This window comes from Pseudomonas sp. PS01300 (assembly GCF_029960155.1).
Lineage (GTDB): Bacteria > Pseudomonadota > Gammaproteobacteria > Pseudomonadales > Pseudomonadaceae > Aquipseudomonas > Aquipseudomonas palmensis.
The window spans coordinates 1-42,182 of record NZ_JASCPN010000049.1 but is presented as its reverse complement, the minus strand read 5'-3'; the positions used below and the strand labels follow the sequence as shown (position 1 = coordinate 42,182).

Annotated in this window: 34 protein-coding genes and 1 pseudogene; 19 read left to right on the top strand and 16 right to left on the bottom strand. The window is 61.0% G+C overall.

The window, feature by feature from the left end:
* Positions 1–2,338: NAD-glutamate dehydrogenase domain-containing protein (locus tag QMX96_RS20270; RefSeq protein ID WP_282362292.1), on the top strand; the 2,338-nt coding region annotated here is incomplete at its 5' end.
* A 90-nt stretch (positions 2,339–2,428) separates the two neighbouring features.
* On the opposite strand, the gene QMX96_RS20265 is transcribed toward QMX96_RS20270, so the two are convergent.
* On the bottom strand, positions 2,429–3,247 hold the full coding sequence (locus tag QMX96_RS20265) for a pyruvate, water dikinase regulatory protein (protein ID WP_043864615.1): 819 nt from the start codon (positions 3,245–3,247) through the stop codon (positions 2,429–2,431).
* A gap of 177 nt (positions 3,248–3,424) precedes the next feature.
* Between QMX96_RS20265 and ppsA the strand changes: the two genes are divergently transcribed.
* The 9 genes from ppsA (at position 3,425) to QMX96_RS20220 (ending at position 12,690) form a co-directional block, all read left to right on the top strand.
* Entirely contained in the window at positions 3,425–5,800 is a 2,376-nt protein-coding gene (gene ppsA, locus QMX96_RS20260) for a phosphoenolpyruvate synthase (RefSeq protein ID WP_043864614.1), read from the top strand.
* 108 nt (positions 5,801–5,908) lie between these two features.
* Positions 5,909–6,901 carry an alpha/beta fold hydrolase gene (locus QMX96_RS20255; RefSeq protein ID WP_043864613.1) on the top strand — a complete coding sequence of 331 codons (993 nt, stop codon included), beginning with the start codon at positions 5,909–5,911 and terminating at the stop codon, positions 6,899–6,901.
* A 91-nt stretch (positions 6,902–6,992) separates the two neighbouring features.
* Positions 6,993–7,481, top strand: coding sequence for a ribonuclease E activity regulator RraA (gene rraA / locus QMX96_RS20250; RefSeq protein ID WP_282362291.1), 489 nt, complete (start codon positions 6,993–6,995; stop codon positions 7,479–7,481).
* A gap of 27 nt (positions 7,482–7,508) precedes the next feature.
* Entirely contained in the window at positions 7,509–8,504 is a 996-nt protein-coding gene (locus QMX96_RS20245; RefSeq protein WP_043864611.1) for a zinc transporter ZntB, read from the top strand.
* A gap of 92 nt (positions 8,505–8,596) precedes the next feature.
* Entirely contained in the window at positions 8,597–8,851 is a 255-nt protein-coding gene (locus QMX96_RS20240) for a CrfX protein (protein ID WP_173925061.1), read from the top strand.
* A gap of 2 nt (positions 8,852–8,853) precedes the next feature.
* The gene (locus QMX96_RS20235) at positions 8,854–9,678 is read left to right on the top strand and encodes a mechanosensitive ion channel domain-containing protein (RefSeq protein ID WP_043864609.1); all 825 of its coding nucleotides are present in this window, start codon (positions 8,854–8,856) and stop codon (positions 9,676–9,678) included.
* Positions 9,679–9,766: 88 nt separating this feature from the next.
* Positions 9,767–10,357 (top strand): RNA polymerase sigma factor SigX, encoded by a 591-nt coding sequence (sigX, locus tag QMX96_RS20230; protein ID WP_026001337.1) that lies wholly within the window; start codon positions 9,767–9,769, stop codon positions 10,355–10,357.
* 109 nt (positions 10,358–10,466) lie between these two features.
* The gene (locus QMX96_RS20225; RefSeq protein ID WP_043864608.1) at positions 10,467–11,510 is read left to right on the top strand and encodes an OmpA family protein; all 1,044 of its coding nucleotides are present in this window, start codon (positions 10,467–10,469) and stop codon (positions 11,508–11,510) included.
* Positions 11,511–11,664: 154 nt separating this feature from the next.
* Positions 11,665–12,690: a quinone-dependent dihydroorotate dehydrogenase gene (locus tag QMX96_RS20220; RefSeq protein WP_043864607.1), complete on the top strand. Its 1,026-nt coding sequence runs from the start codon at positions 11,665–11,667 to the stop codon at positions 12,688–12,690.
* A gap of 94 nt (positions 12,691–12,784) precedes the next feature.
* On the opposite strand, the gene QMX96_RS20215 is transcribed toward QMX96_RS20220, so the two are convergent.
* Positions 12,785–13,000, bottom strand: a complete 216-nt coding sequence (locus tag QMX96_RS20215) for a ribosome modulation factor (RefSeq protein WP_078479587.1) — start codon at positions 12,998–13,000, stop codon at positions 12,785–12,787.
* A gap of 540 nt (positions 13,001–13,540) precedes the next feature.
* Here QMX96_RS20215 and rlmKL point away from each other — a divergent pair.
* Positions 13,541–15,739, top strand: coding sequence for a bifunctional 23S rRNA (guanine(2069)-N(7))-methyltransferase RlmK/23S rRNA (guanine(2445)-N(2))-methyltransferase RlmL (gene rlmKL, locus QMX96_RS20210; protein WP_078479588.1), 2,199 nt, complete (start codon positions 13,541–13,543; stop codon positions 15,737–15,739).
* A gap of 85 nt (positions 15,740–15,824) precedes the next feature.
* On the opposite strand, the gene dacB is transcribed toward rlmKL, so the two are convergent.
* A complete protein-coding gene (gene dacB, locus QMX96_RS20205; RefSeq protein WP_043864605.1) occupies positions 15,825–17,288 on the bottom strand; it encodes a D-alanyl-D-alanine carboxypeptidase/D-alanyl-D-alanine-endopeptidase in 1,464 nt (487 codons plus the stop codon).
* Between the two features lie 215 nt (positions 17,289–17,503).
* Between dacB and QMX96_RS20200 the strand changes: the two are divergent.
* Positions 17,504–17,566, top strand: a pseudogene (locus QMX96_RS20200) (hypothetical protein); the annotation flags it as partial.
* Between the two features lie 245 nt (positions 17,567–17,811).
* Here QMX96_RS20200 and QMX96_RS20195 read toward each other — a convergent pair.
* On the bottom strand, positions 17,812–21,129 hold the full coding sequence (locus tag QMX96_RS20195) for an ATP-dependent helicase (RefSeq protein ID WP_282362290.1): 3,318 nt from the start codon (positions 21,127–21,129) through the stop codon (positions 17,812–17,814).
* Positions 21,130–21,133: 4 nt separating this feature from the next.
* Positions 21,134–21,967: a hypothetical protein gene (locus tag QMX96_RS20190; protein ID WP_281892241.1), complete on the bottom strand. Its 834-nt coding sequence runs from the start codon at positions 21,965–21,967 to the stop codon at positions 21,134–21,136.
* Positions 21,968–22,430: 463 nt separating this feature from the next.
* Here QMX96_RS20190 and QMX96_RS20185 point away from each other — a divergent pair, with 463 nt between their 5' ends.
* On the top strand, positions 22,431–23,402 hold the full coding sequence (locus tag QMX96_RS20185) for a TauD/TfdA family dioxygenase (RefSeq protein WP_282362289.1): 972 nt from the start codon (positions 22,431–22,433) through the stop codon (positions 23,400–23,402).
* A 142-nt stretch (positions 23,403–23,544) separates the two neighbouring features.
* Here QMX96_RS20185 and QMX96_RS20180 read toward each other — a convergent pair whose 3' ends face one another.
* The 3 genes from QMX96_RS20180 to QMX96_RS20170 all read right to left on the bottom strand — a co-directional run bounded on the left by QMX96_RS20180 (position 23,545) and on the right by QMX96_RS20170 (position 27,009).
* Positions 23,545–23,889: a YggL family protein gene (locus tag QMX96_RS20180; RefSeq protein WP_282362288.1), complete on the bottom strand. Its 345-nt coding sequence runs from the start codon at positions 23,887–23,889 to the stop codon at positions 23,545–23,547.
* Between the two features lie 817 nt (positions 23,890–24,706).
* A complete protein-coding gene (locus QMX96_RS20175; protein WP_282362287.1) occupies positions 24,707–25,861 on the bottom strand; it encodes a hypothetical protein in 1,155 nt (384 codons plus the stop codon).
* A 116-nt stretch (positions 25,862–25,977) separates the two neighbouring features.
* Positions 25,978–27,009, bottom strand: coding sequence for a hypothetical protein (locus QMX96_RS20170; RefSeq protein ID WP_282362286.1), 1,032 nt, complete (start codon positions 27,007–27,009; stop codon positions 25,978–25,980).
* Between the two features lie 150 nt (positions 27,010–27,159).
* On the opposite strand from QMX96_RS20170, the gene QMX96_RS20165 reads away from it, so the two are divergent.
* On the top strand, positions 27,160–27,654 hold the full coding sequence (locus tag QMX96_RS20165; RefSeq protein ID WP_282362285.1) for a hypothetical protein: 495 nt from the start codon (positions 27,160–27,162) through the stop codon (positions 27,652–27,654).
* Between the two features lie 286 nt (positions 27,655–27,940).
* Positions 27,941–29,103, top strand: a protein-coding gene (locus QMX96_RS20160) for an IS3 family transposase (protein ID WP_153002432.1) whose coding sequence is annotated in 2 segments (ribosomal slippage) — positions 27,941–28,193 and positions 28,193–29,103 — 1,164 coding nt in all. Because the reading frame shifts where the segments join, the coding sequence is not laid out codon by codon here.
* A 324-nt stretch (positions 29,104–29,427) separates the two neighbouring features.
* Here QMX96_RS20160 and QMX96_RS20155 read toward each other — a convergent pair.
* The 8 genes from QMX96_RS20155 to QMX96_RS20120 form a co-directional block, all read right to left on the bottom strand.
* Entirely contained in the window at positions 29,428–33,075 is a 3,648-nt protein-coding gene (locus QMX96_RS20155; RefSeq protein ID WP_282362284.1) for a transporter substrate-binding domain-containing protein, read from the bottom strand.
* Positions 33,076–33,083: 8 nt separating this feature from the next.
* Positions 33,084–33,710, bottom strand: a complete 627-nt coding sequence (locus QMX96_RS20150; RefSeq protein WP_043864602.1) for a response regulator transcription factor — start codon at positions 33,708–33,710, stop codon at positions 33,084–33,086.
* A gap of 237 nt (positions 33,711–33,947) precedes the next feature.
* Positions 33,948–35,279 (bottom strand): deoxyguanosinetriphosphate triphosphohydrolase, encoded by a 1,332-nt coding sequence (locus QMX96_RS20145; protein WP_054916205.1) that lies wholly within the window; start codon positions 35,277–35,279, stop codon positions 33,948–33,950.
* Between the two features lie 62 nt (positions 35,280–35,341).
* Complete coding sequence (locus tag QMX96_RS20140) at positions 35,342–36,505, bottom strand: EAL domain-containing protein (RefSeq protein ID WP_282362283.1); 1,164 nt, start codon at positions 36,503–36,505, stop codon at positions 35,342–35,344.
* A gap of 97 nt (positions 36,506–36,602) precedes the next feature.
* Positions 36,603–36,938, bottom strand: a complete 336-nt coding sequence (locus tag QMX96_RS20135; protein WP_043864599.1) for a hypothetical protein — start codon at positions 36,936–36,938, stop codon at positions 36,603–36,605.
* Complete coding sequence (locus QMX96_RS20130) at positions 36,935–37,303, bottom strand: phage holin family protein (protein ID WP_043864598.1); 369 nt, start codon at positions 37,301–37,303, stop codon at positions 36,935–36,937. Before QMX96_RS20130 ends, QMX96_RS20135 begins: the two co-directional genes overlap by 4 nt.
* Positions 37,304–37,313: 10 nt before the next feature.
* Entirely contained in the window at positions 37,314–37,619 is a 306-nt protein-coding gene (locus tag QMX96_RS20125) for a YqjD family protein (protein WP_043864597.1), read from the bottom strand.
* A gap of 262 nt (positions 37,620–37,881) precedes the next feature.
* Entirely contained in the window at positions 37,882–39,840 is a 1,959-nt protein-coding gene (locus QMX96_RS20120) for a monovalent cation:proton antiporter family protein (protein ID WP_043864596.1), read from the bottom strand.
* A 160-nt stretch (positions 39,841–40,000) separates the two neighbouring features.
* Here QMX96_RS20120 and QMX96_RS20115 point away from each other — a divergent pair, with 160 nt between their 5' ends.
* The 4 genes from QMX96_RS20115 (at position 40,001) to QMX96_RS20100 (ending at position 42,112) form a co-directional block, all read left to right on the top strand.
* Complete coding sequence (locus QMX96_RS20115; RefSeq protein ID WP_043864595.1) at positions 40,001–40,237, top strand: glutaredoxin family protein; 237 nt, start codon at positions 40,001–40,003, stop codon at positions 40,235–40,237.
* Positions 40,238–40,363: 126 nt separating this feature from the next.
* The gene (locus tag QMX96_RS20110; protein ID WP_196932513.1) at positions 40,364–40,795 is read left to right on the top strand and encodes a D-Ala-D-Ala carboxypeptidase family metallohydrolase; all 432 of its coding nucleotides are present in this window, start codon (positions 40,364–40,366) and stop codon (positions 40,793–40,795) included.
* A gap of 70 nt (positions 40,796–40,865) precedes the next feature.
* Positions 40,866–41,177 carry a hypothetical protein gene (locus QMX96_RS20105; RefSeq protein WP_043864594.1) on the top strand — a complete coding sequence of 104 codons (312 nt, stop codon included), beginning with the start codon at positions 40,866–40,868 and terminating at the stop codon, positions 41,175–41,177.
* 50 nt (positions 41,178–41,227) lie between these two features.
* Positions 41,228–42,112, top strand: coding sequence for a pseudouridine synthase (locus QMX96_RS20100; protein ID WP_043864664.1), 885 nt, complete (start codon positions 41,228–41,230; stop codon positions 42,110–42,112).
* Positions 42,113–42,182 lie beyond the last annotated feature (70 nt).

The window sequence follows — 42,182 nt, the reverse complement described above, 5'->3', positions numbered from 1 at the left end:
CTCGGTGATCGTGCCGGTAGGTGCCAAGGGTGGCTTCCTGCCGCGCCGGCTGCCGCTGGGCGGCAGCCGCGACGATATCCAGGCCGAAGGCATCGCCTGCTACCGCATCTTCATTTCCGGCCTGCTGGACATTACCGACAACCTCAAGGATGGCGTGCTGGTGCCGCCGGTCAACGTGGTGCGTCACGACGATGACGACCCGTACCTGGTGGTGGCGGCCGACAAGGGCACCGCGACCTTCTCGGACATCGCCAACGGCATCGCCATCGACTACGGCTTCTGGCTGGGCGACGCCTTTGCCTCGGGCGGTTCGGCCGGCTACGACCACAAGAAGATGGGGATTACCGCCCGTGGTGCGTGGGTTGGCGTGCAGCGCCATTTCCGCGAGCGTGGCATCAACGTGCAGCAGGACCCGATCACCGTGGTCGGTGTGGGCGACATGGCCGGCGACGTGTTCGGCAACGGCCTGCTGATGTCAGACAAGCTGCAACTGGTGGCCGCCTTCAACCACCTGCATATCTTCATCGACCCGAACCCGGAGCCTGCCAGTAGCTTTGCCGAGCGCAAGCGCCTGTTCGACCTGCCGCGGTCGGCCTGGAGCGACTACGACACCAGCATCATGTCCGAAGGTGGCGGGATCTTCTCGCGCAGTGCCAAGAGCATCGCCATCAGCCCGCAGATGAAGGAACGCTTTGCCATCGAGGCCGACAAGCTGACCCCGACCGAGCTGCTCAATGCGCTGCTCAAGGCGCCGGTCGACCTGCTGTGGAACGGCGGCATCGGCACCTACGTCAAGTCCAGCGAAGAGAGCCACGCCGATGTGGGCGACAAGGCCAACGACGCGTTGCGCGTGGACGGCAACGAGCTGCGCTGCAAGGTGGTGGGCGAGGGCGGCAACCTGGGCATGACCCAGCTGGGTCGGGTCGAGTTCGGCCTCAACGGCGGCGCGACCAACACCGACTTCATCGACAACGCCGGTGGCGTGGACTGCTCCGACCACGAGGTCAACATCAAGATCCTGCTCAACGAGGTGGTGCAGGCCGGTGACATGACCGAGAAGCAGCGCAACCAGTTGCTGGGCAGCATGACCGACGAAGTGTCTGCGCTGGTGCTGGGCAACAACTACAAGCAGACCCAGGCACTGTCGCTGGCGGCGCGCCGGGCGCGTGAGCGGATTTCCGAGTACAAGCGCCTGATGGCCGACCTGGAAAGTCGCGGCAAGCTGGACCGGGCCATCGAGTTCCTGCCTACAGAAGAGCAACTGGCCGAGCGCATTGCGGCCAACCAGGGCTTGACCCGGGCCGAGCTGTCGGTGCTGATCTCGTACAGCAAGATCGACCTCAAGGAAGCCCTGCTGCAGTCGCTGGTGCCGGATGACGACTATCTGACCCGCGACATGGAGACGGCCTTCCCGCCGTCGCTGGTGAACAAGTTCGCCGAGGCCATGCGTCGCCATCGCCTCAAGCGCGAGATCGTCAGCACCCAGATCGCCAACGACCTGGTCAACAACATGGGCATCACCTTCGTGCAGCGGCTCAAGGAGTCCACGGGCATGAGCCCGGCGAACGTGGCCGGTGCCTACGTGATCGTGCGCGACATCTTCCACCTGCCGCACTGGTTCCGCCAGATCGAGGCGCTGGACTACCTGGTGCCCGCCGAAGTGCAGCTGACGCTGATGGACGAGCTGATGCGCCTGGGCCGCCGGGCCACCCGCTGGTTCCTGCGCAGCCGTCGCAACGAGCAGGATGCCGGGCGTGACGTGGCCCACTTCGGGCCCAAGATCGCGGCGCTGGGGCTCAAGCTGGACGAACTGCTGGAGGGGCCGACCCGCGAGCGCTGGATGACCCGCTACCAGGGCTTCGTCGAAGCCGGCGTGCCGGAGCTGCTGGCGCGCATGGTGGCTGGCACTACGCACCTGTACACCCTGTTGCCGATCATCGAGGCCTCCGATGTGACCGGCCAGGACCCGGCCGAGGTGGCCAAGGCGTTCTTCGCCGTGGGCAGCGCGCTGGACCTGACCTGGTACCTGCAGGAAATCAGCAACCTGCCGGTGGAGAACAACTGGCAGGCACTGGCACGTGAAGCGTTTCGCGATGACATCGACCTGCAGCAGCGCGCCATCACCATCTCCGTGTTGCAGATGGTCGATGCGCCTGCCGACATGGATGCGCGGGTTGCCTTGTGGCTGGCGCAGCATGCGGTGATGGTGGAGCGCTGGCGCGCGATGCTCGATGAGCTGCGTGCGGCCACCGGCACCGATTACGCCATGTACGCGGTGGCCAACCGCGAGCTGGTTGACCTGGCGCTGAGCGGGCAGTCGGCGGCGGTGCCGTCGTGAGTGTGTAGCAGGTAAAAAGAAGCCCCGGCCTGTGCCGGGGCTTTCTTTTGGCGGGGTGGGCCGTTGCGCCGGCAAGGCCGGCCGGGCGGCTTACTTGAAGCGCCGCTCCACGCCTTTCTCCACCAGGATCTTGGCGGATATCTCTTCCACCGAAAAATGCGTGGAGTTGATGTTGGGAATGTTCTCGCGCCGGAACAGGTTCTCCACTTCGCGCACCTCGAACTCGCACTGGGCAAAGCTGGCGTAGCGGCTGTTGGGCTTGCGCTCGTGGCGAATGGCAGTGAGGCGGTCGGGGTCGATGGTCAGGCCGAACAGCTTGTGCTGGTGGTTCTTCAAGGCCGGTGGCAACTGCAGGCGCTCCATGTCGTCTTCGGTCAGCGGGTAGTTGGCTGCGCGAATGCCGAACTGCATGGCCATGTACAGGCAGGTGGGGGTCTTGCCGCAGCGCGATACGCCCACCAGGATCAGGTCGGCCTTGTCGTAGTAGTGGGTGCGCGCACCGTCGTCGTTGTCCAGGGCGAAGTTCACCGCCTCGATGCGCTCCATGTAGTTGGAGTTGCCGCCGATCGAGTGCGATTTGCCCACCGAATACGACGAATGGGCGGTCAGCTCCTGTTCCAGCGGCGCCAGGAAGGTCGAGAAGATGTCGATCATGAAGCCGTTGGAGGTGGCCAGGATCTCGCGGATATCCTGGTTGACGATGGTATCGAAGATGATCGGGCGCACGCCGTCGCGTTCTGCGGCGGTATTGATTTGCTGTACCATGGTGCGCGCTTTGTCCACGGTGTCGATGTACGGTCGCGTGAACTTGTTGAACCCGATGCTCTCGAATTGTGCCAACAAGCTTTGTCCCAGCGTTTCGGCAGTGATGCCGGTGCCGTCGGAAATAAAGAAAGCAGATCGTTTCATTTGCGCCTTGGGCCTTAAGCTGGTGACGATTCTTGGATATGATACGTTCGGTTTGCCGAACATCCCTGGTCGGCATTCTCACTTATTTTCCAGGTCCAGGCCACAAACGCCCGGTACGGTCACAGCGAACTGACCGGCGTCATGAGCTTTTCCAACACAGTTAGTGGAGAGATCACCTTGGTAGAGTACGTAGTTTCCCTCGATAAGCTCGGCGTCCATGATGTAGAGCATGTGGGGGGCAAGAACGCATCCCTCGGAGAGATGATCAGTAATCTCGCGGGCGCCGGTGTATCGGTCCCCGGCGGCTTTGCCACTACGGCTCAGGCGTATCGTGACTTTCTCGAGCAGAGCGGCCTGAACGCCCAGATCCATGCCGCCCTCGACGCGCTGGATGTGGATGACGTCAATGCCCTGGCCCGCACCGGCGCACAGATCCGCCAGTGGATCATGGAAGCCGAATTCCCCGAGCGGCTGAACACCGAAATCCGTACCGCCTTCGCCGAAATGTCCCAGGGCAACCCGAACATGGCTGTCGCCGTGCGTTCCTCGGCCACTGCCGAAGACCTGCCGGACGCCTCGTTTGCCGGGCAGCAGGAAACCTTCCTGAACATCCGCGGCGTGGACAACGTGATCCGCGCGGCCAAGGAAGTGTTCGCCTCGCTGTTCAACGACCGCGCCATTTCCTACCGCGTGCACCAGGGCTTCGACCACAAGCTGGTGGCCCTGTCGGCCGGCGTGCAGCGCATGGTGCGTTCCGAAACCGGCACCGCCGGCGTGATGTTCACCCTGGACACCGAGTCGGGTTTCCGTGACGTGGTGTTCATCACCGGCGCCTACGGCCTGGGCGAAACCGTCGTGCAGGGCGCAGTCAACCCCGACGAATTCTACGTGCACAAGGGCACCCTGCAAGCCGGGCGCCCGGCCATCCTGCGCCGCAACCTGGGCAGCAAGGCCATCAAGATGATCTACGGCGACGAGGCCAAGGCCGGTCGTTCGGTCAAGACCGTCGATGTCGACAAGGCCGACCGCACCCGTTTCTGCCTGAGCGACGAAGAGGTCAGCGAGCTGGCCAAGCAGGCCATGATCATCGAGCAGCACTACAAGTGCCCGATGGACATCGAGTGGGCCAAGGACGGTGACGACGGCAAGCTGTACATCGTGCAGGCGCGCCCTGAAACCGTGAAGAGCCGCGCCCAGGCCAACGTCATGGAGCGCTACCTGCTCAAGGAAACCGGCACCGTGCTGGTGGAAGGCCGTGCCATCGGCCAGCGCATCGGCGCCGGCAAGGTGCGGATCATCAAGGACGTTTCGGAGATGGACAAGGTCCAGCCCGGCGACGTGCTGGTGTCCGACATGACCGACCCGGACTGGGAACCGGTGATGAAGCGCGCCAGCGCCATTGTCACCAACCGTGGCGGGCGTACCTGCCACGCCGCGATCATTGCCCGTGAACTGGGCATTCCAGCGGTGGTCGGGTGCGGCAACGCCACCCAGCTGCTCAAGGATGGCCAGGGCGTGACCGTGTCGTGCGCCGAAGGCGATACCGGCTTCATCTTCGAAGGCGAGCTGGGCTTCGACATTCGCCAGAACTCGGTAGATGCCATGCCCGACCTGCCGTTCAAGATCATGATGAACGTCGGCAACCCGGATCGCGCATTCGATTTTGCCCAGCTGCCCAACGCCGGTGTCGGCCTGGCGCGCCTGGAATTCATCATCAACCGCATGATCGGCGTGCACCCCAAGGCACTGCTCAACTATGCCGGCCTGCCGGCCGAGCTCAAGGAAAGCGTCGACAAGCGCATTGCCGGCTACGGCGATCCGGTCGGTTTCTACGTCGAGAAGCTGGTCGAGGGCATCAGCACCCTGGCCGCAGCGTTCTGGCCGAAGAAGGTCATCGTGCGCCTGTCGGACTTCAAGTCCAACGAGTACGCCAACCTGATCGGCGGCAAGCTGTACGAGCCGGAAGAAGAAAACCCGATGCTGGGCTTCCGTGGCGCCTCGCGCTACATCAGCGAATCGTTCCGTGACTGCTTCGAGCTCGAGTGCCGTGCACTCAAGCGCGTGCGCGACGAAATGGGCCTGACCAACGTCGAGATCATGGTGCCGTTCGTACGGACCCTGGGCGAAGCCAGCCAGGTGGTCGACCTGCTGGCCGAGAACGGCCTGGGCCGTGGCGTCAACGGCCTGCGTGTGATCATGATGTGCGAGCTGCCCTCCAACGCGATCCTGGCCGATGAGTTCCTCGAGTACTTCGACGGGTTCTCCATCGGGTCCAACGACCTGACCCAGCTGACCCTGGGCCTGGACCGCGACTCCGGCATCATTGCGCACCTGTTCGACGAGCGTAACCCTGCGGTCAAGAAGCTGCTGGCCAACGCCATCCAGGCCTGCAACAAGGCCGGCAAGTACATCGGTATCTGCGGCCAGGGCCCTTCCGACCACCCTGACCTGGCCAAGTGGCTGATGGAGCAGGGCATCGAAAGCGTCTCGCTGAACCCTGACTCGGTGCTCGAAACCTGGTTCTTCCTGGCCGAGGGCCAGGCCCAGGCCTGATGCGCTGAAGAGGAGCGGCCGCCAGCCAGGAGGCGTCGGGCGGCCGCTTCAACGGATTTTCAGGGCGTGATCCAGTGATGGGCTCGCCCTTTTTTGTGCAAGTAACCTATGCAAAGCAGCAGTACTCTTTTTCCCGTTGCCCTGCTCAGTGCCGAGCGGCGCGGCGACCTCAGCGAAGATGTGTATCGGCTCAAGGCCGGCAACAGCCCCGACCGTACGGTCGAGCTGGCGCTGACACGCCTTGGCATGGCCGACCAGAGCGAGGTGCGCGGTGCCCCGGTCATCCTGTTGCATGGCAGCTTTTCCAACCGGCGCTTCTGGTTCTCGCCGCGCGGTATCGGCCTGGGCGCGACCCTGGCACGCGCCGGTTTCGACGTGTGGATACCGGAAATGCGCGGCCATGGGCTGTCACCCCGCAACCGCGACTACCGCCACAACCGTGTGGCGGACTATGCCCGTTACGATCTGCCGGCAATTGCCGCGTTCGTGTGCGAGGTGAGCGGGCGCACCCCGCACTGGCTTGGCCACTCGCTGGGCGGTACCACGCTGGCGGCAGCATTGGGCGGGGCTTACCTGGCCCAGGAGCAGGTCGCCAGTGCGGCCTTTTTCGGCACTCAGGTCAGCCGTACCTACTGGCCATTGAAAATCCCACCGGTGGAGTGGGGCGGGCGCCTGCTGCTCAAGCGCTTTGCACACCTGTCAGGTTCGCGGCTCAAGCGCGGGCCCGAAGATGAGCCCATCGGCCTGGCGCTGGAAAGCATGCGCTGGTTCGGCCTGTTCGGACGCTTTGGCGACAAGCAGAGCGACTGGTGGGCCGGGCTTGCCGAGGTTCGCGTGCCGGTGCTGGCGGTGGCTGGGGCCGGAGATCACCAGGACCCGGTGTGGGCCTGTCGCAAGTTGTTCGAGCAAATAGGCAGCGAGCACAAGCGTTTCGTGCGGCTGGGGCGCGAGGAAGGCTTCGACAATTTCGGTCATGTCGATATGCTGGTCAGCAAACCGGCCCAGGCCCAGGTGTGGCCGCTGGTGGAGCGCTGGCTGAGCGACCCGCAGGCCATGCTGGCCCCGGCCGAGACAGGTGACCCGCAGCCCGTCGGCGTGTAGCCTTGGTTAAACGCCGGTGCGCCGGCTTCGTATTTTCAGTGAACGTGTGAAATCCGCTTTCCATTCAATTGGCCATCGACAGGAGTTTCCCATGCATTACCTTACCCCCGACTTGTGTGACGCCTACCCGGAACTGGTGCAGGTGCTGGAGCCGATGTTCAGCAACTTCGGCGGCCGCGATTCGTTCGGCGGTCAGATCGTCACCGTCAAGTGCTTCGAGGACAACTCGCTGGTAAAGGCGCAAGCCGACCTGGATGGCAAGGGCAAGGTGCTGGTGGTCGACGGCGGCGGTTCGCTGCGCCGGGCGCTGCTGGGTGACATGATTGCCGAGAAGGCCGCCAAGAATGGCTGGGAAGGGCTGGTGATCTACGGTTGCGTGCGTGACGTGGATGCGCTGGCGCAAACCAATCTGGGTGTGCAGGCGCTGGCCAGCCACCCGATGAAGACCGGCAAGCGCGGCATTGGTGACCTGAACGTGGTGGTCACGTTCGCTGGTGTGACCTTCCGGCCGGGGGAGTACGTGTACGCTGACAACAACGGTGTCATCGTGTCGCCCAGCCCATTGAAGATGCCCGAGTAATTTTCGCTGACGGTGCGTGGGGTAGGGATGTTCGAGGAAGAAAACGCGCAGTGGGGGCTGGTGCATGCCCTGGTACTCGATGGCAAGGGCGGTGCGCGTTCGATCGCTCGAACCGAACTGGACGATCTGCAGTTGCAGCCGGAGCAGAGCCTGTGGCTGCACTGGGATCGCAGCCACCCGCAAACCCAGACCTGGCTGCGCCATGACAGCGGCCTGAGCCCCTTCGCCTGTGACCTGCTGCTGGAGGAAAACACCCGGCCGCGCCTGGTGCCTTTACCGGATGCGCAGATGTTGTTGTTTCTGCGCGGGGTCAACCTCAACCCGGGCGCCGAACCCGAAGACATGGTGTCGGTGCGCATCTTCGCCCAGGCGCAGCGGGTGATTTCGCTGCGCCTGCGGCCGCTGCGCGCCACCGACGAGCTGCTTCAGCAACTGGACGAGGGGCGTGGCCCGACCACGGCCTCAGAGCTGTTGCTGAGCCTGGCCCAGTTGCTGACCGAAAAGGTCCAGGCGCTGGTGTCGGACCTGTCCGAAGTGGTGGATGAAGAGGAAGAAAAACTCGAATCCGACGAACGGTATACGCCTGAGCACGGCAGCCTGCAGCAGATGCGGCGACGCGCCGCCGGCCTGCGTCGGTTCCTGGCGCCGCAGCGGGAAATCTATGCGCAGCTGGCGCGCAACAAATGGCCTTGGTTCGCGCCGGACGATGCCGACTACTGGAACGAGCTCAACAACAGCCTGATCCGCTACCTCGAAGAGCTGGAACTGACCCGCGAGCGCGTGGCGCTGGTGCTTGAAAGCGAGGACCGGCGCCTGAGCGAACGCATGAACAAGACCATGTACCGCTTCGGAATCATCACCTGTATCTTCCTGCCCATGAGCTTTCTGACCGGCTTGCTGGGCATCAACGTGGGGGGCATTCCGGGTTCGGAAAACCCCTACGGCTTCCTTTATGCCAGCTTGCTGGTGCTCGTGCTGGCCCTGGGCCAATGGTGGCTGTTTCGCCGTCTTCGCTGGGTATAGGGGCACTTTCTTGAAATTTCCTACAACATTTGCGCAGATTGTTCATGTGACCCGCCCTATGAGCGTCTCGTCTTTGACAGACATTGCGCGAGGTGCCCATGCACGATCCGTTTGAAGAATCCCTGCGGGACCTGCTCAAGGCCTCGCCGTCCGGCAAAGACCGCGACGACGACGCCTGCCTGGGCCGGGTCCTCAAGACCGCCAACCGTCAGGTAGGCGCGGGCGATCTGTTCAGCCTGCTCGGCCGTTGGAGCCAGGCGCTGATGATCGCCGTGAACAATGGCTCGGCGCATGTCGCGCCGGTGCGTCGTAACGCTTCTGCCCGTAAAGCTGATAAGGCTGATTGATTATGGAACTTGATCTCTGGACCCAGAGCTTGGTGGCGGCGATGACCGCCTTGTGGACCAAAGTCGCCAACTTCATCCCCAACCTGTTTGGGGCGCTGGTGGTGGTGCTGCTGGGCTTTGTGGTTGCCAAGCTGCTCGATACCCTGTTGTCCAAGCTGCTGGCCAAGCTTGGCCTGGATCGCCTGATGGGCGGCACCGGCCTGACCAAGATGCTCAGCCGGGTGGGCATCCAGGTGCCGATCTCGACGCTGATCGGCAAGATCGTCTACTGGTTCGTGCTGCTGATCTTCCTGGTTTCGGCCGCCGAATCCCTGGGGCTTGAACGTGTTTCGGCGACCCTGGACATGCTGGCGCTGTACCTGCCCAAGGTGTTTGGCGGTGCGCTGGTGCTGCTGGCCGGTGTGCTGCTGGCCCAGATCGTCAACGGCCTGGTGCGCGGTGCCGCCGAGGGCATCGGCCTGGAATACGCCGCAGGGGTCGGGCGTATCGCCCAGGGCCTGGTCATCATCATCAGCATTTCGGTGGCCATCAGCCAGTTGGAGGTCAAGACCGACCTGCTCAACCACGTGATTGTCATCGGGTTGATTACCGTTGGTCTGGCAGTTGCGCTGGCCATGGGCCTGGGCAGCCGTGAAATCGCCGGGCAGATCCTGGCTGGAATTTACGTACGTGAGCTCTATCAGGTCGGCCAGCAGGTCCAGATTGGCGAGGTCGAGGGGCAGATCGAAGAGATCGGCACGGTCAAGACGACCGTGCTCACCGACGAGGGTGAACTGGTATCGCTGTCTAACCGGATCCTCCTGGAGCAGCGGGTCAGTAGCCGCTAACCGGGCAAATCCTGCTAATGTATGCCGCCGCAAAATCGCCCAGGCAGGGCGAGCGGCGACAATGACCTGACTGTCGGCCAGATTTGTTTTGAATAAAGTTCACTCGCTGCCCATGCGTTACGACCCCCGCGAGCTCACTGATGAGGAGTTGGTGGCGCGTTCGCATGAGGAGCTTTTTCATGTTACTCGCGCCTATGAAGAGCTCATGCGGCGCTACCAGCGGACCCTTTTTAACGTGTGTGCACGTTATCTGGGGAACGATCGGGATGCTGACGATGTCTGTCAGGAGGTGATGTTGAAGGTGCTGTACGGCCTGAAGAATTTCGAAGGCAAGTCGAAATTCAAGACCTGGCTCTACAGCATCACCTACAACGAATGCATCACCCAGTACCGCAAGGAGCGGCGCAAACGTCGTTTGATGGATGCGCTAAGTCTCGATCCGCTCGAGGAGGCCTCTGAAGAGAAGGCCCCCAAACCGGAAGAGAAAGGCGGGCTGGATAAATGGCTGGTTCATGTGAACCCGATCGACCGCGAAATCCTGGTGCTACGATTTGTCGCAGAGCTGGAGTTCCAGGAGATCGCCGACATCATGCACATGGGCCTGAGCGCCACGAAAATGCGCTACAAGCGTGCGCTCGACAAGCTACGCGAGAAATTTGCGGGCCTCACCGAAACTTAGTGAGTCGCAAATATCTCTAACGTATCGACAAGGTCTGCTAAACTTGTCGACGAGTTGTCCCCCGGGTTTGGTGGGACTACTTAACAATCACCAGATGGGGATTTAACGGATGAAATTGAAAAACACCTTGGGCTTGGCCATTGGTTCTTTTGTTGCCGCAACTTCCTTCGGCGCTCTGGCACAAGGCCAAGGCGCAGTCGAAATTGAAGGCAACGTCACCAAGCAGTACTACGACAGCGAGCGTAACTTCAAGAACGACGGCACCAATCCTGGTGTTCGCCTCGGTTACTTCCTGACCGACGACGTGTCCTTGGACCTGGGCTACAACGAGACTCACAACGCTCGTGGCGACGTGTTCAACAAGGACATCAAAGGTTCCAAGGCCAAGCTGGACGCCACCTACCACCTGGGTACCGTTGGTGACGCAATCCGTCCTTACGTATCGGCTGGTTTCGCTCACGAGAGCCTGGGCCAAGCTACCCGTAACGGTCGCGATCACTCCACCTTCGCCAACCTGGGCGCTGGCGCCAAGTGGTACATCACCGACAACCTGTTCGCCCGTGCTGGCGTTGAAGCGATGTACAACATCGACAACGGCAACACCGAGTGGGGCCCATCCCTGGGTCTGGGTCTGAACTTCGGTGGTAGCGGTGGCAAGGTTGCACCGACTCCTGCGCCAGCTCCAGTAGCTGAAGTCTGCTCCGACAGCGACAACGATGGCGTGTGCGACAACGTCGACAAGTGCCCTGACACCCCAGCCAACGTCACCGTTGACGCTGATGGCTGCCCGGCTGTTGCTGAAGTCGTTCGTGTAGAGCTGGACGTCAAGTTCGACTTCGACAAGTCGGTCGTCAAGCCAAACAGCTACGGCGACATCAAGAACCTGGCTGACTTCATGAAGCAGTACCCATCCACCACCACCACTGTTGAAGGTCACACTGACTCCGTCGGTCCTGACGCTTACAACCAGAAGCTGTCCGAGCGTCGTGCAAACGCCGTGAAGCAGGTTCTGACCAACCAGTACGGTGTTGAGTCGAACCGCGTTGAATCGGTTGGCTACGGTGAGACCCGTCCGGTAGCTGACAACGCCACCGAAGCTGGTCGCGCTGTCAACCGTCGCGTTGAAGCTCAAGTAGAAGCCCAAGCCAAGTAATTGGTCTGACGCTTGAGAAAAGCCCGGCTCCGGCCGGGCTTTTCTTTGCCTGCGATTTGATCGGGCGGTGGGTGCAAGGCGTACGCGGGCCTGTCTTCGTGGCGGCTGCACCGCTATAATCGCTGCCTTCCCACACCTCGAGCTAAGCCTGCCCATGTATACCCTGGCCCGCCAGCTGCTGTTCAAACTGTCCCCGGAAACCTCCCACGACCTGTCGCTGGACCTGATCGGTGCAGGTGGGCGCCTGGGCCTCAACGGGCTGTTGACCAAGGCGCCGGCGCAGTTGCCGGTAACCGTCATGGGCTTGCAGTTCGCCAACCCGGTCGGGCTGGCAGCGGGGCTGGACAAGAACGGTGCCGCCATCGACGGCTTCGCTCAACTGGGCTTCGGTTTCGTCGAGATCGGCACCGTGACCCCGCGCCCGCAGCCAGGCAATCCCAAGCCGCGGCTGTTCCGCCTGCCTGAAGCCGAGGCGATCATCAACCGCATGGGCTTCAACAACCTGGGCGTCGACCATCTGCTCGAGCGTGTGCGTGCGGCCAATTACCATGGCGTGCTGGGCATCAATATCGGCAAGAACTTCGATACCCCGGTGGAGCGGGCAGTGGACGATTACCTGATCTGCCTGGAGAAGGTCTACGGTCACGCCAGCTACGTCACCGTCAACGTCAGTTCGCCCAACACCCCGGGCCTGCGCAGCCTGCAGTTTGGCGATTCGCTCAAGCAACTGCTCCAGGCCCTGGCCGAGCGCCGTGAGGCGTTGGCCCTGACCCATGCCAAGCGCGTACCACTGGCCATCAAGATTGCCCCGGACATGAGCGATGAGGAAACCGCACAGGTGGCGTCGGCTTTGCTGGCCACTGGCATGGACGCAGTGATCGCGACCAACACCACCCTCAGCCGCGAAGGCGTGGAAGGCCTGGCGCATGCTGACGAGGCCGGTGGGCTGTCGGGCGCCCCGGTACGCGACAAGAGTACCCACACGGTGCGCATGCTGGCCGCCGAACTGGGTGGCAAGCTGCCGATCATCGCAGCAGGCGGTATCACCGAAGGCAAGCACGCCGCCGAGAAGATCGCAGCCGGTGCAAGCCTTGTGCAGATCTACTCCGGGTTCATCTACAAGGGGCCTGCGCTGATTCGCGAGTCGGTGGACGCCATCGCCGCCATGGGGCCACGCTGAGCGGGCATAAAAAAGGGCCCCTCAAAAGGGGCCCCTGGGCCGCAGCCCGCCGCTCGGATAGAGCGTGCATGGTGACTAGAATTCAGATCCTCGTTCAGCCAACGGCGTGAAGTTCGTTGAGTCTATGGATACCCGCAGTGCCGGTCATACCGTCCCAGTTGTCGCCACGTCCCTCGCGCCAGCCGTTGACCCAGGCTTGGCGTACTGACGGTAGAGTAAAAGGGCAAAGCTCGCGGGATTTGCCGGTGACCCCATATTGGTAGCCACGTAAAAATGCTCTTTCCAACGGATCACGCTTAAGTCTTCTCATAGGGTGTTGCCCTCACTTGTTGACTGTAATGTCCCGTCGGCCTCGGCTGAGGCCGGGCAGAATCGTTCTGCCGGTTATGCGCTCGCTGCCGGCGTGGCGAGCTGGAAGTGTTGCCCCGTTGCAGGACAACCTGATACGAGTTCTAACCAATGCAGGTCACAGTGTGAATGATCGTTTTGTCATAAGGACGTAACCTTTCCAAGGGTCAGGGGATAAGTAAAAAATTGCTTCAGCGGCGAAATGAAGGCAAAGCCAGCTATGATCAGGCTTTGCTCATGGCTCAGGTCAGAACGCCATCGTTGAGAATCACTTCCAACGCAGGGGCTCAAAACGACGAAGGGTCATAAAAAGTCGCAGTTTTACTAGAATTTTTCATTCTGCCGGACGATCAAAGCCTTTTTACCCTGGGGTAAATGGCCGTTGTCCGGCGGCCCGGCGCCATGTCAGCGCCATTCGAACGCCTGCTGGAAGGCGTTCGATCAAACAGCGAAGGGGCGATGCGCTTGCCTTTTCACCTATTGCTCAAGGCTTGGATTACTCATGTCGGACCGTTTCGAACTCTATCTCACCTGCCCCAAGGGCCTGGAAGGCCTGCTTGCCGAAGAAGCCCGTGGGCTGGGCCTGGAGGATGTGCGAGAGCACACCTCGGCCATTCGCGGCGAAGCCGACATGGAAACCGCCTATCGCCTGTGCCTCTGGTCGCGTCTGGGCAACCGCGTACTGCTGGTGCTCAAGCGCTTCAACATGAAGAACGCCGATGACCTGTATGACGGGGTCAACGCCGTCGACTGGCAGGATCACCTGGAAGCCACTGGCAGCCTGGCCGTGGAGTTCAGCGGGCACGGCTCGGGCATCGACAACACCCACTTCGGCGCGCTCAAGGTCAAGGATGCCATCGTCGACAAGCTGCGCAACGCGGCGGGCGAGCGGCCTTCGGTAGACAAGCTCAACCCCGATCTGCGTGTGCACCTGCGCCTGGAACGCGGCGAGGCGATTCTGTCCCTGGACCTGTCCGGCCACAGCCTGCACCAGCGAGGCTACCGTCTGCAGCAGGGGGCTGCGCCACTGAAGGAAAACCTTGCCGCCGCCGTGCTGATCCGTGCCGGCTGGCCGCGTATTGCCGCCCAGGGCGGCGCGCTGGCCGACCCGATGTGCGGTGTGGGCACCTTCCTGGTGGAGGCGGCGATGATTGCCGCCGATATCGCGCCGAACCTGCGCCGCGAGCGCTGGGGCTTCAGCGCCTGGCTTGGTCACGTGCCGGCGCTGTGGCGCAAGCTGCACGACGAGGCCAAGGCGCGCGCCGAAGCCGGGCTGGCACGTCCGCCGCTGTGGATCCGCGGCTACGAGGCCGATCCGCGGCTGATCCAGCCAGGGCGCAACAACGTCGAGCGTGCGGGCCTGAGCGACTGGATCAAGATCTACCAGGGCGAAGTGGGCAGCTTCGAGCCGCGTCCCGACCAGAACCAGAAGGGCCTGGTAATCTGCAACCCACCCTACGGTGAGCGTCTGGGTGATGAGGCCAGCCTGCTGTATCTCTACCAGAACCTGGGCGAGCGCCTGCGCCAGGCCTGCCTGAACTGGGAGGCGGCGGTATTCACCGGCGCGCCCGATCTGGGCAAGCGCATGGGTATTCGCAGCCACAAGCAGTACGCCTTCTGGAACGGCGCGCTGCCGTGCAAGCTGCTGCTGATCAGGGTGCAGCCCGATCAGTTCGTCACCGGCGAGCGTCGTCAGCCAGAGCGCGAGCGGGGCAGCGAGCCGAGCGAGCCCGTGGTTTCAGTCGCCAGCGAGCCGGCGCGTCTGAGCGAAGGCGGGCAGATGTTCGCCAACCGCCTGCAGAAGAACCTCAAGCAACTGGGCAAGTGGGCCAAGCGCGAGAACATAACCTGCTATCGCGTCTACGATGCCGACATGCCGGAATACGCGCTGGCCATCGACCTCTACCATGACTGGGTGCATGTTCAGGAGTACGCCGCGCCGCGTTCGATCGACCCGGAAAAAGCCCAGGCGCGTCTGTTCGATGCCCTGGCGGCGATCCCCCAGGCGCTGAACATCGACCAGAGCCGCGTGGTGATCAAGCGGCGCGAGCGGCAATCCGGCACCAAGCAGTACGAGCGCCAGAGCAGCCAGGGTCAGTTCACCGAGGTGAGCGAAGGCGGCGTCAAGCTGCTGGTCAACCTGACCGACTACCTCGATACCGGGCTGTTCCTCGACCATCGCCCGATGCGCATGCGCATCCAGCGCGAGGCGGCCGGCAAACGCTTCCTCAACCTGTTCTGCTATACCGCCACGGCCAGCGTGCATGCGGCCAAGGGTGGCGCGCGCAGCACCACCAGTGTCGACCTGTCGAAAACCTACCTGGATTGGGCGCGGCGCAACTTCTCGCTCAACGGCTTTTCGGACAAGAACCGCCTGGAGCAGGGCGACGTGATGGCGTGGCTGCAGGCCTGCCGCGAGGAGTACGAGCTGATCTTCATCGACCCGCCGACCTTCTCCAACTCCAAGCGCATGGAAGGGGTGTTCGACGTGCAGCGTGACCATGTGGAGCTACTTGACCTGGCCGTTGCGCGCCTGGCACCGGGTGGCGTGCTGTATTTCTCCAACAACTTCCGCAAGTTCCAGCTCGACGAACACCTGCAGGAGCGTTACGCGGTCGAGGAGATCACCGCCCAGACCCTGGACCCGGACTTCGCGCGCAACAGCAAGATCCACCGCGCATGGCGCATCCAGGCGCGCTGATGGCGCGCAGGATGTGATCAGGCGTGTGGGGGGTGGCTACCTTGCAGCCACCGCCTACATGCCCGGGTGGAGCCCTGAGCCCGGCTCAGGGTTGCAGCGCTGCGGTACTGCTGTTGAGCTTTGGCTGGCGGTACAGGTCCAGCAGCACCTGGTCGAGCACTGCCGAGGCGCCCCAGGGTTTGGGGTCGTTGAGAATTGCCACCACTGCCCAGGTGTTGCCGTTGCTGTCGCGGCTGAAGCCGGCGATGGCACGCACCGTATTCAGGGTGCCGGTCTTGATGTGTGCTTCACCGGTCATGGCGGTGCGCTTGAGGCGCTTGCGCATGGTGCCGTCCATGCCGGTCAGCGGCATCGAACTGATGAATTCGGCAGCGTAGGGGCTCTTCCAGGCTGCCTGCAGCAGGGTGGCCATTTCCCTGGCGCTGACACGCTCGGCACGCGACAGCCCTGAACCGTTCTCCATGACCAGATGCGGCGCGGTGATGCCTTTCTTCGCCAGCCACTGGCGCACCACACGCTGTGCGGCACGGGCATCGTCGCCGTCGGCATCGGTGCGGTACTGCGCGCCCAGGCTCAGGAACAGTTGCTGGGCCATGGTGTTGTTGCTGTACTTGTTGATGTCGCGGATCACCTCCACCAGGTCCGGGGAGAATGCGCGGGCCAGCAGGCGTGCACTCTTGGGAACTTCGGCAACCCGGTCAGCCCCCATGATGCGCCCGCCCAGTTCGTTCCAGATGGCACGTACCGCGCCGGCGGCGTAGGTCTGGTGGTCGAGCAGTGCCAGGTAGGTCTGGGAGTTGCAGCCGTCAGCCAACTGGCCGCTGACCACCACGCTGACGCCGTCGGCCTGGGTCACCGGGTTGTAGCGCACTTCGCCCTTGCACTGGTTGCCCGGTACCGCCTTGACCTGGTTGTCGATGCGGATGCTGGCGATGGGCGGCTCTACCGATACCAGGACCTTGCCGCCATCGTTGCGTGCCACGAAGCGCAAGGCCTTGAGGTTGACCAGCAGGGAGTCGGGCTTGACCAGGAACGGCTTGTTTTCATCGCCGCCGTCGTCGTTGAACTGGGGAAGCTGGGGCTGCACGAAGTGGCTGCGGTCCAGCACCAGGTCGCCATTGATGGTCTGTACGCCGTTGGCGCGCAGGTCGCGCATCAGCAGCCAGAGTTTTTCCATGTTCAGCTTGGGGTCGCCGCCGCCCTTGAGGTACAGGTTGCCGTTGAGGGTGCCGTTGCTCAGGGTGCCGTCGGTGTAGAACTCGGTTTTCCACTGGTGGGTCGGACCGAGCATTTCCAGCGCGGCATAAGTGGTGACCAGTTTCATGGTCGAGGCCGGGTTGACCGACACATCGGCGTTGAACACCGTGGGTGTGCCCGGACCATTGAGCGGCAGCATCACCAGCGACAGCGCGGAGCCGTCGAGCTTGTTGGTCTTGAGGGCCTGTTGCACCTTGGGCGAAAGGGTGGTGTTGACGGGGGCGGCGTGGGCCGGCATGGCCAGTGGCAGCAGCAGGCCGGCGAACAGCAGTGAACGTAGAGATGTGGTCATTTGCACTGAAACCCTGCAGGCGAGGGGTGAAAAAAACCAGAGCGCAATAGGGTGACGGCCCCGGTATGGAAAAATATAGCGCGCATTATGCACCACGCATGCTGCCCATGTGCCTAACAATGCCTGTCAGTGCGGCGATTTTTCGGGTTTTATTCAGGCAGTTTCGCGGTGGAACTGGTAAAGTGCCGCGCGTTATTACTTAAGAGGATTGTTTCATGGCGACCAACCGTTCCCGCCGTCTGCGTAAAAAACTGTGTGTAGACGAGTTCCAGGTTTTGCTAATTAGCAAAAAATAGTCAGTTGGTTGTCAAAAATCCCCATTCTCTTTTCCTCCCCGAAATCCTGCCCCACCTTCAAGCGACTCTCTCGCAGCACTCTTGAACTGCCCTCAAAGCACTGCATGCGCCCGACCTAGCATCGAGGCATCCACGTGCTCCAATCGCCCAGGCACCCCACAAATCCGCTTGCGCGAATGAGCAGAGCCACTGCTTTCTGGTGCAACGGCGTGTAGAGAGAAGCCCGTTTAAGGTCGGTTTTCGCAGATGCTTAGGTAGGGGCAGCGCCGGCATAGCCAGCCTTTTTTTGCGCCTCTGTATCCTGAGGAAAACAGCGGAGCCATCTTGTGCACAGCAGTGCTCTGGGGAGCTTTGGAGGGGGTGTCTCTTTTGATCTTCTCGCTGATCAGCGAATGCACCGTGCCAGATTTTGCCTTCAACGTGGTCATTGCCAGCATCAGAGGGCGGAAGTGGCGCGAAGTTGTTTCTACGCCGGCATGCGTGCGTAACCAGTGAAGCTCAATGCCCTGTGGTGTGTTCGCCTGGAGCATCCACGGCAGCTGTATACGAACGCCATGTATGTCCGCATGCAGTCCTTCTACGATCGTACTACCGGTGTCGTGAATGATCTGCAGGCCCTTGTTGCAAGCTTTGACCGCATCCGAGTAAAGCGCCTGATCAAGTGCGAATTCCGGAAGGTCATGGTTTTCCCATGCATTGTTAAACGCCACCTGCGCTGACATGCCTTTGAGAGTGGATTGAAGTGCTTCCATGACGGCCCAGCGAGCCCGGATGGATATGTCGATGTCCTGCTCGGCGGTGAGGTCGAGCTCATACCGGTAGTGGTAATGCAGCGGACAACTCAAGTAGGACTCAAATGCACTGTAATCGATGGCCAGAGGAGTTGTTGCGGTTGCACTGCTTGCAAAGGCAGGCATGACGGTCGCAGGAGGGGTTAAGCCTGTGCGGCGGTCAAGTAAAGCATTTGCAGTGGCGAGAGCGTGAGGTCGATCCCGAGAGTTCGTCTCATAGAGAAAAAGCTGGTCGCGAGCACGGGACAGGGCAACGTATAGCAGATTGTTGCGCTCTACAGCCTCTTCGAACTGATGCTCTGCCAGTGTGCTGTTAAGCACTTCGGGCGGGATCAGTTGCGTCGAGCGTGGATCGTGATCCCAGGGTATCTCTTTCCCGTAGGCTGATTTGTTAACGTCCGTGACGTGGACGGCGTCAAACTCAAGCCCTTTACTCCCATGAACCGTCATCAGCGTGATGGCATTGAGTGCGCGAGCTTCAGGAGGCGCACTGCGGTCAGCCAATTTCTCGTTGATTCGGCGGCGTAAGTCTTCGCGCACCAGGAACGCGGATAACCTGGCTTCCTTGGCGCTGCCTTCACTATTGCGTACGGCATACACGAATAACCATATCGCAAGGCGCTCGGTGTGAGCGCGGATGCTCGTATCGGCGGGATTGGGTAGCCCGTAGCGACGATCAAGCAGTACGGTGCAGACAAACTCCCAAGGATTGGTGTGTCGATTAAATCCGGCCAAGAGCGCGGCCAATGTCGCACTAGCCGCTTCACCCGCTGCAGATAGACCTAGACCGGGAACGCCAAGCCATTTTCCTCGTTGCAGCGTGACCCCGGTACCCGGTGAGGTACAGGTCATGAGTTGCTGCATATCCGGCATGGACATTGCCAATGCTGGCTCTTGAAGCAGGCCAATCAGTGATCGAGGCTGTCGGGTGCACAACAACTGCATCAGGCAGACAAGCCGCTTGATCTCGGGGCGCTGGTAGACATCACCTATATACAGGCAAGGAATCCCGTTGGCTGACAGGTGCTCTGCGGCGCTTTCAATATCTGCTGTGCTGCGACTGATGACGACTTGATCTCGGTAATCCACACCATTTTTCGCGAGGTAATCCACCACTGCCGTAAGTGTATGGGCCTGGCTTTCCGGAGAGTCGCATTCGAACAGGGTTGGCCTGATGTTGATAGAGGGGCGATGAGGCGTCACTGGTTGCAATGGCAATCTAGCCTCCAGTGAGTGGACGCGTCCCGTATGGCTGAAGAGATTAAGGATCTCTGGGGTGCTGCGTCGGTTTACATCGAGGTGGTAGGTAGCTACTGAAGCTGTCGGCGCGCCGCGCCTGAAGGCAGAGTCAAACTTCATCAAACTCTGGATCGACGCCCCCCGCCAGTGGTGGATGGCTTGGCGAATGTCCCCGACCACCCACACCGAGTTGGCGCTCACTGCGAGCTCACGCACAAACTCCACCATGACGTGCGTGACGTCCTGGTACTCGTCGACCAGAATGTGCTCGAAATGGCTGATGTACTGGCTTACAGCTGTGCGGTCTTTTCGAGCCTGTAGCGTTGGCAGAGCCACCAGATCTGTGTAGTCGACACAGTGCTTGGCGCGCAGCGCAGCCTCGTAGGCTTCATAAACTGCTGCGATATCTGCTTGCTGTTGCACCACATCTGGAGCGGGCGTAGGCAGGCCGGCGAGGCGTGCCCTGTACTCATCTACGGATACCAGCTCTTCCTTCAGTCGGTCGATGTAGTCCAGCACTTTTGGCAGCCATTCATAAGGGTCTTGAAGGCGCACGTAGTACTGGAGCTTGATCGAGGGAAGCAATTTGGTCATCAGCCTCACTTTCGCCAATTTATCCACCATGGCGATGTCAGCGTGAAGCCCAAACAAGTCGTGGTATTTGCGGAGGAATTCCAAACCGAACGAATGGAAGGTGCCTGCCCACACGTCTGCAGCGTCAGGAATCGCTGAGGCGCGCATTCGCTCCACTAGCTCATTAGCGGCTTTGTTAGTAAAGGTAAGCACCAAAATCTTACTGGGGCTCACACCCTCCTTGATCAGGTGTTTAATCCGATGAACAAGCGTTGTTGTTTTGCCGGTGCCAGGGCCTGCGACAACGTTCACAAATCTCTCTTTTGCATGCGCTGCATCGCTCTGAGCAGCCGTCATGTTAGGGAGGGCAGGCGTAGGAAGTAGAGCTAGCTCTGGGAGCAGGAGCGCGTCGAACAGCTGCAGCCTGACTACCTCCAAGGGTACTTTGAGAAACGAAGCAATCTTCCTAGCATTCAATCCGCTAGCCCACAGGGCTCGGGCTGCTGTGCGCGGCAACAAAAGCTCTCGGGCGAATACGTTGGCCTGGAGTTCCTGACGTTCCCGCGCGCCGTATGCTTCGACGGTGAGAACCGCAGGCGTACCCTGCGGGGATGTCATAGAGGAGAGGTTTGCCACCGACATAGCAGGCTTTTCAGCATCCAGGAACCAGTGACCCAGTTCATGGGCTATCAGGTAAGCGGTCTCAGGCCATGATTTGTCGTTGCGAACGTAGGCAGTGAACTTTTCCCGAATCAGTACGCCATCTGCACCGGCCAAGGTGAAGTGGTCATGCGGCAAAAACTGGATTGCAACATCGTATTCATCTTCGATCGACGAGAAATCCAATAGCTGTTTGCTAGTGAGGTCATCCGACAGGAATTCGCCGGCCAAAACGCTTCTGACTTCGATGGCCTGCTGGCGTGCCCTGTCAAATGGATTCAAGGTCTCAGCTCTCCAAATCTAGTAGGGCCTGCTCTTCATCAGGCGGTAGATTCAATGCTTTCACCGCTTCACTCCATGAATGAGGGCTCGTGGCTAGCTGTGGTTTGCCTTTAGTGGCCTTGAACATCGGCACCGATCGAGATTGGAAATTGCTCGAAAATCCAGCTACCAGCAGCTCAATTGGTACCTCAACGTGCGTAGATATCGCGCCTATCACAACAGGGGGCGCGATTGTCTCCCCTTGTAGCACCTGACGCATAAGGTCTTGGTGCGCGCCGAGACCAGCACGTTCGGTCAACTCTCGTGCCCGCTTGGGGCGCTGCCAGGACTTAATTGCTGCCAATACCTCATCCAACTCTGAGGATGAATAGTCGAGCAAGGCGGAAGGTTGGCCAGGACTGAATGGCGCAGACGCATTGCTGGTGGGTTTGGAAGTGGCGGCAGTCGCGGCAAGGGCCAACCCTTCGTGTTGCAGCGATTCGGCTAGCAAAAAGGAGGCAATCTGTGATGCGGACTTTTCAAATTCTTTTGCCGTCATCCGTACCCATTTGGCCAACGGGCGATCCAGCCGTAGTGACCACTGTTCGCTTTCGCCCTCATACGACTTTGCAACTTGTTCGTAGGTGCGAAGCAGGCTGGAGGGGTTCTTGGTCTCCATTGCGCACTCGAATCGTTCCAATCCCTGCTGAAGCAAATCACGAGCAAATTCTGCCTTGGCGACACCGCGCCCCTCAGCCAACAGCGTCAAGGCCGTATGGAACGACCTTTTAGTTGTTACTCCGATAGTTTCACGGCGGGGCTTTGTGTCCATACGCTTGACCTCATCCTTAGGCTGCATAGGCTTCTCCTGTCTCGCCGGCTGCGTAGCCGGCATCGGGAGTGAGACATCTCTGGCATTTTCATGTTCACAAGGAGTAGGTGGGGCAGGGAGTTGCTCGACTAACTCCTTGAGCAGACTGCGTACTGCGAGCGATGCGTTATGCCCTGTGCCGATCACATTGTGCCCCGACGGCAATCCCACCAAGCACTCCCAATGGTTGGTTTCAGCCTGGACGACCATCTGATCGGCGAGAGTATCTAGCCAATGGGCCCAGTGCTTGAGACAATCGGAGGCTGTAACAGTGTGATTTTTCATGAAATCTCAGGTGAGGGCCGGTCGGGAAGTCCTGGTCGATGGAGCGCGTTACGCGTAACGCTGGATCCATATCAACTTTATATCACTGCGAATGGTAGGGACACAATTGATCAACGCTCATTTTTCCGCAGCCATTCGTACGGTCGTGACTGCATGGCGGAGCTCCGTGGACATCGGCGACGCTCTGAAGCAACTGCGTGATCCGGTCGCTTTGGGGCAGGCATTGGTCGATGAGGTTGTCCATTCGCTTGCGATGCGCGGAATTGTGCATTCAGACCTCATCGCACATGCGTGGGAGACTCCGTGCATCCATCTGGTGGGCGTTTTCGACCCAGACGTTGACGTCGATACCCCTGTGGGATTCCTGCCAGTACCGGATACCGAGGCGACGATCGTGGCGCGCGCTTCGATCATCGTTGCCAATGCCGTCCTTGGCTCCAGCACCATTTCGTATGGTTCTGAAAATGGCGGGGCGCTGTTCGTCAACCTAGTGGTGAAGCCAGGTGAAGGCTATGAGGCGGAGAAGTCTAAAGGCTCCATGAAGGGCCATACCGATGCCGTGTGGCTGCCAGTGCGCGGTGAACAGCATCCCTATGACGTGCGCATTTCTCCTTCGCCAGATTTTGTGTGCCTTGCAGGTCTGCGCAACCCGAATCAAGTACCGACCACCGTCATGCCGCTGCGGAGCGTGTTACGCCATCTGACTAAAGATCAGCTCCACGAGTTGGCTCAGCCGCAATACATCATCGGCCCGCAGTTCACGTTCAAGAAGCGTCTGAAGGAGCTGTTTGGATTTGATCTGTTCGTAGAGGGTTCCCAGCTGCTTTTCTGGGTGGACGATTCGCCATGGATCAGGTACAGCCATAGCTCAACGCAGACTGATACAGAAGAGAGCAAGGATGCAGATGCGGCCATGGACGCATTTGAAGCTGCGTGCAAGGTCTGTGTTGAAGGCTACTCGCTGGCGCCCGGAGACGTCATTTTGGTAAACAATCGGACTTGCCTTCACGGTCGTTCGGAGGTGGGCGAGGAGCATGGAGCGAAGTCCCGTTGGTTGCTGCGTGCGTATGGCCTAGATACGACTGGCCTTGATGCATCGCAGTGGCATGAGGACAGTTCTCACATACTCTGGCCTTGAGAGGGGTAGGGCGTGCCTAACGCGCTGCTCATGCGCAGTGGAGTTCGCTTGCAGCCTGAGTGCGCTGCAATGCTCCAAAAAAACCACCCCGAAGGGTGGTTTTCTTCACAAGCCAGCAGTTATCCACTGCGGCTCAGCGCGATCACTTAGAAGCGTTGATCGGCTTTTCTGGGTACCATGCGTCGAGCAGTGGGCTGACTTCAACCTTGGTCACTTCGCTACGGCCTTTGAGCCATGCTTCGACGGTTGCGCGTTGCTCTTCGGTAACCGAGCCGCGTTCTGCCTTGCAGACCAGGCCGAAATCGTCGCCGCCGACGTAGTCCAGGCCATTGGCATCCATTGCTTCGCTCAGGAAGGCATCGAGGAAGGCATCGACAGCCTCGTCATCCAGGTCTTCCTTGAAGGCCAGGTTCAGCTCGAAGCCCAATTCCTGAAACTCGTCCACACAAAGCTTTTTGCGCAGACGACGGGAGCGGTTAGTGGCCATCAAAAAATCCTCTGAGTAATTACGGCGCGCAGTCTATCAGCTTATAAGTCCAAATGCCTGTCCTGTCTGGTCGACCTATGAATCTGGGCTGCGAAGGCGAGCCAAGCCAAGGCGCGTTTGATGGCTCTTTGTCATTGAGGCCATGAGCACGGTTTTGGGTAGGCTCAATGGACGATGATTTACCCCTCTATATCCTTGGCGCTTCTGAGGGATGGTCGGTGGTTTGCCGTGCCCTGTCGGGCTGGCTGTCGTGAACCAAGCCAGGCCATGAATGGCCGGTCTTGGCCCTTTGGGCTTCCATCCTGCACGGCTGCGCGCTCCGCTTGCTCAGCCCGGTCAGCTCAGGCAGCTTGACGATGGCAGCATGAACGGAGCAGCAGAGTCGGGGGTCTATCCTTTCGTTAGAGTATTAAACTGACCGCACGTAGAGCAGTGCTCGACAGGTTCTTCATCACCTTGCGTCATGGCGGAGTAGAGCTCAGGGTAATGATGCTCAGCCGCTACCATTTCTTTCGCCACTGCAGAGGAAGTCTCCGCGTGGCAGCGTGTGTGGACTTGATCTGCGACTTGAGCGTCGCATCAGTGACGGTCTGATCATCGCTGATTTGCACGCTGGGGATCACAGGGGCGCTGTCGAGCCTTCAAGGAGCTCCTGCCCCTATCGAATCTGCTTGCTTGTCGCTTGGCACGCTTCCAATCTGCGGTAAGAAGCTCTCTGGTTGTTGAGGAATATCCACAGCCGTCCTTGGGGGGGGTTAGTCGCAATTTTACAAGATACCCCCACAAGAATGATCTGTGCGCTTGGCAATACGATCCTTCACTTCTGCAGCGTGGAGTCTTCTTTTTCGCTAATAACAATAGCGCCATCAATGAGATACACATCAATCTGATCTGTGTTGGCCAAGCGGGAAAGAAAGTCAAAGCTCTCTAGTTTTGCATCTAGAAGCTGATGGAGCCTATCCTCAATGTTGGAAATGGTTTTTAGCTGCTGAGAATATGCCCGGTTCAAATCATAGGGTGTCCAGTTGCCTATGTCCGCATCGCAGTTTTGGTTCAGCTGTTGAATAAGATTTGCAAGCTCATCGCCGCCGTTTCTATGCGCATTTATTCGCTCTTCAAAAATCTTACGAATTGGCTCTATTACTCGGATAGCCGACTGCTTGCTACGTTCGATGTTGCTCGGAGAGTAATTACCGCTGAGAACTATCTGGCAAATTTTCCCCGCAACAAATCGCTCATAAGCGGCGAAGACGTTGTGGTGCGTCATGTTTCGCATGAAATCAGCCGGTACATAGGTGGATTTAGACCAGTTCGGCCCTTGTACCTCCACCAAAATTCCATCATAGGTGCAATACGGTACACTTTTAGCGCGGCTCTCACCCGCCAGTTCCTCCCGCAGAACGACCACAAGCTCCAAGCATTCATCGGTAGTGCTAACCATGCGCGCCAGGTTCAATCGCGTCATGTTTTGATCCATTTCTGGAATGCCCTCAAAGCAGTCCAAGATGACTTCCGATATTCTTTCAAGCCTTGCATGATCGCCAATGATCTGGCGATTTCGAATATCTATACAGATGTCTGAGATGTAAGCAAGGCGATGCTGAATTGCTCCGAACATGCCCATCATCAGTAACATCGGCAGCAGATTGGAGGCAGTCGGCACTTCGACGAGCTCTAGCCCTGCGACGGCTTTAATCCGGCCTTTGTGTACGACACTAGTTGTTTTTAGCCCGGATAGTTCGCCGGAGCCAATGGTCATAAGGCTCTGGGGAGATCCTTGCTTGAACACCACGCGATAGAAGTGTTCACCAGCAAAGCCTCCAGTGTTGCTGAGAAAGTGGCGATTCACCTGTGCAGCCCATGGCGCATTAGAGTAATAAACGGGGTTTTTGATAAGGCCTTTAAGGTGGGGAGATTTCTCGAAAAGGATTTGTATGCTCTTTTCCCAGTCTTTTAGCTTTCTTTCTTCCATGAATAGCTCCTTCAGCATGTCGTCTTGATGATATTGGAAAAGGTCATGTAGAGATATAGTCGAGCACGGTGGCCAATGTGCCCAGTTCTGTCCCAAATTTTGATCGGGTGAGACAATCACGCACCAGGCGGCCTGACGAGAATCAGCGACTCGTCATCCTGCTCATAAACCTCGGGTATGGCCTCCTCTCCAGGAAACTCCATCGCGACCAAGGCCTTGGCTTGGAGGAACGCTCTATGGATGGAATGGCCAAAACCGATCGCTGAGTAGAACTGCGCGGCGAAGAATCGAGCGGGGAGATCTCCCACGTCGCGGTTCATGCCAATCGCTGCCGGTATGTGGCGGATGCATGCTTCGGCTTGGTTGAACGAGTGGCAGGTGTTGAAGAAGACGAGCTTCAGGGATTCTGAACCAATCGCCATGGCGCTCACGATGCCTTCCAGAGGCACGTGCTTCGCGTTCCCTTGGTCATCCTGGAGAACCAGCATGTCAGCAGTCGTGCCGTGGCCACTGAAATGGACGATGGTCGGTTGAAGTTCGTTCATGGCCTGGAATACGTCCATCGGCCTGACTGCCCAGCGGGTGTGGAACTCAAGCACATCCCGATGCTCGGAAGCCCTAATCTTTTCGCCAATCAAACGAGCTTCCTCATCCAGCAGAAGTCGGTTGCTCTTGTCACTACCGGGGTCTGCGGCGAAGAAAACGACCGTGATTTTTTCGGGCAAGGCTTTCAGCTTCTCGATCTCCCGGGCGGTCTGATCGTGCAGCTCTTCGTGCCGGGATAGCCCATCATTGATCTGCCGCATACGTTGCTCCTGCGCAGCGTCCGAGCGTCGCAGTTCACGCTTGAGCGCCTCGGCCAACCGCTGCTCGCTTTGCGTGAGCCGTTTCTGGGCTTCGAATATTTTCTTCTCCAGTTGGCTGACTTCAGATAGCGCTTTGGTCTGTTCGCTGTCGTAGCGCATCGCATCACGCAGCTTCGACTTCATCGTAGAAGAAGATGAGGTCTTGGCCGCAGCTGCGCTAGCGTCGGCGCTTTTCTTGCCGGCGGTAGCCGCTGCCTTGACCTTCTTTACTTTGTCGCCTTGAAGCCTTGCAATGGTGCGTTGATGCTGCGCCACCTGACTGCGATAGAGACTGGTGCTCACCGATCGGATCCTTTCTGTGGGTGCAGGGTGCCCGGCAGGGCTCCTGAAACGGTATCATATAGCCACCCCTGTATGTGCAGACGTCAAAACAGCTGTTACAGCTTGAAGTCTGCAAGTACACAAGTATGCCAGTAGCTTCCGGATGGCCTAATGGACGAAACCATTTCCTACCTGAAAGACAGGTTCAAGGATGAGCAGGAACGCTTCAATCACGTAGAGAACAAGAGTGCTCGTTTTTTTACGGCGGTCTCGATTCTCATCGCTGGCCTCAGCGCAATCGCAGGCCTCAAGAACGGCGTCATCTTTCAGCTGGGTTCACCCCTGGCCGTACTGATCTTCATCGCCTTCATAGCGGCTGCGTTCGCCATCGCCTGTGCATGGGGGCACGCGCTCAGCGCGCTTCGCATCAAGGATTATCCTAATCTGCCGTCCTCCCGTCTGACCGGCGAGTATCTGATTGCGGTAGACGAAGAGGCGCAGAAGAAGCACATCTACAATTGCTACATCGATACGCTTGAGTCGCTGAAGGTCACCGTAGCTGAAAAAACCAAGCCACTGGATCTGGCGTACCAGGAAACCATAATCGGAGCGGGCGCCTTCGCAGCGCTCGCTCTTCTAGTCACCTTAAGGGAGCTATTTGCGTGACCGACAACCAGAAGCCAAGCAATAACGAGCAAACGCGGGTTCCGCCACCGCCACCCACCACTGAGTATCAACGACGCTCCGAAGAGCCTCCGCTCAATCGTCAAGCCCCTGCAGATCGGCGTCGCTGAGATAGCTCTGCAGCCAAGCAAGCGCGGTATGTAGATGTTTTGATCGCTCTCCGAGCATTAGAGAGCGGTCGCTTGTCTGTGTGGCGAGGTTTATTGTAGTGGTCTAATGATTCCGGACACCCATTTAGGCGAAAATGCTCGCCATAGAGAGGTGTCTGATGACCAAGCAACGTCGTACCTTTACCCCAGAATTCAAGCGCGAAGCTGCCAGCCTGGTGCTCGACCAAGGCTATAGCCATATCGATGCCGCCCGTTCACTTGGGCTGGTGGAGTCGGCCCTGCGTCGATGGGTCAACCAGCTCCAGCAAGAGCGAGGCGGTGTCACTCCGACCAGCAAGGCGCTGACGCCCGAGCAGCAAAAAATCCAGGAATTAGAAGCCCGAATCAATCGGCTGGAACGGGAAAAATCGATCTTAAAAAAGGCCACCGCGCTCTTGATGGCCGAGGAGCACGAGCGTTCGCGTTAATTGATCAACTTCGTTCTGAAGAGCCTGTTGATCTGTTGTGCTCGGTATTTGAAGTCACCCGGTCTTGCTATTACGCGCACTGCCGCAAGCGCCGATCTCCGGACGTTGAGCGATTGGTTTTACGCAGCCGAGTGAACGAGCTGTTCACTCAAAGCCGCAGCGCGGCGGGCAGCCGAAGCATCATGCTCATGATGCGCGCGGACGGCATAGAGATTGGGCGATTCAAGGTGCGCAAGCTGATGAGCGAAATGAAATTGATCAGCAAGCAACCTGGCTCACATGCCTATAAAAAGGCGACGGTGGAGCGGCCGGATATCCCGAACGTGTTGGATCGAGAGTTCACCGTGTCGGCGCCGAATGAGGTCTGGTGCGGTGACATCACGTATGTCTGGGCTCAAGGTCGCTGGCACTATTTGGCGGCTGTGATCGATCTCTTCGCCCGTCGCGTGGTGGGCTGGGCGTTTTCATCGAAGCCTGACGCTGACCTGGTTATCAAGGCTTTGGATATGGCCTATGAGCAGCGTGGTCGGCCTCAAAACGTTCTGTTTCACAGCGACCAAGGAAGCCAGTACGGCAGCCGAGGCTTCCGTCAGCGACTGTGGCGCTATCGCTTCAACCAGAGCATGAGTCGACGTGGAAACTGCCACGACAATGCACCGATGGAACGGTTGTTTCGCAGCCTGAAAACGGAATGGATACCGACCGTGGGCTACATGAGCGCTTCGTTAGCACAGCAGGATATCGGCCGGTTTTTGATGCAGCGCTACAACTGGCAACGGCCACATCAATTTAACAGCGGGCTGGCGCCTGCTGTGGCCGAGGAAAAACTTAACGCAGTGTCCGGGATTAGTTGACCACTACACCTTCCGAACTCCAGCTTTAAGGACGATGGCGTCCGCGCATTTTTGAGCGGACGCGATCGTCCTTACTGCCAGGGTCGAGTCATAGCCGAAGACGTTGTTACCGGCTGAATCACCGAACTAGTCAGTGTGCTTCAAATGGAGCGCGATCACTTTCGTGCCATGCGATGGCCGATCACTCCCGTACGAGCATTAGGCGGGAAAAGCCCGGTTGATACAGATTTCAAAGCGGCCTAGGATCTGCTCGCGTGGGTGGGTCATGGCTTTTGCGTAGCCAGGCGCGCTCCGTATCTGGCAGATTCTGTGCGACTGGCTGTCCTAGTCACCATTGACCTGCAGGGCCTGCGACAGCGCCTCCAGCGTATCGCGCAACGCCTGATCCACCTCGTTCATTGCCCTTAGCACCTGCCGTTTGCGTCGCCTGAGCACAGGTTCTGGCGCAGCGTCCTCGCACGCCGCTTCCAGCCGTTCGCAGGCCAGCATCAGCGCCTCGGACTGCACCATGCGCGCCACCCCCAGCACCTTGTGTGCAGCGTCCCTGAGTATTGCCGGCGAGCCGCGAGTATCGGCGTCGAGCAGCTGCTGACGGTCGATCGGGGCGCAACTGAGCAACTGTTCGAGCAGGCGGCGCAGTTCGCCTGGGTCGTTGCCGATGATCGGCCCCAGCCCCATCAGGTCGATCAGGGGCATGTCACCACGGGCGCGGCCTGCCGACAGGGGAGCGTCGTTCAGGCGCTGGCTGAGTTCATGCAGGGTGATGGGTTTGAGCAGGCAGTCGTTCATGCCCGCGGCGTGGCAGCGATCACGCACTTCAGGTTGGGTATTGGCGGTGTAGGCCAGGATGGTGCAGGGCGCGCGCCCGAGTATGCGCTCTTCCTCGCGTACGGCCTGGGCCAACTGGTAGCCGTCCATCTGCGGCATGTTGCAGTCCACGATCAACACGTCGAAAGGCTCCAGGCGCCATGCCTGCAGCGCACTCAGGCCGCTGTCGGCATTGGTGTGCTGCACGCCGAGAAAGTCCAGCTGCTGGCCCATCAGCAGCAGGTTGGCCGGGTGGTCGTCGACCACCAGCACCTTCACCGCCGGCGCCGGCAAGGTCGGCTGGGGCACGGGGTCGGCGAGCTTCTCGCAGGCTGCCAGCCCCGTCAGCGGCATGCTGATCTTCACCTCGGTCCCGGTGCTCGGTTCGCTGTGCAGCGTCAGCTGGCCGCCCATCATGGCGCACAGGCTGCGGCTGATGACCAGGCCCAGGCCGGTGCCGCTGCGTGCCAGCGGGCTGTCGGGGGCGACCTGGGCGAAGGGCTGGAACAGGTACTGCTGGTCGGTCGCGCTGATGCCGATACCGCTGTCGCTGACCGAGAGCAGCAGTTGCAGGGTATCGGGCCCGGCCCCCGGTTGCAGGGCCAGGTCCACGCGTACCTGGCCCTGGTCGGTGAACTTGATCGCGTTGCTGACCAGGTTCGAGAGGATCTGCTTGAAGCGCAGCGGGTCGAGCAGCACGTCGCGGCAGGCGCTCTCGTCGATGACCAGGCTCAGGCTGAGGTCCTTCTGCCGGGCCAGGGCCTCGAACACCCGACCCACCGACTCCACCAGCTCACCCAGGTTGACGCGCTGGGGGCTCAGGCTCATGTGGCCGGACTCGATACGCGCGATGTCGAGGATATCGCCGATCAGCGACAGCAGGTCCCTGGCCGAGCTGTAGGCCACCTCGATGGCGGGACGGTCGAGGTGCCCGGCATCGGCGCGCTTGAGTGCCAGCTCGAGCATGCCGATCACCGCGTTCATGGGGGTACGGATCTCGTGGCTCATGGTGGCCAGGAACTTGCTTTTTGCGCGGTTGGCGTTATCGGCCTGCTCCTTGGCCTGGCGCAGTTCCTGGATCAGCTGGCGGCGGTCGCTGATGTCCAGCCAGCCGCCGATGATGCCCTGTACCTCGCCCAGCGAGTCGCGGTACGGCAGTACCCAGTGGTAGATGGTCAGCTCGCGGTTCTTCAGCATCATGGGGCGGTCGACGATCAATGGCAGGCCTTCGTTCATCACCTGCTGGTAGTCCGCCTGAAACTGACTGGCATTGTCGGCATCGGTGAGCGGCGCATCGTGGATGGACTTGCCCAGTACCTCTTCGGCGCGCGCCTCAACGGCCTGCAGGTAGCTGTCGTTGCAGCTCTTGAGCAGGCCTTGGCGGTCACGCACGTAGATCGGGTGCGGCGTGCCGTTGACCAGCGCCCGCATGAACTCGAGCTGGTCGCCCAGGGCGCGCTCGATCTGCTCGCGCTTCTTGATCTGGCGACGCATCCAGCCGTTCCAGGCCAGCGACAGGATCAGCAGCAGGCCAGTGCCCAGCACCAGTTGAATGATGAAGCGCTGGTGGCTTTGCCAGTAGGAGCTGGGTTCGCCGCTGAAATCGCGCCAGCGGCCATTGATTGCGCCCAGCTCCTGGGGCGGGATGGTAAGCAGGGCCTTGTCGAGGATAGAGGTCAGTTCGTCGGCGCCCTGGGCGGTGGCCATGGAGTAGGTCGCCGGCTCGTCGCCGATGTTGGCGCGGATGATCAGCTGCTTTTGGGTGGTGAGCCTGAAATTGGCATTGATCAGCGCGGTGACCATGCCGTCGACCTGGTGACGCGACAGCAGTTCGGCGGAGGCTGCGGGGCTTTCCGTTTCAACCAGCTCGATGCCGCCATGGCGAATGCGCAGCCCGTCGTTGAGCGTACTGCCGCGGGTCACGGCCAGGCGCTTGCCATACAGCTGGCGCAGCGAGGCAGGTTCGTCCTCGCCCTTGCGCGTGACCAGCACGTAGGCGTTCTCCAGGTAGGGCCGGCTGATGTTCAGGGTGGCTTCGCGCTGTGTGCTGGGCGTGATGGTGGCGATGACGTCGGCGCGACCCTGGTGCAACTGGTCGATCATGTCGCTGATGCCGGCGCTGCGATGGATCTCGAAGCGCAGGCCGGTGCGCAGACGGATCAGCTCGAGCAGGTCGGCAACGATACCTCGCAGGTTGTTGGCACTGTCGTAGAACGACAGCGGCGCGGCGTTTTCGTCCACCACCACGCGCACCACCGGGTGTGCCGCCAGCCAGCGTTGTTCGCGTGGGGAAAGTTGCAGCTTGCGATCAGTCAGCAGCATGCCGTCGCCGATGCTCCAGCGCTGGAAGATACTGGTGCGCATGGCGCTGGTGACCGCGTCCAGGGTGGTATTGACAAGCTCGAGCAGCAGCGGGTTGTCGGCGCGCAGGGCGAAGCTGAAGCCCACAGGCTCGTGTTTGCCGAAGTTCACCATCTTGAGGTTTTTCAGGTAGCCCTGGTTGATCTGGTAATAGGTCGACAAGGCGTCCCCCAGGAACACGTCGGCCTGTTCGAAGGCCACCGCGTTGAGGGCATTGTGGTAGGAGCTGTAGGTCTGCACCGTGGCGTTGGGGTAGGTGGCGCGAACCTCGCTCAATGGCAGGTAATGGGCAACCACGCTCAGGCGCAGCCCCTTGAGGCCGTTGTCCAGTGCCCGGGTTTCATTTTCGCGGGTGACCAGCACCGGCAGGTCTTCGGCATAGGGGCGCGACAGGGCCACCTCGGGGAGGGCGGCATCGTAGCCATTGGCACTTCCCAGCAGGTCGATGTGCCCGTCTATCAGGGCTTGCAGGGCCTTGTCGCGGTTGGCGAAGCGCTTGACCCGAATGGGCCGGTTCAAGGTATTGCCGATCAGGCCGGCGTAGTCGGCGGTCAGGCCCTCGTAATCGCGGCCACTGGCGGTGATGTCGAACGGCGCGTAGTCCGGTGCCGAAGTGCCCAGTACCAGCACGTCATGCTTGTCGAGCCAGTCGGCCTGGGCCGGTGTGGGGGTTACAGCCATGGCCGCCAGGCCGCTGCGGCTGAGCAGCTCGTAGCTGCGCTCGCCGGGTTCGTTGGCGCAGAGCGAAGGGGCGAGACAGGCCCCGGCGAACAGCAGGCAGAACAACAGAAGACGTTTGGCCATGCTCGCACTCATACCAGCGCGTTGCGTTTGGCCATCTCGATCAGTTCCACCAGCGAGTTGGCCTTGAGTTTCTGCATCAGGCGTTTTTTATAGGTGCTCACGGTTTTATTGCTGAGAAACATGCCGGACGCAATTTCCTTGTTGCTCTTGCCCTGGGCAAACAGTTGCAGAACCATCAGTTCGCGATCATTGACGGTCTTGAACAGTTCCATCTCGCTGTCGCCGCTGTCCTGATGGCGAAGTGGGTTTATTGCCTGGCTGGGGAAATAGTTGTAACCGGAAAGTACCGCCTTGATGGCACTGAGCAACTCGCTGAGGTCCTCCTGCTTGCATACATAACCGCAGGCGCCCGACAACATGCAGCGTGTTGCAAACAGTACGGGTGATTGCGCAGTCAGCACCAGAACCTTCATCGGCACGGCCATGCTGTTGAAGCGTGACAGCACTTCCAGGCCGTCCAGCTTGGGGATGCCGATGTCGAGGATGATCAGGTCGGGCACGGTTTCGCGGGTCATCTGCATGGCGTCCACGCCATTGTCGGATTCGCCGGTGACCCGATAACCCTCGTTCTCCAGCAACATGCGTACAGCCAGGCGAATGACCGGATGATCGTCGACAATAAATACGGAGTGCATAATCACCTTCCAGGTAGGGGCCATAAAGAAGCCGCACCATAGCCCAGTTGGAAGGCGTGCACGTAAATAGAGTTGCGCTCAAACTTAATATGGGAAAATTCCTACAATAAGTTGGGCGCAAGGCTACAAATAGTTGATTTTCAAGCACGCCATATCGTTTTGCGCACTAATCAATACGGCTGCAATCGCCTACGTTACATACGTGGAAGTTGCAGCGTATTGATCGGGTCAACTGCATCAGATCGGGCTTGAACGCCCGGTCATTTCGCGGGCCATTTCGCTGGCATAGCTGTCGGTCATGCCGGCAATGAAGTCGATCATGCGCAGGAAGGCGCTGTGCAATGTGCTGTTGGGGTCGGGCGCATTGTTGCCCAGCAGGTCAAGGATGCGCCGGTGCTTGAACGAGGGCGTGCGTCCGCCGTGCTGTTCCAGCGCTGCGCCGCAAAATGCATTGAGCAGAATCTCCAGCGTGGTGTAGGCACCGATTTCATGCAGTGTCTTGCGCTTGTCCTGGAAGATCTTCTTGCGCGCCATGTCCTTGGCCTGCAGCACACAGCGCTTGGCCGGGCCGTGCATGTGCTCGACCAGGTCGCCGTGCAGGGTGCCGGCCAGCAAGGCTTGCTGCTGCTCGACGAATGCCCGTGCGGCGGCGTTGGTCAGATGCTCGATCGCCTTGCCGCGCAGGATCGCCAGCTTGCGCCGGCGCGAATCCCCGGGGCCCAGCTGGCGGTAGGTTTGCGGCAGGTCGTCACCCACCAGCCCCAGCAGCAGCGCTTCTACCTCGGCGTAGTCGAGCAGCTCCATTTCCAGGCCGTCTTCCAGGTCGATCAGCGCATAGCAGATATCGTCGGCGGCCTCCATCAGGTACACCAGCGGGTGCCGGGCCCAGCGTTGCGGCTCGAGTTGCGGCATGCCCAGTTTGCGTGCGATCTGCTCCAGCAGCGGCAGCTCGCTCTGGTAGCAGCCAAACTTGTGCTTCTTGTAGCCCAGGGCATCGGCGTGGCGGGCGCTCCAGGGGTACTTGAGGTAGGTGCCCAGGGTGGCGTAGGTGAGGCGCGTGCCGCCATCGAACTGGTGATACTCCAGTTGGGTCAACACGCGAAAGCCCTGGGCATTGCCTTCGAAATTGAGGAAGTCGCCCCGTTCGGCATCGCTCATCGCATCCAGCCAGCCGCGTCCGGCGGCCTGCTGGAACCAGTGCCGGATTGCGTCCTCGCCGGAGTGGCCGAACGGCGGGTTGCCGATATCGTGGGCCAGGCAGGCAGACTGCACCACCATACCCAGGTCGCTGGGCGCGCACCAGTCCGGCAGGCTGTCGCGCAGTGTCTCGCCCACCCGCATGCCCAGCGAGCGGCCCACGCAACTGACCTCCAGCGAGTGGGTCAGACGCGTGTGGATGTGATCGTTGCTGGTGACCGGGTGTACCTGGGTCTTGCGCCCCAGGCGGCGAAAGGCACCCGAGAAGATGATCCGGTCGTGGTCCTTGTGGAAGGGGCTGCGCCCGAGTTCTTCGGGGCTGTGCAGGGTTTTGCCGAGGCGTTCGCGGGTAAGCAGTGTGTGCCAGTCCAAGGCCGGTTCTCCAGTGCGGGGCAGGCCCCTAGCTTCCCGTGTCCCGGACGTGGCCGCAACCCTCAGAGGCCATCGGCATCCAGGTCGATCAGCAGCAGGCGGCGCCCGTCGTCGAAGAACTGGCCGGCGGTCATGCAGTACTGGTTGGTGGTGGCGTCGCGGTAGGTGCTGGACAGAATCAACCGGCGCTCATCCCAGCCCTCGGCCAGCAGGTGATAAAAGTAGGGCCGCCATGACCAGTTGTGGCCCTGGTAGCCGTTGTTCACGTGCCAGTGCTGGCCGTGCCATTCCAGATTGGGGGTGAGTTGGGTGCCGTGCCGGTCACACAGAAAAAACCGCAGCACCCAAGGGTAGGCGTGCAGGTTCGGCAACTGTTCGACCGAGGCCTGGGCCTGCGCCCAGGCCTGCAGCCGGGGCATCAGTTCGGCCAGTTGCTGGCGGCGCTGCATCAGCCGTGCGCGCTCGTCCAGCTTGCCCTGCACGTAGCGCTCGCGCAGGTGGCCGAAGCGGGTGACGAATGCATCGCTGGCGAAAAAATGGGCCTGGGCCTGGGCGAACAGGTGGCCCTGCAGATAACGCGCGCCACATTCCAGGGCGAAGTCAAGCTCGGCCTCGTTCTCGACGCCTTCGGCAATGATCCAGCACCCGGTCTTCTCGGCCATCTGGGCCAGGGCCTTGACCACTTCGCTGCTGGGCCCGCCGCGGGCGGCGGCCTGGAACAGGCGCATGTCGAGCTTGAGAATGTCTGGCTGCAGCGCCAGCACCCGGTCCAGCTGCGAGTAGCCGGCGCCGAAATCATCGATGGCGATGCGCGCGCCGGCCTGGCGATAGCGCGTGACCACTTCGGCCAGGCGCTGCAGGTCGCCGCCCTGTTCGGTGATCTCGAAGACCACCCGGCGTGGATCGATGCCGTGCTGACGTACCTGCATCAGGCTGGGCAAGGGCTCGTCGGCAGCCAGCTCGCTGATCCAGCGGGGCGAGATGTTCAGGCTCAGAAACCAGTCGCCCGGTGCCTGGCTGAAGGTTGCCAGGGCCTGGCCACGCAGCGTGCGATCGAGGGTGCGCAGGGCTGCGGTGGGCATTTGCGGGTCAATGAACAGCGGGCCGACCGAGCGCACCTGGCCGTCGGCCTGAACCAGTCGGCCAAGGGCTTCGATACCGGCGATGCGGCCAGTGGCCGTATCGATGAAGGGTTGATAGCAGGCGAGCGGGTGCCCGTCGTACACGGCGGCTCCTTGTTTTTACGAGACGGCTGGCCGGATGCTCAGCACGGCAAGCCTGCGGCCCGCCGCCTCGTATTGCAAGAATGCAGCCAGTTTGCGTTCAGCGCCTTGACTGCATGAACAGGCGTATCAGCGGCGTCAGGCTGCTGCCCACACCGGCCAGCCGTGTCAGGCTGCCGTTGCGTGCGCCCTTGCCGGTCAGAAAGCCCAGCAGCACCACGGCGCCGATACCCCAGAGGGGTGCGTGCTTGATGCCCAGGCCGCCCTGCAGCCCGCCTTGCAGGGAGTCGCCCACCCCGCGCAGGCGTGTCAGCGGCTTGAGCAGTTGCCCGGATTCGTGGCGGATTTCCTGGCGACGCATTTCCAGGCGAAGGCGTACCAGGGCCTTGCGCAGTTCGCGGCGGTCGGTGGTTTGCGGCAATTCAGGCAGGCTCATGGCAACAGGCGCTCCCGGTCCTTGGCAAGTTCTTCGAGGGTGGCATGGAACGGCGAGGACTCGTCGAACACCGCTGCCTTGAGGCGCAGCCCGCAGAATACCGCCGCCAGGCTGTAGAACACGCACAGGCCGATGATGCCGGCCAGGCGATAACTGTCCCAAAGCAGAATCAGCAGCAGCGCCGACAAGGCCGTCAGCAACAGCAGGGCGAACACCAGGGCCAGCCCGGCGAACAGCAGCAGGCTCAGGGTGCGCGCCTTCTGTTCCTGCAGTTCGATGCCGAACAGTTCGACGTGGCCGTGCAGCAGACCAAGGATGGCGGCGCCAAGGCGCCGTGAAGACGAGCCGGTGGTTTCGGTTTCCATACCCCGTACCTCAGCGACGACTGGCCAGCAGGCCGATCAGAAAGCCCACGCCAGCGGCGATGCCGACGGATTGCCAGGGGTTCGACTGCACGTAGTCCTCCGTGGCGCTGAGTGCAGCCTGGCTGCGTTCACGTACCGAGTCCTGGGTCTGCTTGAGGGTCTCGCGGGCACGCGACACGCTTTCCTCGATCTGCCTGCGCAACTCGTCGGCCTGATCGCCGGCCAGGGTCGCGGAGTGCTCCAGCAGTTTTTCGGCATCCTGTACCAGGATTTCGAAGTCTGCCTGAAGGATATCTTTTGCAGTTTTGCGGGCCATGGGTCTCTCCGTGTCAAGTGGGCGTCTGGCATTTCGAGTGCCGAGCGCTGCGTAAGGTTCAGTGCAATCGGCAGTGGTACAGCATTTGCCTTGCCTTGGTGCAGCAGGCCGGGCGGCCGCGCCAGATCAGGGCGCGAAACGACGGCCGGTCGATAAACCATAACCCAATCCACGACAAACCCCGGAAAAAACTCCACGTCAGCGCTGCATTCGCGCCCCCGGCCCCCCCCATGGCGGGCCAGGGTAGTGCGCACGGCAGCCGCTAGCGCCCGGTCAGCAGTCGGGCCTGGCAGGCATCGATGGCGTTGGAGGGGCCGCTCAGCAGCACCGCGTCACCGGCATGCAGGCAGGTATCGGTGGCCAGGGCCACTTCCTCGCCATCGCGCTGCACGGCCTGTACTTCCACCCCGAGCAGGTCCAGGCCCAGCTCGGTCAGCGGGCGACCGCAGGCATAGGCATCGGCGCCCAGGTTGACCGCATGCAGCATGACCTTGGGCAGGCCTTCGCTGTCGACCGGGCTGGTCTGCGCCCCCTGGTAGAACCCGTGCAGCAGGCGATAGCGGCTCTGGCGCACCTCGTCGATACGCTGCTGTACACGCTCCTGGGGTACGCCGAGCATCACCAGGGCATGGGAGGCGAGCATCAGGCTGGACTCCAGCAACTCCGGCACCACCGCCGTGGCACCTGCGGCGCGCAGTTCGTCGCGCAGGCTGTCGTCGCGGGTGCGCACCAGGATCGGCACCTGGGTGTTGAAGTGACGGGCGGCCTTGAGCACGCTCATGGCGACATCGGTCTTGTCCACCGCGATCACCAGCAGCCGGGCACGCTCCAGGCCGATGGCCGCCAGCAGTTCGCCGCGCCGCGAGTCGCCGTAGTGCACGCGCTGCTCGCCGGCGGCGGCCTCCTGCACCCTGACCGGGTCGTCGTCCAGGGCAATGAAGGCCAGCTGTTCGCGCCGCAGGAAGCGCCCGATGGACTGGCCTACCCGGCCATAACCACAGATAAGCACGTGCCCGCTGAGCGAGGCGCTTTGTGCCTGGATCTCTTCGAGTTGCACCTCCTGGTTGGGTTTACGATGCAGGCGGGCGGCCAGCGCCGGAGCGCCGCGCAGCATCAGCGGGGTGACCAGCATCGAACAGAAGGTGGCGGCCAGCAGCAGGTGCCCGAGGTCTTCGGGCAGCAGGCGGGTCTGTTGCATCTGCGCCATCAGTGCGAAGCAGAACTCGCCGCCCTGGGCCAGGGCCACGCCACTGCGCCAGGCGGTTTCGCTGTCGCTGCCGCGCAGCTTGACCAGCACCGCCACCACCACGCCCTTGATGGCCAGCAGGGCCAGGGTCAGGCCGAGGATTTCCAGGCCGTGGCTGGCAAACAGTTGCAGGTCGATGAGCATGCCGATACTGACAAAGAACAGCCCCAGCAGGATGTCGCGGAAGGGGCGGATATCGGCTTCGATCTGGTGGCGATAGTTGCTTTCACCCAGCAGCATCCCGGCGAGGAACGCCCCCAGTGCCGGAGACAGGCCCAGCAGGTGGGTAAGCCAGGCGGTCAGCAGCACGATCACCAGTGCCAGCAGCACGAACAGCTCGGCCGAGTGCGAGCGGGCCACCTCGTGGAACAGGCGCGGCAGCAGCCAGCGGTTGGCCAGCAGCAGGCCGATGAACAGGATCACGGTCTTGCCCAGGGTCAGCGGCAGCGCCCAGTACCAGGCCTGGCCGCCCTGGCCGGCGAACACCGGCACCAGGGTCAGCAGCAGTACCGCAATCACGTCCTGGAACAGCAGCACGCCAATGGCGTTCTGGCCGTGGCTGCTGAAGATTTCGCCGAGGCTGGTGAGCTCCTTGCTGACGATGGCGGTGGACGACAGCGCCAGGCCGCCGCCCAGCAGCAGGGCAGCCCCGGCCGGCATGCCAAGCAGCCCCAGCAGGCCGGCCAGCAGCAGCGCCGAGCAGATCACCTGCAGGCTGCCCAGGCCGAAGACCACGCGGCGCAGGGCGAGCATCTTGCTCAGGGAGAATTCAAGGCCCAGGGAAAACAGCAGGAACACCACGCCCATTTCGGCGAGGTCGGGCAGTTCTTCGCTTTCATTGACCCAGTCCAGGGCGGTGGGGCCGACGAACAGGCCGACGCACAGGTAGCCCAGCACGGGGGGCAGTTGCAGGCGCCGGAAAATGGCGATGACCACCAGTGACGAGGCCAGGATGATCAGCAGGTTGGCAAACACTCAATACACTCCATTGCAATGCCGACGGGCGCGAAAAAATTTGTCAGTCTACAGCGCTCGAGGCCACGCAGGCTGACCCAGATCAGTCGTTGGTGTCTCGACCCGCCAGGTGTACGGGCCTAGAATACGGGTCCGCTTTTCACGTTTCACGGTACTTCCCATGCTTCCTGAAACTCAACTACTCGGCACCCTGGGCTGTCATCTGTGCGAGGTGGCCGAGGCCATTCTGATGCCGCTTGTCGAGCACGGGCTGCTGGTCGAGCTGGTCGATATTGCCGATGATCCGGCCGATGTCGAGCGCTACGGCCTGCTGATTCCGGTGCTGCGTCGCTGTGACTCCGGTGCCGAGCTGCTCTGGCCGTTCGATACCGAGCAGGTGGTCGCGTTTCTGAGCTGAGCGTCGCCAGCGGGGTGTTCACATGCCGATGCACAATCTGTGATGCAACGGCGCAGGTGCTGTTGGAGAATCGCCAGCGCAGCATACACCCGTGACGAAGTCTCATCCGCCAAGGAGTGGCGAACCATGCACCTGAGTCCGCATTTCACACTGGAAGAACTGACCGCTTCCGAAACTGCCCGGCGTGAAGGCCTGACCAACCAGCCCGGCCCCGATGCCCTGGCCAACCTGCGCCGTCTGAGCCAGACCCTGGAACAGGTACGCAGCCTGCTCGGGCAGCCCATCCGCGTCAACAGTGCCTACCGCAGCAACGAGCTCAACCGCCGTGTCGGCGGGGTGAGCGGCAGTGCGCATACCCTCGGGCTGGCAGCCGATATCAGCGTGGCGGCGCTTTCACCCCTGGTGGTGGCGCAACGTATCCTGGACAGCGGTCTGGCGTTCGACCAGCTCATTCTGGAGTTCGACCGCTGGGTTCACCTGGCCATCGCCGAAGGGGCAGGGCGCAAGCAGGTGCTGACGGTGCGCGAGGGTACCGGCTACCTGCCGGGGTTGCAGTGAGCACTGTTCATTCATACACTGTATGCAAATACAGTAATCGGGTGAGCGCTTGCGCCAGAGGGGCCGGACGATGGTCAACGTCGAACAATTGAAATACAGCGTCAACCGCATGGCTGTGGAACAGGTGCGCGAGGCCGTGCTCGAATTGCGCCTCGATGGCCTGGTCACCGAGGGCAAGACCCCTTTCAGCAAGATCCACTTCAATACCTGCTTTGCCGAGATAGAGGCATTGTTCCAGCGCGCCGGTTACCACCGGGCGCTGGATGTGGTCGGTTATCAGGGCCTGATGTATGCGTTGTACGATCCGGGCCGCTGGGAGGCGGTGGATGTGCTGCGCTGGCTCAAGGAGTTTACCGAGGCTGCGGCAACCCGGGCTGGCTGAGCCGGCAGGCATGCCGGATAATGGACGGCCCCCAACTGGCGAGCATGTCCATGAGTGTCCCTTTCGATCCGGCCCAGCACCAGGCCAGCACTGTCTGCCTGCCACCGGGCAGTTGGGCCACCGTGCTCGACTGCCTGTGCGACCACTTCAAGGCGATCAGCCGTGAACAATGGCTCGATCGCATCGCCCGTGGGCGGGTGCTGGATGCCCAGGGCGCGCCGATTGACGTGGGCCTTGCCTACAAGCCAGGCCTGCGTATCCACTATTTTCGCGAAGTACCCAACGAAAAGCCGATCCCGGTGCAGGAGCATATCCTGCACGTCGACGAGCACCTGGTGGTGGCCGACAAACCGCACTTTCTGCCGGTGACGCCCACTGGCGAATATGTCGAACACACGTTGCTGCGCCGTTTGATTCGCCGGCTCGACAACCCGCACCTGGTGCCATTGCACCGCATCGACCGGCACACGGCGGGCCTGGTGCTGTTCTCGGCCAACCCGCAAAGCCGTTCGGCCTATCAGCAGCTGTTTCCCACCCGACAGATCGACAAGCACTACCAGGCCATTGCCCGCGCCTTGCCGCAGCTGGAGTTCCCGCGGGTGCACAAGAGCCGACTGGTCAATGGCGAGCCGTTCTTTCGCATGCAGGAGGTGCCCGGCGTCAGCAACAGCGAAACCATTGCCCGGGTTCTGGAAAAAAACGGCGAGTGGTGGCGCTACGGCCTGTCACCGGTCACCGGCAAGACCCACCAGTTGCGGGTGCACATGACGGCGCTGGGGGCGAGTATCTGCAATGATCCGTTCTACCCGCAGATCGTGCAGGGCCCCGATGACTACGCAAGGCCACTCAAGCTGCTGGCCCACAACCTGCGCTTCAACGACCCGCTCGATGGGCAGGAGCGCTATTTCGAAAGCCGGCTGACACTGGACTGGTAGACCGCTGTGGGCGCACAACCAGAGGTTGTGCGCCCCCGGGGCAACCGTTGAAGCGCACCCCCAGGGGATA

Coding starts and splice junctions, on each gene's coding strand:
- QMX96_RS20180 (WP_282362288.1), bottom strand. CDS start 23,889: ATGGCCACTAACCGCTCCCGTCGTCTGCGCAAAAAGCTTTGTGTGGAC.
- QMX96_RS20165 (WP_282362285.1), top strand. CDS start 27,160: ATGGACGAAACCATTTCCTACCTGAAAGACAGGTTCAAGGATGAGCAG.
- QMX96_RS20225 (WP_043864608.1), top strand. CDS start 10,467: ATGAAATTGAAAAACACCTTGGGCTTGGCCATTGGTTCTTTTGTTGCC.
- QMX96_RS20265 (WP_043864615.1), bottom strand. CDS start 3,247: ATGAAACGATCTGCTTTCTTTATTTCCGACGGCACCGGCATCACTGCC.
- QMX96_RS20110 (WP_196932513.1), top strand. CDS start 40,364: ATGCACCTGAGTCCGCATTTCACACTGGAAGAACTGACCGCTTCCGAA.
- QMX96_RS20105 (WP_043864594.1), top strand. CDS start 40,866: ATGGTCAACGTCGAACAATTGAAATACAGCGTCAACCGCATGGCTGTG.
- rlmKL (WP_078479588.1), top strand. CDS start 13,541: ATGTCGGACCGTTTCGAACTCTATCTCACCTGCCCCAAGGGCCTGGAA.
- QMX96_RS20220 (WP_043864607.1), top strand. CDS start 11,665: ATGTATACCCTGGCCCGCCAGCTGCTGTTCAAACTGTCCCCGGAAACC.
- QMX96_RS20155 (WP_282362284.1), bottom strand. CDS start 33,075: ATGGCCAAACGTCTTCTGTTGTTCTGCCTGCTGTTCGCCGGGGCCTGT.
- QMX96_RS20175 (WP_282362287.1), bottom strand. CDS start 25,861: ATGGAAGAAAGAAAGCTAAAAGACTGGGAAAAGAGCATACAAATCCTT.
- QMX96_RS20125 (WP_043864597.1), bottom strand. CDS start 37,619: ATGGCCCGCAAAACTGCAAAAGATATCCTTCAGGCAGACTTCGAAATC.
- QMX96_RS20150 (WP_043864602.1), bottom strand. CDS start 33,710: ATGCACTCCGTATTTATTGTCGACGATCATCCGGTCATTCGCCTGGCT.
- QMX96_RS20100 (WP_043864664.1), top strand. CDS start 41,228: ATGAGTGTCCCTTTCGATCCGGCCCAGCACCAGGCCAGCACTGTCTGC.
- QMX96_RS20190 (WP_281892241.1), bottom strand. CDS start 21,967: ATGCAGCCTAAGGATGAGGTCAAGCGTATGGACACAAAGCCCCGCCGT.
- QMX96_RS20245 (WP_043864611.1), top strand. CDS start 7,509: ATGTTCGAGGAAGAAAACGCGCAGTGGGGGCTGGTGCATGCCCTGGTA.
- QMX96_RS20255 (WP_043864613.1), top strand. CDS start 5,909: ATGCAAAGCAGCAGTACTCTTTTTCCCGTTGCCCTGCTCAGTGCCGAG.
- rraA (WP_282362291.1), top strand. CDS start 6,993: ATGCATTACCTTACCCCCGACTTGTGTGACGCCTACCCGGAACTGGTG.
- QMX96_RS20130 (WP_043864598.1), bottom strand. CDS start 37,303: ATGGAAACCGAAACCACCGGCTCGTCTTCACGGCGCCTTGGCGCCGCC.
- QMX96_RS20235 (WP_043864609.1), top strand. CDS start 8,854: ATGGAACTTGATCTCTGGACCCAGAGCTTGGTGGCGGCGATGACCGCC.
- QMX96_RS20115 (WP_043864595.1), top strand. CDS start 40,001: ATGCTTCCTGAAACTCAACTACTCGGCACCCTGGGCTGTCATCTGTGC.
- QMX96_RS20215 (WP_078479587.1), bottom strand. CDS start 13,000: ATGAGAAGACTTAAGCGTGATCCGTTGGAAAGAGCATTTTTACGTGGC.
- QMX96_RS20135 (WP_043864599.1), bottom strand. CDS start 36,938: ATGAGCCTGCCTGAATTGCCGCAAACCACCGACCGCCGCGAACTGCGC.
- dacB (WP_043864605.1), bottom strand. CDS start 17,288: ATGACCACATCTCTACGTTCACTGCTGTTCGCCGGCCTGCTGCTGCCA.